Source organism: Comamonadaceae bacterium OTU4NAUVB1, from assembly GCA_024372625.1.
Lineage (GTDB): Bacteria > Pseudomonadota > Gammaproteobacteria > Burkholderiales > Burkholderiaceae_C > Variovorax.
Genome location: CP099606.1, coordinates 1 through 57,671 on the forward strand (window position 1 = coordinate 1; position 57,671 = coordinate 57,671).

The window sequence follows — 57,671 nt, forward strand, 5'->3', positions numbered from 1 at the left end:
CCGCGTTCAGGCAATCAGCGGCTCTGCACCTGGGCACGGTTGCTACGTGTGAGGGGCCATCGGATGGCGATTGAACAGCCTGAGTCGGACCACCGCGAAAGGGCGATCGCGGCGTTCATGACCAATGGCAGTCGTTGAGGCGAACGTCGCTCGCTCCGACACGCTCCCAGCGCCATCGTCGCACCGTACGACCCGGCCGCCATGTCGACCCGTCCAAATGTGCATGGGGCGCGTTCCCCCGCCCGTCCTAGCGCTCAAAGGTCTGCGCAATCGAACGTCGCCGGCGAGACGCCGTCCGGCAGATCCTGGCGCCAGTGGCAGGCAAGAGAAACCGGATCGTCCGGCACAGACAGGCCTGCGGCACAGACGATTTGGCAGACCCTCGCATGGCCTCACCACATGCCCCGTCAATGGGCGTGGTCGGTGCCGATGTCACCAGTCTGAGATCGCGCGCCTCTCGATCGTGTGTCGGTTTTCGCACGTGGGCCACCCGCCCTCGAGGTCCTGGCGACGGCCGCGACCGCTGAGCGCGGGGGGGGGGTTGCACCGTGCAACCCCCCCTGCAGGATGACGACGCAGCCCTTCGAATCTGCGTCCGGAACAACCTTTGGGAAGTCACTCACCACACTGGAATCGCGCAGGTCCGGCAGGCCTGCTTCTCAAAGCCACCGCACCTGAGCACGACGCCCACCGTAGGAAGCGTTCCCTGCCCCCAACACCCGGAGGCACCGCCTCAAAGCACCATGGCGGCCGAAGAAACTCGCGCCGCCGCACTTGCACAGGCCGCTGGCCGACGTAAGTGCGGCGTGGTCCTCAGACGCCTTTGTGCAGCTGCCTCGCCCACGCTGTGCGGACCGACGCTTCCACGTGCTGCACGAACGTGTCGTAGGCGTCCCTGGCCCGCTTGTACGTCTTGTCCTTGGCATCGGACGCTTCACTGTCGTAGACCGTGCCGAAGCCCGACGACTTCTGCGATGCGATGGACGTCCGGGGGATCTCCAGCGGCAACACCTTTTCCTTGTAGGTCGCACCGATCCATTCGCGCACGGCGTCGGCGGTCGTGGACGCACCCCGGCCGGCCTTGGGCGGCACGCGCGACAGCAGCACGTTGATGAAATCGAAGCTCTTCGTCTGTCCCCGGGACTCCAGCATCGTCTCGGTCAGGTCGGAGAACAACGACCAGAACTGGGTCGAGGAGGCGAAGTCCAGCGTCTCGGGTGGCAGCGGCATGATGATGCCGTTCGCCGCCATCAGGGCGTTGATCGTCAGATAGGAGAGGGCAGGGGGGCTGTCGATGACGATGACGTCGTAGTCGTCCCGGACGTCATCGATGCCCAGGTCGAGCACCTTGTAGAACTCGAAACCCGCCAGGCCCTCCTTTCCCTGCCTGGAAGGCAACATGAACTCCGCATCGAACAACGAGGACGCCGCGGGCACGAGTTCAAGACCATCCCAGTACGTCTGGCGGATCAGCGGCCGCACGGTCGTCAGCGAGCCGTCGGCCAGCGACATGATCGTGTCCTTCGCACCGATCTCCACATCGGGGAGGATGCCGAACAACGTCGTCAGGGAAGCCTGTGGATCCGTGTCGATCACCAGCACCTTGTGGCCCATCAGCGTCAGGCCCTGCGCCAGCGTCATGGCCGTCGTGGTCTTCGTGGTGCCGCCCTTGAAGTTCGCGATCGAGATGGTGATGGCTTCGGCCCCGGGCGGTCGAAGCATGTCTTTCCGGTAGTCCTGCACCCAGCGGCGGGCCTCTGCGAGTTCAAACACACGCTTGCGTCCGTTGGAGACCAAAGTCCCGGACGGCATGTCCTTCCGGCTCGCGACCTTGTGCGCGAACGAGCCACGGGAGGACGCCTCGCACAGCGTCGCCACCTGATCGGCACTGAAGACCGGCGATGCCTTGCGCACCATCGGCGCCAGCATGGCCGCCCGGATGCTCGCCAGCATCGCGGCGGCTTCCTCCGCCTGCTGGTGCACGCCGCTCAATGTGATCTGGGGACGGACTTCCATGATGTGTTGTTGTGCAGTTGACTTGGCACCGGATTGTGCGTGTTGGACGTGAACTGCACAAACGATTCGAATCTCGTCCAAGTTCCGGTTTTCAACGACTGAAAAAGCTCCGGCCGCGAAGCGCTGGTATTTTTAAACTTACAAGACTTCGAACTCTTTAATACTTTGGGAGCGAGAAAACCTTTATAGAACAACGACTTAGACTCATATTTGGAGAAAATTCGGTGACATGTGGCGCTTTTCCGGTGACGTGTGGAGTGGACACAGGCGCTGCTGGCGAACATTCGGTGAGAAGACGGAGTGAACACAGTCGGAGGCTGGTTGCCCATGATGGATCGCTGGAATCGACCAAGGACCGCGTGGATCCGGCCGTCGCGGAGCTTCTACAGTCGACCCGGCGTGGCCGAGTGCGCATCGCAACCCCGTGAAATGGAGCTTTTACAGTTGATCCAGCGGCCATGCAGGCACGTCGAGGTCGTCCCAAGCGGAGCTTTTACGGTGACAGAGGCGACCTCTGGCGCCGGCGGGCAGGGTCGGCCGATGCTGCTTCGAAGTACCCGAAGCATCCACGGCGTTCGGAACTTCAGGTGAAACGCCGTTTCACCTGACGCATGCCGGGCGTTAAAGTGCGTCGATGTTCAACGAAAGTCGCCCCGATCCAAGCTCGAGCGCGCGTGCGGTCGGCCCGCTGCGCAAGCCCGTGTTCTCGCTGGCGCTCGTTCCGCAGAACAGCAAGATCACGGCCCTCGGGCGTCGCACCTGGAACGTGCTGCTTCATATCGCGCAGGACCAGGGACTCGAGCGCGAGACGTTCCGGGCCGCGCTCACGGACATCGTCCGAGGACTGGACTACAACAGCGGCGACATGAAGATCATCAAGACGCATCTGCGCTCGATGGTCTCGACGCTGGTCGAGTGGCAGTCTCCGACCGCGGGCGAGTGGCAGACCTGGGACGTCTGCGGCATGCTCTCGCACGCGCGACTGTCGAAGGAGCGCGGACAGGTGTTCGTCGAATGGTCCTATGCCGTGAACATGCGGCACGAACTGCTCGATCCGGAGATCTTCGCGAAGCTCTCGCTGGACGTCATCTCGCAGCTGGGCTCGCACCCGTCGGTGGCGCTCTACGAGATCTGTTCGCGCTACCTGGGCGTGGGGCAGACGGCACGCAAACCGTGGGGCTGGTGGCGGCCGGTCCTGCTCGGCCGGCCCGACGATGCGCGCCTGCAGAAGCTCGAGTACCGGATCTTCAAGCGCGACACCCTGCGGCCCGCCCTGGCCGAGATCAACGCCCTGGCCGACATCGAGGTCGAGATGCTGGAATACAAGTCGGGCCGCTTCGTGGCAGACCTCCAGTTCACCGTGCGCAAGAAGCCGCAGCGCATCCTGGCGGTGCAGCAGCGCAACTCCGCCGGACCCGTCGACGTCGCCGTGCTCGCGAGCGCCGAGAAGCTTGGCATCGATGCGTCACGCGTCGAACGGCTCATCGAGGAATTCGGCGACGGCGCGGTCGCCAGTGGCGTCCAGGCCGTCGAGAAACGTGCGGCGCATGCATTTCCCGAGCCCTTGCGCGATCCGCTGCGCTACCTCAAGAGCGTGCTGCCGGGTCATGCGGCCGCCGCCGCGGAGACGGTGGCCCAGGCAACGGGCCACGTCGTGCCGGTCGTGGCACCGTCCCCGGTCAATTCCGGTGAACGCCTCGCACAGTGGGAGAAACGCTGGCTCGCGCAACGCATCGAAGCCCTGGCGGCCGAGATCGCCGCCATGCCCGCGCACCGGCAGGCCGAACTCACCCAGGGTCTGCAGGAACGCCTGCTCGAACGCAAGGCGCATCCGGCGCTGATCCAGCGCCTGAGCGCGAAGGGCTGGACGCATCCGATGGTGCGCCACGAGATGGTGAGGTTCTACGCCGACGCCGTCCATGGCGCCGGATGGGACCGACCGACCGACACCCAGTTGCTGGCGATCGCCGCCGGCTCGCAAACGGCCGGGTAGGGCGCCCGCGGAGGTCGCCTCGGTCGCGCGCGGGCTTGCCGCATCGGTGCGGGCATCGGCGCGACCCGCCGTGCAGGTTCAGCGCCCACCCTGGACGCGCGTGCCGTGAACGTCGGCGGTCATCCGCGCCGGGGGTGTCGCAATGACCCGCTGTTGCATGAGCGGTGATTGCATTGCTCACCCTTTTGATTCCCATCCGTGAAATCTGATTCCCTCGATGCGAGTCGATGTTGAACGGAGTGATTGGCAATGCGATTTGTCAACGGGCTCTGGCAATTGAGGGCGGTTTTTACTTCAGCCGCGTGCCGCCTTTTCATCAATTGAAGCCTGTTGATGACCGAGACGCCTGCGCGACAAGGCCAGCCATTGCGCTCTTGCGCACCACCACGTCATGACCCTGCCGATCCCGTTCAATGCGTGCATCCCGGTCGCTGCCGCGTCATCTCATGCGCAGGCGTCGCGACGCCGTCGCGTTCGACGCCACATTGCCATTGAAGAATTGAGTGACTCGACGAGACTTATTAAAACGTTCGCGTTAGGCGGAGTCGCGGTGATCCGTGAATTCCGGAAATGGAAACTACGATGTCATCCGCTCGCGCGGCGCCGATCCGGAATCGGATGTGGCCGAGCGCGCTTGATCGAGTGGTGGGAATTGCTGCGAAGTGCAGCCGACGATTCAGTATGACGCAAACAATAGATCATTCGACACGAGACAACGAAGCACGACGTCTGGCAGAACTCGATGGCTACCACGTGCTGGACACGGACCCCGAACCCGGCCTCGACGCGCTGGTCCGGTATGCACAGCGGATCTTCGGCGCATCCATCGCGGTGATCTCCCTGGTCGCCGAGGACCGGCAGTTCTTCATGGCCAGGCAGGGCATCGAAGCAACCGAGATGCCGCGCGAGGGTTCGTTCTGCACGCACACGGTGCTCGGCCACGAGGTGCTGGTGGTTCCGGACGCGACCTGCGACGAGCGCTTTTGCCGCTCGCCCCTGGTGACCGGCGCGCCCCACATCCGCTTCTATGCCGGCACGCCGCTGCTCACGCCCAACGGCTTCGCCATCGGTGCCTTCTGCATCCAGGATGTCGTGCCGCGACCCCACGGACTCTCCGAGGACGAGCAGGAACTGCTCGTCAATCTGGCCACGCTCGTCATGGACAAGCTCGAGATCCGCCGCCTGTCGACCATCGAGGCCGATGCGCGGAAACGTTTCGAGGCCGTGGCCGGATCGTCGGCCGATTCGATCATCTGCGCCGACGAGCACAACCGCATCCTGTCGTGGAACAAGGCGGCCGAGCGCATGTTCGGCTACGAGGCCCGGGACGTGATCGGCCGCAACCTGAACATCATCATCCCGCCGCAGTTCCGGGCCATGCACCAGGCCGGACTGCAACGCGCGGCGGCGGGTCTGGAGACCAAGCTCGTCGGCTCGCTGGTGACCGTGCCCGCCCTGAAACGCAACCTGGAGGAGTTTCCGATCGAGCTGTCCCTGTCGCACTGGGTCGAAGGCGGGGAGCATCGCTTCGGCGCGATCGCCAGGGACATCACGCAGCGTCTCGCGACCGAGGCACGGCTGAAGTACGCCGCCGAATACGACGCGATGACCGGCCTGGCCAACCGCACGTTCCTCGATGCGGACCTCGCGACGACCAGCGGAGCCGGGCTGTCCGTCGCACTGATCCTGATCGATCTCGACGGCTTCAAGGACGTGAACGACAGCCTGGGCCACGCGGCGGGCGACGAGGTGCTCAAGGCTGTCGCGAAGCGGCTGGCCGACGTCGCCACCGGCCTCGGGTTGCCGTGCCGGCTCGGCGGCGACGAGTTCGTCGTCGTCATGAGGAACGTCGACGATCCGTCGACCGCCTTGCGCATGGCCGATCGCCTGATCAAGGCGATCGAGCGTCCCGTGGAACTCGGGGAGCGTTCGATCTATGTCGGCGCGAGTGCCGGGGTGTCCTTCGCCTCGGGGGCGGCCTGGCCCATCGACGCCCTGTTCGAGCAGGCGGACCTCGCGCTCTACAAGGCCAAGACGGACGGCAAGGGTCGCGCCCGGGCGTTCACGCGCGACCTCCAGGCGATCGCCCAGACCCGCACGTCGATCAGTTCGGGCATCCGCCAGGCGTGGGAGCGTGGCGAACTGGCGCTGTACTACCAACCGCAGGTGCGGCTCTCCGATGCGTGCGTCGTCGGCGCGGAGGCGCTGATCCGGTGGAACCATCCGGAACGCGGCCTGCTCACGCCCGCCGCCTTCCTGTCGACCCTCGAGACCAGCCTCCTGGCGATTCCCGTCTCCGAGTGGATTCTGGAGACGGCGTGCCGCCAGGCGGCGGCGTGGCGCGCATCGAAGCACCCGACGTTCCGCATCGGCGTCAACCTGTTCGCCGCGCAATTGCGTTCGGGCGAGCTGCCGGGCGTGGTGCAGCGGGTGCTGCGCGAGACCGGGCTGTGCGCCTCCGCCCTCGAACTGGAGATCACCGAGAACACCATCCTGTGCAACGAGGCCCGCATCCACGCGGCCCTGCAGGCGCTGCGCGACATCGGGATCGGCATCGCCTTCGACGACTACGGCACCGGCTTCGCCTCCCTCACGATGCTGAAGAACTTTCCCGTGACGCGCCTGAAGATCGACCGCTCCTTCGTGAGCGGTCCCGACACGGGCGCCAGGGACCTCGTCATCGTGGAAGCCATCGCGCGACTGGCGCAGGGGCTCGAACTCGAGGTGATCGCCGAAGGCATCGAGACCCAGGCGCAGGCCGACCTCATGCGGGCCCATTGCCGGGAAGGGCAGGGCTACTTCTTCGGCCGCCCGATGACGGCGGGCGCTTTCGAGAAGACCTTCCTGGACGACCGCCGCTGCCGACCCGGTTCCGGCACGGCGTCCTAGACGCCGCGGATCGACGGGAAGACCGCCGAAGCGTTGTTCATCGGCAGCTTCCCTGAGGTCGTTCCACGGGAAGTGCCATACCGAAGCGATGCGGGCCGAGCCGTCGCGCGGCGACGCGAGCCTGCATCCCACGATCGCCACGCCGTCCCGTGCCGCGTCGCGGCCCCGATTACGATCGCCGCCATGACACGCGCGACCTCCTGCCTGCCTTCCCACCCCGACGTGGCTTCCGCGATGCGCGCCGCGCCGGTGGCGCGATCGGACGGGTCGGCCGATCGCGGCGCGACGCGCGAAATGCCCCGGCCGGACGGACCGCTCTCGCGCGCGCGGCCGGGACGCGAACTGATCCTGAACGCCATCCGCAAGGCGGCCGTCAGCGAGTTCAGCGCCCACGGACTGCGCGGCACTTCCACCCAGGCGATCGCCGCGCGCGCCGGGCTCACCAAGCCGCAGCTGCACTACTACATCGCGGGCAAGGAAGAGCTGTACGAGGAGTTGCTCATGCAGTGCCTGCACGACTGGAAGGTGGTGTTCGCCTTCGAGGGTCCGGCCGACGATCCGGCCGCGGTGCTGAGCGACTACGTCCGCAAGAAGCTCGCGCACGCCTTCGACGCGCCGGAGATCTCGCGCATCTTCACGCGCGAGGTGCTCGACGGCGGGCGCAACCTGGCGCGCTACTGGCCCAACGCGCGAGCCTGGACGCAGGCCAAGGTCGACGTCATCGACGGCTGGATCGCGCGCGGCCTGATGCGCCCGCTCGACGCGCGCATCCTGCTGATGCACGTCTGGGCCATGACGCAGAGCTACGCCGACTGCGCGTTGCAGACCCGCGTCATGCTCGACGTGGCGCCGGACGCGCCGCTCGAGCGCGCGCCGATCGAGCGCGAACTGGTGGCCTTCGTGCTCGCCGGCTGCGGGCTGGCGCTGCCCGCTGCCTGATCCCGGCGCGCGCGCCAAGGCGGTGCGTGGCCGCTGGCACACGGATTGCTTAATCTGACCAGTTGCTCTGATTAAGCGGTCAAGTCCATGCGCGTGCTCGTCGTCTACTGCCATCCGGTCGAAACCAGCTTCCATGCGGCGCTCCACGCCGACGTGGTGCGCCACCTGCGCGAGGCCGGTCACGAGGTCGACGATTGCGATCTCTATGCCGAGGGCTTCGATCCGGTGCTCTCCCGCGCCGAGCGCCTGGGCTACCACGACGTGCCGTCCAACCGGGCGCCCGTGCAGGCCCACGTCGCGCGCCTGCAGTGGGCCGAGGCGCTGGTGCTGTGCTTTCCGACTTGGTGCTTCGGCCCGCCCGCGATGCTCAAGGGCTGGTTCGACCGCCTGCTGATGCCCGGGGTCGCCTTCGATCTCAGCGATCCGGCCGACGTGAAGCCGATGCTCACCCACATCCGTCGCATCGCCGCCGTGGTCACCTACGGCCGCCCGCGCTGGATGGCGCTGTACATGGGCGACCCGCCGCGCAAGCTGGTGACGCGCTACCTGCGGCGGCTGACCGGCCAGCGCGCGAAGGTCGACTACCACGCGTGCTACCACATGAACACCGCCACGCCCGAGCGCCGCGGCCGCTTCAAGGCGCGCGTCGGCCAGGCGATGGCGCGCTTCGCCTGAGCCGGGAGCCGATGCCGTGAACGCTCCGCACCCCACTGCCACCGCCACCACCGTGCCCGCCAGCATCGACCGCCTGCGCCTGCCACGCTGGCTGCTGCCCACCGACTGGCCCGTGCGCGACGGCGTCGCCGCGCTGGCGCACCTGACCCTGGCCGATGGCCGCGTCGCGGCGCTGCGTCCGGCGCTGGACGCGGCCGCGACGGCGCCGCCTTCCGGTGTGTCCGGCGCATCGGGCGCGTCCGCCGTCGACGCTCGCGCCGCCTGGGACGCCGCCGGCGCGCTGGCGCTGCCGGGCTTCGTCGACGCGCACACGCACCTCGACAAGAGCTTCACCTTCGGCCGCATGACGCACGTGCGTCCGGGCCTGCTCGGCGCGATCGACGCCATGCTGGCCGACCGCGCCCACTGGACCACGGCCGACGTGCGCGAGCGCGCCGGGCGCGGCCTGGGCTGGGCCTGGGAGAGCGGCACCACGCGCCTGCGCAGCCACGTCGACTGGTGGGAGGCCGATGCCGTGCCGGTCGCCTGGGCCGTGCTGCGCGAGCTGGCGCAGGAGTGGCGTGGCCGGGTGCGGCTGGAGCGCGTCGCGCTGGTCAAGCTGCCCCTGTTCGAGGACCGGACGCAGGCGCTGCGGCTGGCCCGCACCATCGCCGCCACCGGACCGGACGCCCTGCTCGGCGGTTTCGTGCATTCGACCAACTGGAGCGAGAACGCGCTGCGCAACCTGCTGCTCGCGGCCCAGGCCTGCGACCTGGACGTGGACCTGCACGTCGACGAGGAGCTGGAGGCCTCGGCCGTCGGCCTGGCCGCCACGGCGCGGCTGCTCGGCGAGATCGGCTTCGAGGGCCGCGTGGTCTGCGGCCATGCCTGCGCGCTGGCGGCCCAGCCCGAGGCGCAGGCGCTGGCCACGCTCGACGCCGTGGCGCGCGCGCCGATCACGCTGGTGTCGCTGCCGGCCACCAACCTGCTGCTGCAGGACGCCACCACCGGCCGCACGCCACGACGGCGCGGGCTGACGCTGGTCAAGGAGGCGCGCGAGCGCGGCATTCCGCTGCTGTTCGCGAGCGACAACGTGCAGGACCCGTTCTGCCGCTCGGGCAGCTTCGACCCGGTCGAGGCGCTGGGTCTGGCGGCGCTGGTGGCGCAGCTCGACACGCCCTTCGACGCCTGGTCCGACACCGTCTGCCGCGCCGGCTGGCTCGACCGGGACCGGCCCGGCACCGCGTCGATCGTCGGCGCGCCGGCCGACCTGGTGCTGTTCACGCAGGCCGATCGCCATGGCTGGCCCTCGCGCGGCGGGGCCCGCGTCGTGCTGCGCGACGGCACCGTCACGCAGGGCGAGGCGCCGCCGGCATGGCGCCCGGCGCGCTGACGGCATGGACGCACGCCCCATTCCCATCCATCGCTTCCGAGGCCCACTTCCATGCTGCACGGCTACATCCCGCCCCACCGCTTCCTGCCCTACCTGAGCTGGACCCAGATCGCGGCCCTGCCGCAGCGCGAGGACACCGTGGTGGTGCTGCCCTGCGGCGCGATCGAGCAGCACGGGCCGCACCTGCCGTGCTCGGTCGACAGCGTGATTGCCTCGGGCGTCATGGGACGGGCGCTGGAGAAGCTGCCGGCTGCCGTGCCGGCCTTCGCGATGGCGCCCATCACCTACGGCAAGTCGGAGGAGCACCTGCACTTTCCCGGCACCATGACGCTCACCGGCACCACGCTGCTGGCCACCGTCACGGAACTCGGCGAGTCGGTCTACCGCGCGGGCTTCCGCAAGCTGCTGCTGGCCAACGGCCACGGCGGCCAGCCCCAGGTGCTGGAGATGGCCGCGCGCGAGCTGCGCCTGCGGCACGGCGACTTCGTCGTGGTGCCGCACGGGGTCTCGCGCCTGCCCAACGCGTCGGGCCGCCAGATCACGGCGCGCGAGAAGCAGCTCGCGATGCACGCCGGCCATTCGGAAACGGCGCTGATGCTGGCCCTGGCGCCCGAGACGGTGCGCATGGAACACGCCGTCGCCAACTACCCGCCGCCGTTCCCGGTCGCGCTGCTCTCGCCCGACGGCCGCCCGGCCTGCGCCTGGACGGCGCGCGACTTCGGCCCGAGCGGCGTCATCGGCGACCCGACCACCGCCACGCGCGCCCAGGGTCTCGAGATCCTGGAGACGCTCGCCGACAGCTGGGTGCAGGTGCTCACCGAGCTGCACGCGCTGCGCTGGGTGGTGCGCGAGGCGGCCACCTGGGAGCGCGGCCAGCACCAGGGTTTCGTCGAATCCGCGCCCGGCGCCGCCGCCTGAGGCGCGCTCCTTGCGTCACCTCCCCGATCCCGCGTCCGTCCTTCCATCCCCTCGCCTGAAAGGTTCTCCCATGCGCCCGCATCCCGCCTTCCGTCCTGCATCGCACTGCGGCCTCGCCGCGCTCGTGGCCCTCTGCCTCGCCGCCCCGGCCCGGGCCCAGACCGCCGCGCCGGTGGAGCCTTTCACCTACATGACCAACTGGTACGCGCAGGCCGAGCACGGCGGCTTCTACCAGGCGGTGGCGCAGGGCATCTACAGGAAGCACGGCCTGGACGTCACGATCCGCATGGGCGGCCCGCAGGTCAACATCACCCAGATCATGGCCGCCGGCCAGGCCGACTGCGTGATGGGCTCGAGCGACATCCAGATGATGCAGGTGCGCGAAGGCGGCGTGCCCGTGGTCAACGTCGCGGCGTTCTTCCAGAAGGACCCCCAGGTGCTGATCGCCCACGACGACGTCAAGAAGTTCGAGGACCTCAAGGGCAAGACGATCCTGATCGGCGCCCAGGCGAACCGGGGCTACTGGCCCTGGCTGAAGGCCCGCTTCGGCCTGGTCGACGAGCAGACGCGCCCCTACACCTTCAACATCCAGCCGTTCGTCGCCGACCGGAATGCCGCCCAGCAGGGCTACCTCACGTCCGAGACCTTCGCGATCCAGAAGGCCGGCGTGAAGACGACCGTGCTGATGTTCAGCGACCACGGCTACCCGTCGTACGCCACCACCGTCTCGTGCATGGAGAAGACGCTCAAGGCCCGCCCGCGCCAGGTCGCCGCCTTCGTGAAGGCGTCCGCCGAGGGCTGGAAGAGCTACCTGGCCGATCCGGCGCCGGGCAACGCGCTCATCAGGAAGGAGAACCCCAACATGACCGACGAACAGCTCGCCTACAGCGTGGCCAAGCTCAAGGAGATGGGCATGGTCACCGGTGGCGACGCGGCCACGCTGGGCATCGGGTCGCTGACCGACGCGCGCGCCAAGGCGAGCTACGACTTCCTGGTCGCCTCCAAGCTGATCGATCCGGCCAAGGTCGCGCTGGCCGCCACCTACAGCACCGAGTTCGTCAAGGACGCGAAGGTGCTGCCATGACGGTCCACGCCCCGGCGCCCGCGGTCGAGGTGCGCTCGGCCGAGAAGACCTATCCCAACGGCACGCAGGCGCTGCTGCCGGTGGACCTGACGATCGCCGAGGGCGAATTCGTCACGCTGCTGGGGCCTTCGGGTTGCGGCAAGAGCACGCTGCTCAAGATGATCGCCGGCATGCTGGAGCCCACCGACGGCCGGCTGCTGGTCTGGCGCAAGCCGGTGGCGCAGTTGCACGACTGCCCGCACAAGCTGTCCTTCGTGTTCCAGTCGGCGACGCTGATGCCCTGGGCCAGCGTGCGCACCAACGTGCGCCTGCCGCTCGACCTGGCCGGCGTGCCGCGCGGGGAGGGCGACACGCGCGTGGCCGAGGTGCTGGCACTGGTCGGGCTGGACCGCTTCGCTGACGCGCTGCCCGGCGCGCTGTCCGGCGGCATGCAGATGCGGGTGTCGATCGCGCGCGGGCTGGTGACCCGGCCCGACCTGCTGCTGATGGACGAGCCCTTCGGCGCCCTCGACGAGATCACGCGCCACAAGCTCGACGCCGAACTGCTGGCCCTGTGGCGCGAGCGGAAGCTCACCGTGGTCTTCGTGACCCACTCGATCCACGAGGCGGTGTTCCTGTCGACGCGCGTGGTGATGATGGCCGCGCGTCCGGGCCGCGTGGTCGAGCAGTTCGTCATCGACGAGCCGCACCCGCGCACGGCCGACTTCATGGTGTCGCCGCGCTTCGCCCAGCATGCGCGCCGGCTCCAGGACAGCCTGCTGCGCGCCAGCGCGGAGACCGTGTCGTGAACGCGCTCGCGGATTCCGCCCCGGTGGCGCCGCCGGCGACGGCGCCCGCGCCCCGGGCCACGGCGGGCGCCGCCGCGGCGCCGGCGAAGCCCGCGGTCCGAGCGCGCGTGCCGCTGATGGCGCGGCCGCGCGTCCAGCGCGTGGTCTACCCGGCGCTGGTCGGCCTGGTGCTGGTGGCGATCTGGCAGGTCGCGGTCACCGCGCTGGAACTGCCGCCCTACCTGGTGCCGTCGCCGCTGCTGATGATGCAGACCCTGGTCACCGACTGGGTGCCGCTGGGCAACGCGCTGCTGGTGACGCTGAAGATCACGCTGCTGTCGTTCGCCGTCGCCACGGTGGCGGGCGTGGCGATCTCGTTCCTGTTCGTGCAGAGCAAGCGCATCGAGACGGCGCTGTTTCCCTACGCCGTGCTGCTGCAGGTGACGCCCATCGTCGCCGTCGCGCCGCTGATCATCATCTGGGTGCGCAACCCGACCGGGGCGATGACGATCTGCGCCGCGCTGGTCGCGCTGTTCCCGATCATCAGCAACACGACCCTCGGCCTGCGCAGCGTCGACCCCGACCTGCAGGCGTACTTCCGGCTGAACCGGGCCACGCGCTGGCAGCAGCTCACGCGCCTGCGGATCCCGAGCGCGCTGCCGTACTTCTTCGGCGGGCTGCGCATCTCCAGCGGCCTGGCGCTGATCGGCGCGGTGGTGGCGGAGTTCGTCGCCGGCACCGGCGGCGCGGGCGCGGGGCTGGCCTACCAGATCCTGCAGGCCGGCTTCCAGCTCAACATCCCCCGCATGTTCGCCGCGCTGCTGCTGATCTCGCTGACCGGCGTCGCGCTGTTCGCGGCCATGGCCTGGCTGTCCGGGCGCGCGCTCGGCGGCTGGCACGCCAGCGAGCTGTCCAAGGACTGACGAGGCGACCTCCCCATGAACCCGACGACCCCGATGACCGCCACGAACCCGACGACCGCCATGAACCATGCCTCCGACGAACGCCCGGGCGCGATCGCCGCGCTGATGGCCGCGCTGCCCGACCTCGACTGGATCACCGACGCCGGGCGCGTCGCGCGGCTGTCGCAGGACTTCGCCTGGTTCAGCCCGGTGCTCGATCGCCAGCTCAAGGACAAGCGCGCCGACGCGGTGGTGCGTCCTCGCACCGAGGACGAGGTCCGCGCGGTGGTCGGCGCCTGCGTGCGGCACGCCGTGCCGATCACGATCCGGGGCAGCGGCACCGGCAACTACGGCCAGACGACGCCGCTGGCCGGCGGCGTGGTGCTCGACATGAGCGGCTACGGCGCGTTGCGCTGGGTGCGTCCCGGCGTGGCGCGGGCGCAGGCCGGCATCCGCCTGGGCGAGCTGGAGAAGCAGGCCCGCGCCACGGGCCAGGAACTGCGCTGCCTGCCCTCGACCTACCGCAGCGCCACGCTCGGCGGGCTGTTCGGCGGCGGCTTCGGCGGCGTCGGCTCGATCAACTACGGGCCGCTCGCCGCGCCGGGCAACGTGCTCGGCCTGCGCGCCATGACCATCGAGGCCGAGCCCCAGGTGGTCGAGCTGCGCGGCGCCGAGGCGATGCGCATGCACCACCTCTGGGGCACCAACGGCCTGGTGCTGGAGCTGGAGATCGGCCTGGCGCCCGCCCATCCCTGGCTGGAGACGCTGGTGACCTTCGAGGACTTCGCGCCGGCGCTGGCGTTCGCCAACGCGCTGGCGCACGCCCCGGGCCTGGTCAAGCGCGAGGTGGCCTTCCTCGCGAGCCCGGTGCCCGACCACCTGGCGCAGCTGGCCGAGTACCTGCCGGCGGGCTGCCACGCGGTGCTGTCGCTGGTGGCGGAGCCGGGCGAGGAGGCCCTGCTGGCGCTGGTGGCGGCCCACGGCGGCACCGTCGGCTATCGCCGCACCGCCGCCGAGGTCCAGAAGAGCAACCGCACGCTGATGGAGTTCACCTGGAACCACACGACCCTGCACGCGCTGAAGGTCGACAAGTCCCTGACCTACCTGCAGAGCAGCTTCGTCCCCGGCCGGCAGGTCGAGCAGATCACCGAGATGGAGGCGCTGCTCGGCGGCGAGGTGCTGATGCACGCCGAGTTCCTGCGCAACCTCGACGGCCTCATCACGTGCAGCGCGCTGCAGCTGGTGCGCTTCACCACCGAGGCGCGCCTGGACGAGCTCATGCGGATCCATCGCGAGCGTGGCGTGCGCATCAACAACCCGCATGTCTTCATCGTCGAGGACGGCAAGGCGGGCGGGCCGCTGCCGCCGGACGTGCTGGCGACCAAGCGGCGCTTCGATCCCCACGGCCTGCTCAACCCCGGCAAGCTGCGCGACTGGCCGGTGGCCGGACCGGCCTCGCCCATCGGCGCGCCCGCGCCGGCCGGGGCCCACGCATGACGCCGTCCCCCGGAGGCGCCGGCGCCATCGGCGCCCCGATGGCCAACTACGCCGCCTTCCGCCGGGTCGGCGACTTCGTCTTCATGAGCGGCGTGGTGGCGGTCGACCCGGCGCGACGCCAGGCCGTCGCCACCTACGACGACCTGCCCGAGGCCGCGCGTGCCGCGCTCCGCACCCTGGGCTACGACACCGGCCAGATGTCGGTCGACGCGTACGAGGCGCCCGCCGTGGCGCAGAGCTGGTTCGTGCTGGAACGCATCCGCCAGCTCGCCGGGGAGGCCGGCGGCGGCATGCGCGACGTCGTGAAGCTGGTGCAGTATTTCCGCGACCTGAGGCACTACCCGGCCTACAACCGCGTGCGCGGGCTGTTCTACCCCGGCGAGCCACCGGTGAGCACAGTGGTGGAAGTGTCGCGTTTCCTGCCGGGCGACGCGCTGTGGATCGAGGTCGAGGCGACCGCCTACCTGCCGCGCTGAAGGCGGCCCGCCTGGCGCCGCCGGTTGCTGGACCGCCTGATCGCGCGCGAGTGGGTGGTGGCGCCCGCCGCCATGGTGATGGTGTTCCTGACCCGTCCGCTGGGGCTGATCGCGCGGTCGGGCATCCTGATGCGCAACACGCCGATCCTGATCGGACCGATCCACCACAACGACCGTGCCGGCCCGTCGCCGTTAGACGCTGTCGTCGAGGCCACGGTACAGCGGGCGCGGCCGGTGCTCCTGATGGCGCTGGCGGCCGTGCTGCCATTCGTCACGCTGACACGTTCCGTGTTCCGGGGAACGATGGCTGACACGCTCGTCGGCGGCATCCAGGCCCGCCGGCCTGAGCCCGGGTCCTGAACACGATTGTCTTAGACGACGAAACGCCGCCTCGGCGGCGCTCGCGCAAGACCCGGATCGGCGGGCGGGGACGTCACAATCGCGCCTGGGCCGGTGCTCGAGCCGGCCAGGATCGCGGAACCGTCCACATGTGGGAAGCCTCGCCCGGCCGTTGGAAGACCCTCCTGCTCGGACACGACCGGCGGCAGCGGATCTCGATCGCCATGACGCTGCCGGCCATGGCCGTGTATGCCGTGTCGTGCCTGGCGCAGTGGGTGTGGGCGCAGCAGGGGCACGTGTCCGAGGCCGCCGCCGCGCTGCTCGTCGCGGTCATCGCCGCCTGCCAGCTCCTGCTGTACGTGGTGCTGCGCAGCGGATGGACCCGGGGCCTGCCGGACCCCGCGCTCACGCTGCAGCAAATGGTGTTCGCGATGCTGTGCCTGGGCGCCGGCTACGCCCTCAACCACCAAGTGCGCGGGACGCTGCTGATGGTCGTGGCGCTGGTGCTGGTGTTCGGCGCCTTCACGCTCAGCCCGGGTCAATGCCGCACGCTGGGCTGGCTCGCCTTCGGCGTGCTGGGCACGGTGATGATCGCCGGCACGACGCTGGACCCGGTGCGCTTCCCGCCCACGATCGAATGGCTGAACGTCGTGTTCGTCGCGATCACGCTGCCGCTGATCGGCCAGCTCACCGGGCGCCTGAGCCGGATGCGCCTGAGCCTCCACCGGCAGCGCAAGGAACTGCGCGCCGCGCTGGAGACGGTGAGGAGCCTGGCCACGCGCGATCCGCTCACCGGCCTGCCCAACCGGCGCCACGTCCTCGAGACCGTCGAGGCGTGGCGTTCGGCGACGCCGCAGCGACCGGCGCCGCTGTGCGTCGCGGTCATCGATCTGGACCACTTCAAGGCCGTCAACGACCGCTTCGGGCATCCCTTCGGCGACGTGGTGCTGACGAATTTTTCCCGGGCGGCGCTGGCCGTCATGCCCGAGGGCGACACGCTGTCGCGCTGGGGTGGCGAGGAGTTCGTGCTGCTGATGCCGGACACGTCCCAGGCGGCGGCCATGGAAAAGCTCCAGAAGCTCCAGGCGCACGTGCGCGACCCGGCGACCTGGCGCGGCTGCGCGCAGGGGCAGGTCAACTTCTCCGCGGGCCTGACGGCCCAGCGCGTCGAGGAGTCGTTCGAGCAGACGCTCACGCGCGCGGACCGGGGCCTGTACGAGGCCAAGCGCGCGGGCCGCGACCGCTGCGTCGGCGTCTGAGGCGCGTCCCGCGCCACCGCCGCGCGGGGGCCGGCCGGCCGCCCCGGGCCCGTGCGCCGGGCGACTCATCCATGACGACAGCGCGGCGTGTGGGCGATGTCCTGCACGCCGCCGGGCGCGCCCGGCTAGCTTGGTCGGTGCGTTGGCCGCGCGTCGCGTCGCGGCTCCATCAGGCATTGATTCGAGGGCTCCACATGAGGATCACGGTCATCGGCGCGGGCTATGTCGGATTGGTCTCCGCCGCCTGCCTCGCGGAGGTCGGCAACGAGGTGACCTGCGTCGACATCGAGCAGGAACGGATCGCGCGGCTGCGGGCCGGGAGCGTGCCGATCCACGAGAAGGGCCTGCCCGAGCTCATCCGGCACAACGTGCAGTACGCGCGGCTGCAGTTCACGACCGACGTCGAGGCGGCGGTCCGCCATGGCGAGGTGATCTTCATCGCCGTGGGCACGCCGCCCGACGCCACCGGGAGCGCGGACCTGCGCCATGTGCTGTCGGCGGCGCGCTCCGTGGCCCGCTACATGCAGTCGGACAAGATCGTGGTGGAGAAATCGACCGTTCCGGTCGGCACCGCCCGGAAGCTGGACGCGGCCATGCGCGAGGAATTGCGCGAGCGGTCGCGCGGGGAGGGCGAGGCGCCGTTGCGCGTGAGCCTGGTGTCCAACCCCGAGTTCCTCAAGGAAGGCGCCGCGATCGAGGACTTCATGCGACCCGACCGGATCGTCGTCGGCACGGCGGACGACGCGGCCGGCGCGCGCGCGCGGGAGGTGATGCGCGCGCTTTACGCGCCGTTCAACCGCCACAGCGATCGCCTGCTGTTCATGGACGTCGCGTCCGCCGAGTTCACCAAGTACGCGGCCAACGCGATGCTGGCGACGCGCATCAGCTTCATCAACGAACTCGCCAACCTCGCGGACGCCCTGGGCGTGGACATCGAGCACGTGCGCAAGGGCATCGGTTCCGACCAGCGGATCGGCTACGGCTTCCTGTACGCCGGGCTCGGCTATGGCGGCAGCTGTTTTCCGAAGGATGTGAGCGCGCTGCTGCGGACCGCCGTCGAGCAGGGGCAGCGGCTGCGCATCCTCGAGGCCGTGGGGGCGGTGAACGACGCGCAGAAGCACGTGCTCGTGGCCAAGGTGCTGAAGCGGTTCAACCACGATCTGAGCGGCCTGACCTTCGCCGTCTGGGGGCTGGCCTTCAAGCCCGAGACCGACGACATGCGCGAGGCGCCCAGCCGGGTCGTCATCCGGGAACTGCTCACGCGCGGCGCCCGCGTGGTCGCGCACGACCCGGTGGCGATGGACGAGGCCCGCCGCTGCCTGGGCGGCGATCTGGCGGACGTCCCCCACTGGAGCGAGAGCCTGCGTTTCGAGCCGGTGGCCCTCCAGGCGGTGGAAGGCGCCGATGCGCTGATCGTGCTGACCGACTGGAAGGAATACAAGAGTCCCGACTTCGAGCGGCTGCGGACGTCCCTGAAACGCCCGCTCATCTTCGACGGCCGCAACCTGTTCGACCCGGCGCTGCGCACGCGCGGCTTCGAGTACTGCGCGATCGGACGGTAGGCCCGCGCCCATCGGCACTCAGCCGCCCGGCCCGGCCCGCAGCGCGGTGCGCAGGGCTTCGCGGTAGCGCTCGCGCGCGGTGACGAGCGCCTTGCGGTCCGCTTCGCCCGCGCCCGCGGCGCTCTCGACGGCCAGGGCGAAATGGCCCCACTGGAACGCGAGGTAGCAGGGGCGCAGCAGGCCCACGAGCGACGCCTCCACCGCCGCGCCCTGCCGCCGGACGCGCTCGACGAGCGTCCCGACCTCGGCCGGCGTCAGGCCCAGCTCGACCTGCGCTCCGGCCACGTCCCAGGCGATGTCCTGGCAGCCGACGAGGTCGTGCGCGGCCGCGCGCCTGCAGTGACCGGGCGACCCCGGTGGCCGGCCGCCGTCGCATGGCGACGCGCCGATTGTTCGTCCTGGCGCACGGCCCGTTCCGATCCGGCCGGGTTATCACGCGCCGGATGCGTGCCTACAGTCGATGTTCCATCCCCAGGACCACCGACATGACGCCCCTCCCGTCCCCGACGCCCGCCACCCCCGCCGCCACGGCGCCCGCGCTCACCTTCGCCTTCGCCGGCCGCCCGGTGCACCGGCTGGGCTACGGCGCCATGCAGCTCGCCGGCCCCGGCGTCTTCGGGCCGCCCAGGGACCGCGACGCGGCGCTGGACGTCCTGCGCACCGCCGTGGCCGAAGGCGTCGATCACATCGACACCAGCGATTTCTACGGCCCGCACGTCACCAACCGGCTCATCCGCGAGGCGCTGCATCCCTACCGCGACGGCCTGACCCTGGTCACCAAGGTCGGCGCGGCGCGCGGCGCGGACGCCTCCTGGCGTCCGGCCCTCGGGCGCGAGGAACTCGTCGCGGCCGTGCACGACAACCTGCGCAACCTCGGCCTGGACGTGCTCGACGTGGTGAACCTGCGCAGCATGCACGGCCTCCACGGTCCGGCCGAGGGTTCGCTCGAAGCGCCGCTCGCGGTGCTGGCCGACCTGCAGCGGCAGGGCCTGGTGCGCCACATCGGGCTGAGCAACGTGACCTCGCGCCAGCTGGACGATGCCCGCCGCGTGTGCGAGATCGTCTGCGTCCAGAACATGTACAACCTGGCGCGGCGCGAGGACGACGCCCTGGTCGAGCGGTGCGCGCGGGACGGCATCGCCTACGTGCCCTTCTTTCCGCTCGGCGGCTTCAGTCCGCTGCAGTCGCGGGCGCTGTCCGAGGTGGCGGCCACGCTCGGCGCCACGCCGATGCAGGTCGCGCTGGCCTGGCTGCTGCAGCGCGCGCCGAACCTGCTGCTGATCCCGGGCACCTCGTCGGTGGCCCACCTGCGCGAGAACCTGGCGGCCGCCGGCCTGCGGCTGGACGCCGCCGCCATCGCCCGGCTGGACGGCATCGCGACCGAGGGTGCGGCGACGCACTGAGGCACCGGGGCACCGGGGCACTGGAGCATCGGGACAGCGGCACATCGAGGGGAGGCGCTCGCGCTCGGGCATGCCCCTTGCCGCGACCCGCCACGACGCCGGCCCGCGCGCGCGGCCGGCGTCCCGGCCCCGCCACGTCCTTCCTGATTGCTCCCGATGACGAACCCTCCCAGCGCGTCGACGCCGGCGCGCGAGATTCCCCGGCTCCCCCGGTGGGACAGCAGCCTCGCGCTCCTGGCCGATCCCTACCGCTTCATCCAGCGCGCCTGCCGGGCGGCGGGAAGCGACGTGGTGGCGACCCGGATCCTGCTGCGCCACACGCTGTGCATGACGGGGCCCGACGCCGCCCGGCTGTTCTACGACCCGGAACGGTTCGCGCGCGCGGGCGCCGCCCCGGAGCCGCTGCGCGCGACCCTGTTCGGCAAGGGCGGGGTGCAGGGCCTGGACGGGGCCGCGCACCGGCACCGCAAGGCGCTGTTCCTCGCCCTGAACCACGCGGACCTGCTGGCGGGGCTCGAACGGGTGGCCGAGCGGGAGTGGCACGCGTGCCTGCGCCGCCCGATGGGCGCGGCGCCGGTGTCGCTGTACGCGTTCGCCCAGGACTGGCTGGCCCGGTCGGCCTGCGCCTGGGTGGGTCTGCCGCTGGCCGAGCACGACGCGGCGCGCCGCACGCGCCAGCTGGTCGCCCTGTTCGATCGCGCGGCGGCGGGCGTGCGCGGCAACCTCGCGGCGCGCCTCGCCCGACGCCGGGCCGAGGACTGGCTGGCCGAACAGGTGATGGCGGCCCGCCTCCACCACGTCGAATTCGAGCCGGACGGGATGGCGCACCGCGTGGCCTAGCACCACGACGCGCACGGCGTCCTGCTGCCGCCCCGCGTCGCGGCGGTCGAACTCCTCAACGTGCTGCGGCCGATCGTCGCGGTCTCGGTCTTCGTCGTCTTCGCGGCGCACGCCCTGGAATGCCATCCGGCGAGCTACCGGGTGCTCGCGCGCGAGGACGACGCGGCCTACCTCGAGGCCTTCGTCCAGGAGGTCCGGCGCTTCTACCCCTTCTTTCCCGCCGTCGCGGCGCGGGTCGTGAAGCGTTTCGAGTGGGAGGGTCGCACCTTCCATCCGGGCACCCGGGCCCTGCTCGACCTGCACGGCACCAACCACGACGCGCGGAGCTGGGAGTCGCCCGACGAATTCCGCCCGGCGAGGTTCCTGCTGCGCACGCCCGGCGCCTTCGACTTCGTCCCGCAGGGCGGCGCCGACGCGGCCACCCACCACCGGTGCCCCGGGGAGGCCGTGGTCGTCGGCCTCGTGAAGCTCGCGGTGCGCCAGCTGACGCGACGCACCGCCTACCAGGTGCCGGCGCAGGACCTGCGGCTGGACCTGTCGCGGCTTCCGGCCCTGCCGCGTGACCGCTTCCTTGTCACCGGCCTGCGCGAGAAGGACGTCCCCGTGGCGTGAGACGGCGCCCGGGGGGTGCGTTCGCCGCTTCCTGGTGCGTGAAAGGCCGCGGAGCCCACCATTGCCGGGCATCTGTCCTGAATTTCCGTGGATTTCCGGACACCTCGGGGTCCGGGCGCTGGCACAGCGTTTGCTAAATGCCTACTGTCGACAGCTGACAGTGGCCATCCGAGGCCCGGTCCCGTCGACGTCCCAGTCATGGAGGTCACGTGGACACATCGCAGCACAGCTTCGCCGGCAACCCTTCGGACGGCGCGCGCGCCTGTCCGTCGGACGCCGAGCGCCGGGTCCGCGAGGACTTGGCCGCCGCCTACCGGCTGGTGGCGCTCTACGGCATGGACGACAGCATCTACACGCACATCTCGGCGCGCGTGCCGGGCACGGAGGACCAGTTCCTCATCAACCCGTTCGGCATGCTGTTCCGCGACATCACGGCGTCGTCGCTGGTCAAGATCGACCTCGACGGGCGCCTGGTCGGACCCAGCGAGCACGACGTCAACCCCGCCGGCTTCACCATCCACAGCGCGGTGCACGCGGCCCGCCACGACGCCGCGTGCGTGCTGCACACGCACACCGTCGCGGGGGTGGCGGTGTCGTCGCTGGCCGACGGCCTGCAGCCGTGCAACCAGTGGGCGCTGCAGTTCCACCGCCGCGTGACCTACCACGCGTTCGAAGGCATCGCGCTCGATCACGAGGAGCGCGAGCGGCTCGTGGCCGACCTGGGCCCGACCTCGCGCGCGCTGATCCTGCGCAACCACGGCCTGGTCACCCTGGGCCGCAGCGTGGCCGAGGCCTTCGTGCTGATGCACAACCTGGAGCGCGCCTGCCGCGTGCAGGTCGCCATCCAGAGCACCGGCCAGGCCGTCAATCCGGTGCCCGAGGCGGTGTGCGAACTCACCGCGCGCCAGTACGACAGCGGCGACACCAACCGCCTGGCCGCCGCGCCGACCGATGCCTACGCCCGTGAATGGCGGGCGCTGCTGCAGCGGCTGGAGCCGCCCACGCGCGCCTCGTTCCGGGACTGAACCCTCGTCCCGACCTCCCTTTCCTTCCTGCCCGCCCTTCCTCCGATCCCACCTTCCAAAGGACCGCCACGATGCAACGCCGCCATCTGCTCCAAGCCAGCTCCGCCGCCCTCGGCCTGTCCATCGCGGGGGTGCCCCTGCGCGGGCTGGCCCAGGGGAAGAAGGGCGTGGTCAACGTGCTGGTCCAGCCCGAGCCGCCGGGACTGATGATGGGCATCGTGCAGAACGGCCCTACCCAGCTGATCGCCGGCAACATCTACGAGGGCCTGCTGCGCTACGACGAGAAGCTCGCGCCCCAGCCCCAGCTCGCCACGTCGTGGAGCGTCAGCCCGGACAGCCGGACCTACACCTTCAAGCTCAAGCCCGACGTCAAGTGGCACGACGGCAAGCCCTTCACGTCGGCCGACGTGGTGTTCTCCTGCGACGTCTTCCTGCGCAAGACGCACGCGCGCTTCCGCTCCAGCCTGGAGCACGTCGAGTCGATCAAGGCGCTGGACCCGCTGACGGTGGAGTTCAGGCTCAAGCAGCCCTTCGGTCCGTTCCTGGGCATCTTCGAGAACGGCACCATGCCGATGATCCCGAAGCACGTCTACGAAGGCACCGACTTCCTGACCAACCCGGCCAACGCCACGCCCATCGGCACCGGTCCGCTGAAGTTCAAGGAATGGGTCAAGGGCTCCTACATCCAGCTGGTGGCCAACGAGGCCTACCACCAGCCGGGCGTCGTCGGCGTGGAGAGCGTGTACTTCCACGTCATCCCCGATGCCGCCGCGCGCGCCGCCGCCTTCGAGTCGGGCAAGGTCGACATCGCCCCGGGCGGCACGGTCGAGTACTTCGACGTCGGCCGCCTCGCCAAGCTGCCCGGCGCCGCCGTCACGACCAAGGGCTGGGAGTTCTTCGCGCCGCACAGCTGGCTGTGGATGAACCACCGCACCGCGCCGATGAACAACGTCAAGTTCCGCCAGGCCGTGTGGAGCGCCATCGACCGCGAGGCCATGGCCAAGATCGCCTGGTACGGCTTCGCCAAGCCGGCCACCGGCCCGTTCAACAGCCACATCGCCTTCGCCAGCGACGACGTGGCGAAGTACCCGCGCGACCTTGCCAAGGCGAAGAAGCTGCTGGCCGAGTCGGGCTACAAGGGCGAGACCCTGCGCCTGCTGCCGCTGCCCTACGGCGAGTCCTGGCAGCGCCAGGCCGAGATCGTGCGCCAGAACCTCACGCAGGCCGGCCTCAAGATCGAGACCGTCGCCACCGACGTGGCCGGCTGGAACCAGCGCTGCAACGAGTGGGACTTCGACCTCGCCTTCACCTACGTCTACCAGTACGGCGACCCGGCCCTGGGCGTGGGGCGCAACTACACCAGCAGCAACATCGCCAAGGGCTCGCCGTTCAACAACGTCGCGGGCTACGTGAACCCGAAGGTCGACGAGCTGTTCGCCGCCGGCGCGCGCGAGGGCGACCCGGCCAGGCGCCGCGCCATCTACCTGGAAGCGCAGAAGATCCTGGTCGACGAGGTGCCGGTGGCCTGGCTGCACGAGATCAACTTTCCGACGCTCTACCGCGCCCGCATCCAGAACGTCGTGAGCTCGGGCATCGGTCTGAACGACAGCCTGGGCCGCGTCAAGCTCGCCTGACGCCCGGGGCCATGAAGCGACTCCAATTCATGTCGGTGCGGCTGCTGCAGGGCCTGCTGGCGCTGCTGCTGATCGCGACCGTCAACTTCATGCTGGTGCGCGCGGCGCCGGGCGACCCGGTGTCGATCATGGCGGGCGAGGCCGGCGCGAGCGATCCGCAGTTCGTCGCCCAGCTGCGCCAGCAGTTCGGCCTCGACCAGCCGCTGCCCAACCAGCTGGCGAGCTACCTCGGGCGCGTGCTGCAGCTGGACCTGGGCTTCTCCTACCGCCAGCAGCAGTCCGTCGTCGCGCTGATCATGGAGCGGCTGCCCGCCACCCTGCTGCTCACGGGCACGGCTTTCGTGCTGTCGCTGGCGATGGGCATCGGCCTGGGGGCGCTGGCCAGCCGCCACGCCGGCCGGTGGATCGACAGCGCCATCACCGTGGTCGCGCTGGTGTTCTACGCCACGCCGCTGTACTGGCTGGCGATGATGGCGGTGCTGATCTTCACGGTGCAGATGGACCTGCTGCCGGCCTTCGGCTTCTTCACCGTCGGCGCCGACCTGCGCGGCCTGGACAAGGTGCTGGACATCGGCCGCCACCTGATCCTGCCGGCCGTCACGCTGGCGCTGTTCTACATGGCCGTCTACGCGCGCATGACCCGCGCGGCCATGCTGGAGGTCGCGCAGATGGATTTCGTGAAGACCGCCCGCGCCAAGGGCGTGTCACCCGGACGCATCCAGCGCCGGCACGTCCTGCGCAACGCGCTGCTGCCGGTGGTCACGCTCGCGGGCATCCAGGCCGGCGGAATGATCGGGGGGGCCGTGCTGACCGAGACCGTGTTCGCCTGGCCCGGCATCGGCCGGCTGATGTTCGACGCGCTGCTCCAGCGCGACTACAACCTGCTGCTGGGCTGCTTCCTGTTCACCGCGGCCATGGCGGTGCTGTTCAACCTGATCACCGACTTCGTCTACACGCTGGTCGATCCGCGCATCGAGCTGTCCTGAGCGGCACCGAGGAACCATCCCTATGAAAAGCAGCTTCTGGCGGCGCTTCCGCCGCAACAAGGGCGCCGTCTTCGGCCTGGTGGTGCTGGCGCTGGTGGCGCTGGTCACCGCGCTCGGTCCGCTGGTGGCGCAACACGACCCCTGGGACATGGCCGGGATGCCGTTCGCGGCGCCCCTGGCCGAGCCGGGCATGCCGCTGGGCACCGACACCATGGGGCGCGACATCCTCTCGGGCATCGTGGCGGGGGCGCGCGTGTCGCTGCTCATCGGCGTCGTCTCCACCGTGGTGTCGCTGTTCATCGGCGTGGGCGTGGGGGCCGTCGCGGGCTACTTCGGCGGCTGGATCGACGCCACGCTGATGCGCTTCACCGAGCTGTTCCAGGCCATCCCGAGCTTCGCGCTGGCCATCGTGCTGGTGGCGATCTTCGAGCCCTCGGTGCAGTCAATCGTCGCGGCCATCGCGGTGGTGTCGTGGCCACCGGTGGCGCGCTTGGTGCGCAGCGAGTTCCTGACCTTGCGCCAGCGCGACTTCGTCGCCGCCGCCCAGCTCGCCGGGCAGTCGACGCCGCGCATCATCCTGACGCAGATCCTGCCCAACGCGGCCTCGCCGATCGTCGTCATGGCCTCGCTGATGATCGCCACGGCCATCCTGCTGGAGTCGAGCCTGAGCTTCCTCGGGCTGGGCGACCCCAACCGCATGAGCTGGGGCTACATGGTCGGCTCGGCCCGCACGGTGCTGCGCCAGGCCTGGTGGATGGCGGTGTTCCCCGGCGTCGCCATCCTGATGACGGTGCTGGCGCTCAACCTGGTGGGCGAAGGCCTGAACGACGGACTCAACGCCCGCGCCGACGGGAAGGGCAAATGACGATGGACGCCATCCCCGTGCCGGTGCTGGACGTCCAGGACCTCGACATCCGCCTGCCCGCCGGCGGCGACCGCGCGCTCGCCGTGCGCGGCGCGTCGCTGCGGCTGATGGCCGGCCAGACGCTGTGCGTGGTCGGCGAATCCGGCTCGGGCAAGTCGATGATCGCCAACGCCATCATGGGCCTGCTGCCCCGGCCGCACGTCGAGCCCGTGGCCGGGCGCATCGTGTTCGACGGCCAGGACCTGCTGCAGCTGGGCGAGGACGGGTTGCGCACGCTGCGCGGCCGGCGCATCGGCATGGTGTTCCAGGAGCCGATGTCCGCGCTCAACCCGGTGATGCGCATCGGCGAGCAGATCGCCGAGGTGTTCGACGCCCACGTGCGCCTGCCGGCGGCCGAGAAGCGCCGCCGCATCCTGGCCGCGCTGGCCGACGTCGGCCTGCCCGAGCCGGAGGTGCTGATTGACAGCTACCCGTTCCGCCTGTCGGGCGGCCAGCGCCAGCGCGTGGTGATCGCCTGCGCGCTGGCGCTGGAGCCGGCATTGCTGATCTGCGACGAGCCCACCACCGCGCTGGACGTGACCACGCAGGCGCAGATCCTCGCGCTGATCCGCGACCTGCAGCGGCGCAAGGGCACCGCCGTGCTGTTCATCACGCACGACTTCGGCGTCGTCGCCGAGATCGCCGACCAGGTGGTGGTGATGCAGACCGGCCAAGTGGTCGAGGCCGGTCGCGCCGCCTCCGTGCTGGCGCGGCCGCAGCACGCCTACACGCGCAAGCTGATCGCCGCCATCCCCGACGGCCGCGTGCGTGCACCGTCGGCGGAACGCCCCGTCGAGCGCGTGCTGCAGGTGCAGGACCTGAGGAAGACCTACGTCACCGGCGGCACGCTGTTCAGGAAGGGCCGCCGCGTCGAGGCCGCCCGGGGCCTGAGCTTCGAGCTGCGCCGGGGCGAGACGCTGGGCCTGGTGGGCGAGTCCGGCTCGGGCAAGTCGACCGTGGGACGCTGCATCGTCGGGCTGTCGCCGTTCGACGGCGGCCGCGTCCTGTTCAACGGCCGCGCGATGCAGTCCGGTGCGCAGTTCCGGGCGCAGTCGCAGGGCCGCATCCAGATGGTGTTCCAGGACCCCTACGCGTCGCTCAACCCGCGCCACCGCGTCGGGCCGACGATCGCCGCCGGCCCGATCGCGCAGGGCCTGCCCAGGGCCGAGGCCATGGCGCGCGCGCTGGAGCTGCTGCAGCTGGTGGGCCTGGGGCCGGAGGCGGCGGAGCGCTTCCCGCACGAGTTCTCCGGCGGCCAGCGCCAGCGCATCGGCATCGCGCGCGCGCTGGCCATGCGCCCGGCGCTGCTGGTGGCCGACGAGCCGGTGTCGGCGCTGGACGTGTCGGTGCAGGCCCAGGTGCTCGCGCTCTTCGCCGAGGTGCGCGAGCGCTTCCAGCTGGCGATGGTCTTCATCACCCACGACCTGCGCGTGGCCGGCGAGATGTGCGACCACATCGCCGTGATGCAGCGCGGCGAGATCGTGGAGTACGGCGAGACCGCCAAGGTCCTGGCCGATCCCCGCCACGCCTACACCCGCACGCTGATCGAGGCCCAGCCCCGGCTGTCGGCCGCGGCGCGGCCGGAGGCGCTGGCCGCATGACGCTGCACATCGCGCTGGTCTCCGACCAGATCGCCCTGGACTACCTGCTGCCGGCGTTCCGCGAGCGCTTTCCCGACGCGGCGCTGCACCGCATCGACACCGAGGTGCGGGAGCTGGACGCGCTCGGATCGATCGACGCCGTGGTCTGCTGGTCGCCGCCGCCGGGCCTGCTCGCGCGCATGCCGCGCCTGCGGCTGATCCAGTCGGTCGGCGCCGGCACCGACCACATCACGCGCGACCCGGCGCTGCCGCCCGGCGTGCCGGTGCACCGCATCGTCGACCCCGACATGGCCGCCGGGATGAACGCCTACGTGGCCTGGGCCGTGGTGCACGGCCAGCGCCACATGGCGGGCTATCTGGCCAGCCAGCGCCGCGCCGCCTGGGAGGAGTCGCCCATCGTGCCGCCACGGATGCACCGCGTGGGCATCGCCGGGCTGGGCGTGCTCGGCACGTCCGTGGCCCGGGCGCTGGCGGGCATCGGCTATGCCGTGCGCGGCTGGAGCCGCAATCCCAAGGACGACCTGCCCGCGGGCATCGAGGCCTTCCACGGCGATGCCGCGCGCGCCGACTTCCTCGCCGGCTGCGACACCCTGGTGTGCCTGCTGCCCCTGACCGACGCCACGCGCGGCGTGTTGGATGCGGAACTGTTCGCGCAGCTGCCGCGCGGCGCCCGGCTGGTCAATGTCGGCCGTGGCGCGCACCTGGTGGAGGCCGACCTGCTGGCCGCGCTGGACCGCGGGCAGGTCGCCTCGGCCGTGCTGGACGCCTTCGTCCAGGAGCCGCTGCCGCCCGACCACCCGTTCTGGCGCCACCCGCGCATCACCGTCACGCCGCACGTCGCCTCGCGCACCCGGCCCGAAGCCATCGCGCGCCAGACCCACACGCACCTCGCGCGAGCCCACGACTGAAGACAGGACCGACCCGATGACGATCGCAGAACACCGCAGCACCGGCGACAAGGACGTCGCCACGCACCTGCACTCCTACACCAACCTCGCCGCGCTGCCGCACACTCCGCCGCTGGTGATCGTCGAGGGCGACGGCATCCACGTCGTCGACGACCAGGGGCGGCGCTACGTGGAGGGCATGTCGGGCCTGTGGTGCGCGGCGCTGGGCTTCTCCAACGCCCGGCTGGCCGAGGCCGGCGCCCGGGCGCTGAGGACGCTGCCCTACTACCACACGTTCAACCAGCGCACCAACGTCGCCGTGGCCGACCTGGCCGAGCGCCTGCTGGCGCTGGCGCCGGTGCCCATGGCGCGCGTGTTCTTCGCCAACTCCGGCTCGGAGGCCAACGACAGCGCGGTGAAGATGGTCTGGTACTACCACAACGCCATCGGCCAGCCACGGCGCAAGAAGATCATCGCCCGGCGCGGCGCCTACCACGGCGTGACCGTGGCCGCCGCCAGCCTGGGCGGCCTGGAGGGCAACCACCGCGACTTCGACCTGCCGATCGAGCGCTTCCTGCATGTCGACTGCCCGCACCACTACCGCCACGGCCGGCCGGGCGAGACGGAGGCCGACTTCGCCACGCGCCTGGCCGCCCAGGTGGAGGAGCGCATCCTGGCGGAGGGCCCTGAGACCGTGGCCGCCTTCATCGCCGAGCCGGTGATGGGCGCCGGCGGCGTGCTGGTGCCACCGGCGGGCTACTTCGAGAAGGTGCAGGCGGTGCTGCGCAAATACGGCGTGCTGATGATCGCCGACGAGGTGATCTGCGGCTTCGGCCGCACCGGCGAGATGTTCGGCTCGACCACCTTCGGCATCCGGCCGGACATCCTGACCTGCGCCAAAGCGCTGTCCTCGGGCTACGTGCCGATCTCCGCCGTGATGGTCAACGACAAGGTCCATGCCGCTATCGCCGCGCACAGCGGCAAGCTCGGCAGCTTCGGCCACGGCTACACCTACTCCGGCCACCCGGTGGCCTGCGCCATCGCGCTGGAAGTGCTGCGCGTCTATGAGGACGAGCGCATCCTGGACCACGTGCGCGAACTCGCGCCGACCTTCCAGGCCCGCCTGCGCGCGTTCGCCGGACGGCCCTGGGTCGGCCACGTGCGCGGCGTCGGCCTGATCGGCGCCATCGAGCTGATGGCCGACAAGGCCGCGCGCACCCCGTTCGCCGCCGCCGACAAGGCCGGCTACCGCTTCGCCCAGATGGCGCTGGAGGAAGGCCTGATCGTGCGCGCCATGGGCGACAGCATCGGCCTGTGCCCGCCCCTGATCATTACCGCCGCCGAGCTCGACGACCTGTTCGAGCGCCTGGCGCGCGCCATGGACCGCTTCGACGCCGAACTCAAGGGTTGACCATGAAAGCCTTCTTCTCCGACGACCAACTGCTGCACGACCCGCAGCAGTACATGCGCGTGGGCCGCCTCTGCAAGCCCACCGACCTGCCCACCCGGGCGCAGGCCCTGATGGCGACGCTGGCCACGCGCGGCATCGCCGTGGCCGTGCCGCCCGAGGCCGGCCGCGCCGCGCTGGAACGGGTCCACGCCACCGACTACCTCGACTACCTGGAGACCGCCTTCGCGCGCTGGCGGGAGATCCGCAGCTTCGGCCTGGAGCCGGGCATCGAGGTGCTGCCCAACATGTCGCCGCACGGTCCGCGCACGGGCGCCTGCCCGTCGCCGTCGGTGCTGGCGCAGACCGGCTGGTACGTCGGCGACCTGTCCTGCCCGATCGGGCCCGACACCTGGCGCTCGGTGCTGCGCTCGGCCCATGCCGCGCTGGCGGCGGCCGAGACGGTGCGCGACGCCGGCGACCGCGTCGCCTACGCGCTGTGCCGGCCCTCCGGCCACCACGCACAGCGCGCGCGGGCGGCGGGCTTCTGCTATGTCAACAACAGCGCCATCGCCGCCGCCACGCTGCGCGACCGGTACGCCCGCGTGGCGGTGCTGGACATCGACGCCCACCACGGCGACGGCACGCAGCAGATCTTCTACGAGCGCGACGACGTGCTGACGGTCTCGGTCCACGCCGACCCGGCCGGCTACTACCCCTGGTACACGGGCTACGAGCACGAGCGCGGCGCCGGGGCCGGTGAAGGCTTCAACCTCAACCTGCCGCTGGCCCACGGCAGCGGCAACGACGCGTTCGCGCTGGCCCTGGACCGCGCCACGGCCGCCATCGAACGCTTCCGGCCGGAGGCCCTGGTGCTGCCGCTGGGCTTCGACACCTACGTGGACGACCCGATCAGCGTGCTGAGGTTCGACATGGCGGCCTTCCGCTTGGCCGGCGAGCGCGTGCGCGCGCTGGGCCTGCCCACGGTGGTGGTGCAGGAGGGCGGCTACATGGTGGAGGCCATTGGCGCCGCGCTGGACGCGTTCCTTGAAGGGCTGCGCGCATGACGACGACCGCATCGGAGACATCGCGGGCAGCGGCCGTGTCGGTGGACGGCGATCGCCTCTGGCGCAGCCTGATGGCGCTGGCCCGCGTCGGCGCCACGCCCCGGGGCGGCAACCGCCGCCTGGCCCTGAGCGCGCTCGACGGCCAGGGCCGCGACCTGGTGGTTGGCTGGATGCGCGAGGCGGGCCTGGCGATCACCGTCGACGCCATCGGCAACGTCTTCGGCATCCGTGCCGGCCGCGACGCCGCGCGCCGCCCGGTCATGACCGGCAGCCACCTCGACACCCAGCCGACCGGGGGCCGCTTCGACGGCTGCTATGGCGTGCTGGCGGGGCTGGAGGTGATGCGCACGCTGAACGACCGCGGCATCGTCACCGAGGCGCCGCTGGCCCTGGCCATCTGGACCAACGAGGAGGGCACGCGCTTCGTGCCGGTGATGATGGGCTCGGGCGTGCACTGCGGCGTTTTCACGCTGGAGACGGCGCTGTCGGCCACCGACGTCGACGGCCTCGCGGTGCGCGACGAGCTGACCGCCATCGGCTATGCCGGCGCCGCGCCCGTGGGCACCGTGCGGCCGGCCTGCTACCTGGAGGCCCACATCGAGCAGGGCCCCATCCTGGAGGCCGAGCGCACGACCATCGGCGTGGTGACCGGCTCGCTCGGCCTGCGCTGGTACGACGTGCGCGTGACCGGCATGGAGGCCCACGCCGGCCCGACGCCGATGGCACTGCGCCGCGACGCGCTCCATGCCGCCACGCACCTGATGCAGGCGGTCGTGGACATCGCCAACGACCCCGCGTTCGCGCCGCTCGGGCGTGGCACGGTCGGCGTGGTGACCGTGCATCCGGCCTCGCGCAACGTGATCCCGGGGCGGGTCGACTTCAGCGTCGACCTGCGGCACGAGGACGCCGGGCGGCTCGACGCGATGGAGGCGCGCTTCCGGGCCGCCGCCGCCGCGCTGGCCGCCGGCGACACCACCGGCGTGGCGGTGGCGGTCGACATCACCGACGTCCAGCGCTTCGAGCCCACGCCGTTCGACCCGGCGCTGGTCGCGTGCGTGCGCGCCGAGGCGGCCGCGCGCGGCAGCAGCCACCGCGACATCGTGACCGGCGCCGGCCACGACGCCGTCTACCTCGCGCGCACCGTGCCCACGGCGATGATCTTCGTGCCCTGCAAGGACGGCATCAGCCACAACGAGGCCGAGGACGCCGACCCGCGCCATCTCCGGGAGGGCGCCGACGTGCTGTTGGGCGCGATGCTCGCGCGGGCCGCATGAGCGTCGCGGGCGCACCGCCGGGCCTCGCGCCGCGCGCGTCCGGCACGGCCGGCGGGATCGCGCTGTTCCTGTGCGCGCTGGTGCTGTTCGCCGCCTACGACGCTTTCGCCAAGCACATGGTGGCGAGCCACCCGCCGGCGGTGGTCAACGTCAGCCGCTACCTCGCCATCGCGGTGCTGGCCCTCGCGCTGCTGCTGCGCCATGGCGACCTGCGCCTGTGGCGCCAGCCGCACCGGGGCCTGCTGGTGGCGCGCAGCGTGGCGTTGGCGGTGGTGGCCACCTGCTTCATGACCGCGCTGGTCACCATGCCGCTGGCCGAGGCCACGGCGATCTATTTCACGGCGCCGCTGTTCATGGTGGCGCTGTCGCCCCGGCTGCTGGGCGAGCGCGTCGGCCGCTCGCAGTGGATCGCGGTGCTGGCAGGCTTCGCCGGCATGCTGTGCATCGTGCGGCCGGGCGGCGAGCTGCCCCTGGCCGGCACGCTGCTGATGGCGGTCGCGGCGGTGTGCTACGCGCTCTTCCAGCTGCTCACGCGCCGGCTGTCGGGCCTGGTGCCGGCGCCGGTGCAGTTCGCCTACATGGCGCTCGCGTGCCTGGTCATCACCGCCGCGCCGCTGCTGTTCGCCTCGCACGTCGTGCTGCCCTCCGGGGCGGAGGGCGCCCTGATGATCGCCGGCGGCGCCCTGAGTGGGGGCGCCCAGCTGCTGCTGCTAGCCGCGTTCCGGCGCGTCGCGGCGGCCACGCTCGCCCCGCTGAACTACGTGCAGCTGCTGCTGGCGGTGCTCATCAGCACCCTGTGGTTCCAGCGCCCGCCCGACGGTCCCGCGCTCGCCGGGATGGCGCTGATCGCCGTCGCCGGCGCGTACCTCGCCCGCGCGCGGCAGGCGGCATGATCCCGATCGACCACCACGAGACACCGAGGACGACGACCATGCCCCCCTTCCGCGCCGCCACCGCGCCCGCCTTCTCCTCCATCCAGGTGCCCGACCTCGTCGGCGTGGTGGAGGCGCAACTGCAGCAGGCGATCCTGTCGGGTCGCATCGCGCCCGGCGAGCGCATCGTCGAGGCCGAACTGGCGCGCCAGATGGGCGTGAGCCGCGCCCCGGTGCGCGAGGCCGCGCGCCGCCTGGAGAGCCTGGGGCTGCTGGTCTCGCGCCCGCGCCACGGTTTCGCGGTGCGCACGGTGTCGGCGCGGCAGGTCAAGGACCTCTACGACGTGCGCATCCAGCTCGAACTGCTTGGCGCCGGCCTGGCCTGCGTCCACGCGGGCGACGCCGAACTCGCGGCGCTGGACGCGCGCGTCGACGACATGGTCGAGCGCGCCGACCGCCTGCCCACGGCCGAGCGCGTCGCGCTGGACCTGGACTTCCACTTCACGATCAGCGCACTGTCGGGCAACCACTACCTGCACCGCCTGTTCGACAACATGCAGACCGAGGTGCGCATGTTCCTGGCCCTGAGCGAGGACAGCTACGGCGACCTCGGGGTGCTGGCCGAGACGCACCGTCCGATCGCGCGCGCGCTGGCGCGGCGCGACGTCGCGGCGGTCCAGGACGCCCTGCGCTTCCACCTGGAGGACGCCCGCGCCCACGCCTGCGGACTGTTCGAGGACACCGCCCCGGGGCCCCGCGCGGCGCGGGTGCCCTGAGCCGTCGCCCCCCGCCTCCGAAGACGCCGACCCGCTTTCCTTCGTCACCCCCACGTCCCACCATGCAAGTCATCTACAGCGACCGGCACACCGGCCACGATCCGCAGCAGTTCATCGTGCGCGGGCGCATGAAGCGCAGCAACGAACAGCCCGAGCGCGCCACGCTGCTGCTCGAGGCGGCCCGCGCGCAGGGCCACGCCGTCGTGGCGCCGGACGACCATGGCGGCGGCCCGCGCGCGGCCATCCACACGCCGCGCTACCTGCGCTTCCTGGAGACGGCCTGGGAGCGCTGGCAGGAACTCGAAGGCGCCTCCGAGGAGGTCATGCCCAACGTGCATCCGTTTCCGGACCAGCCCTGCACCTACCCCGACAGCCTGGTCGGCCAGGCCGGCTGGCACATGGGCGACATGGCGTGCTCGATCGGCCGCCACACCTGGCACGCGGCCATGTGGTCGGCCCATGTCGCCACGCACGCGGCGCAGGCCGTGCTCGAGGGGGAACGCGCCGCCTACGCGCTGTGCCGCCCGCCCGGCCATCACGCCTACGCCGACCGCGCCAACGGCTTCACCTACCTCAACAACGCCGCCATCGCGGCACAGCACCTGCGACAGCGCCACGACCGGGTGGCGATCCTGGACATCGACGTCCACCACGGCAACGGCACGCAGGGCATCTTCTGGCGCCGCAGGGACGTGCTGACGGTGTCGCTGCACGCCGACCCGCACGTCTGCACGCCCTTCTTCACCGGCCACGCCCACGAGATCGGCGAGGGCGAAGGACTTGGCTACAACCTGAACCTGCCGCTGGCGCGCGGCACGCGCGACGACGGTTTTCTGGCCGCGCTGGCGACCGCGCACGACACCCTCCGCGCCTTCGCGCCCGGCGCCCTGGTCGTCGCCCTGGGCCTGGACGCGCACGAGAACGACCCCTACCGGATGCTGGCGGTGAGCACGGCGGGCTTCGCGCGCGTCCTCGGCGAGATCGCCCGGCTGGGCCTGCCGACGGTGCTGGTCCAGGAGGGCGGCTACCTCTCCGAGGACCTGGGGCCGAACCTGGCCAGCGCCCTGCGCGGCTTCGAGGCGGCGGCATGAGCGGCGGTGCGGCTGCGCCAGCCGACCTCGACGCCGCCATCCGCGCGGCGCTGCCCGAGGCCGCCGTGCTCACCGCGGCGCCGGCGCCGGTCGCCAGCGCCTGGGCGGCGGACCTGGCGCGGCGGCGCTACGGCCTGCGCGGCCGCGTCGAGCCGCTCGCCGGCGAGCGCGATGCCAACTTCCTGCTGGTGGACGCGGCGAGCGGCGCGCGCCGCGTGCTCAAGCTGTCCCATCCGGACGAGGATCCGGTGGTCGCCGACTTCCAGACCCAGGCGCTGCTGCACGTCGCGCGCACCGACCCGGGCCTGCCGGTCCAACGCCTGCTGCCGGACGTCGACGGCGCGGTCTCGTCGCGGCTGGCCGACGCCGAGGGCCGGCCGCGCGTCGTGCGCCTGTTCAGCTACCTCGAGGGCCTGCCGATGCCGCAGGCGCCGCGCTCGGCGGCCCAGCGCGGCAGCACCGCGCGCCTGCTGGCCCGGCTCGACCGCGCCCTGGCCGGTCTGGTCCACCCGGCCGGCGAGCGCGAACTGCCCTGGGACGTCCAGCGCGCCGACCGCGTGCGCCCGCTGCTCGTGCACGTCGCCGACCCGGCGCGGCGCGCGCTGGCCGAGGCCGCGCTGGACGACTTCGCGCGCGACGTCCGGCCGCGCCTGGCCGGGCTGCGCCGCCAGCCCATCCACAACGACTTCAACCTCTACAACCTGCTGGTCGATCCGGCCGAGCCGACGCGGGTCGCCGGCATCCTGGACTTCGGCGACATGGTGCACGCCCCGCTGGTGAACGACCTGGCCGTCGCCGTGTCCTACCAGATCGACGCGGAGGAGGGCGCGCTCGCCACCCTCGCGCGCTTCACGGCCGACTACCACGCGGTGTCGCCGCTGAGCGGGGCGGAACTGCGCGTGCTGCCCGGCCTGGTGCGCGCCCGGCTGGCCATGGTGGTGGCCATCGGCGGCTGGCGCGCGGCGCGCCAGCCCGGCAACGCCGACTACCTGCTGCGCAACAACGCCGTCTCGTGGGCGCGCCTCGCGGCCTGCGCCGACCTGACGGCCGACCGGGTGGAGGCGGCGATCGGCGCCGCCTGCCGCGTGCCGGAGCCGTCCCATGGCTGACGCCGCGCCTGGCGCCCCCGACGCGGCCGTCACGGCACACCTCGTCGCGCGCCGCGCGCGCCTGCTCGGGCCGGCCTACCGGCTGTTCTACGACGAGCCCTTCCATCCCGTGCGCGGGGACGGCGTGTGGCTCTACGACGCCGCCGGCACGCCCTGGCTGGACGCCTACAACAACGTCGTGTGCGTCGGCCACGCGCACCCGCGCGTGGTGGAGGCCATCGCGCGCCAAGCCGCCGTGCTCAACACGCACACGCGCTACCTGCACGACGGCATCCTCGACTACGCCGAGCGCCTGCTCGCCACCATGCCCGCTGCGCTCGGCCACGCGACCTTCACCTGCACCGGCAGCGAGGCCAACGACCTGGCGCTGCGCATCGCCGGCGCCCACACCGGCGGTACGGGCCTCGTCGTCACGCGCTGGGCCTACCACGGCGTGACCTCGGCGCTGGCCTGCGCGTCGCCGTCGCTGGGCGCCCACGTGCGCCTCGGCGATCACGTCCGCCTGGTCGACGCGCCCTCGGGCGGCGATGCCGACACCGGCCGGCGCTTCGCCGAGGGCGTGCGCGCGGCCATCGCCGACCTGCGCGCGCACGGCCTGAAGCCCGCCGCGCTGATGGTCGACACCGTGTTCTCCAGCGACGGCGTCTTCACCGGGCCGGCCGGCTTCCTGGCCGAGGCCGTGGCGGCGATCCGGGAAGCGGGCGGCGTCTTCATCGCCGACGAGGTGCAGCCGGGGTTCGGCCGCACCGGCGAGGCGTTCTGGGGCTTCCAGCGCCACGGCGTGGTGCCCGACATCGCCACCCTCGGCAAGCCGATGGGCAACGGCCATCCGGTCGCGGGCCTCGCGGTGCGGCCGGACGTCATGCGGGCCTTCGGGCAGGCCAGCCGCTACTTCAACACCTTCGGCGGCAATCCCGTCTCGATGGCCGCGGCGGCGGCCGTGCTCGACGTGATCGAGGACGAGCGGCTGCAGTGCAACGCGCTGGCGGTGGGCAACTACCTGCGCGAACGCCTGGCCGCCCTGGCCGAGCGCCACGCGCTGGTGGGCGAGGTGCGCGGCGCCGGGCTGTTCGTCGCGGTGGAACTGGTGAGCGACCGTGCGACGCGGGCACCCGCGACCGCGCAGGCGGCCCGGGTCGTCAACGCGTTGCGCCGTCGGCAGGTGCTGCTGAGCGCGACCGGCCCGCACGCCCACGTGCTGAAGATCCGCCCGCCGCTGGTCTTCCGGCGCGAGCACGCCGACCTGCTGGTCCAGCGCCTGGACGACGTGCTGGGCGAACTGGACCGAGGCGACGCGCCCGCCCGGGCGTCCGGGCGGACCGTGGGCTAGTCGCCCGGGCCCAGCAGCATCTCGACCATCGCCCGGAGGTCGGCGCGCAGGCGGTCGAAGCCGGGCTGGCGGAGCTCGAAGGTGCGCTCGTCCATGTAGAGGCCCCGGTTGATCTCGACTTGGATGCTGTGGCGGCCCTCGGCCGGCCTGCCATTGCGGCGCACCAGTTCCACGCCCTTGTAGGGATGGTTGTAGTCCACGCGGTGGCCGCGGGCCCGCAGGAAGTCGCAGATGCGCATCGACAGCGCCGGGTCGGCGGTGGTCCCGTCCCGGTCGCCGATGACGAAATCGGCGTGCGCCACGCCCGGGAATGCCGTCGCGTGGCTGGCGGCGACGGCCGGCATCGAGTGGCAGTTGATGTGGATGCTGCGGCCGTGGCGCGCGTGGGCGGCGTCGATGGCGGCGCCCACCGCCGCGTGGTAGGGCCGCCAGCAGCGCGCGATGCGTTCCTCGACCTCGGCCACCGAAAGGCGCCGGTCGTAGATCGGCACCCCGTCGTCGGTGTACTTCCAGATCAGGCCCTTGCCCAGGCGCACTTTCGACAGCACCACCGGATCGGTGGCCACGGGATGCGGCCACGGCCCGTCGAGCAGGTCGGTGTCGATCTCGGTCGTGTCGCGGTTGGTGTCGAGGTAGCTGCGCGGAAACAGCGCCTCGGTCCAGGCCACGCCCATCGGCGCGGCGAAGTCGTAGAGCTTCTCGACGTGCGTGTCCTCGGCGCGGCGCAGCGTCGCCCGGTCGCAGGACGAGCGGAAGTCGTCCGGGTAGAAGGTGCCGCTGTGCGGCGAGTCCAGCACCAGGCAGGTCGTGCCCGGCAGGGTCGCGATCATCGGCGCGGCGGCGTCGCGGGGTGCGGCCAAGCGGTTCCCGGCGGGGTCGGTGTCGTGGCGGTCCTGGATCAGTTTCAGTACGGGGTTCATGGCGGAAACGGTGTCAGTCCAGCTGGATGCGGGCGAAGGTGGCGACCTTCTTCATCTTGGCGATTTCCGAGACGATCTGCGCGGAGAACGCCGCGGGGCTGGTGCCCGACGGATACAGGCCCTGGCCGGCCAGCCGCTCGGCGACGGCCGGCTCGGCCAGCGCCTGGGCGACCGCCTGCTGCACGCGCAGGACGACCGGCGCCGGCGTGGCGGCCGGTGCCACGAGACCGAACCACGACGGATCGTTGAGCGCGCCGTGGCCGAGTTCGGCGTAGGTGGGGACGTCCGGCAAGGCCTCCAGCCGCGTCTTCCACGACACCGCCAGCGCCTTGAGCTTGCCGTTCTTCACGTAGGACAGCGACGAGGCGACCTGGTCGAAGTACACCGCGACCTGGCCGGCGAGCACGTCGTTGAGGGCCGGTCCGGCGCCGCGATAGGGGATGTGGACCATGGAGGTGCCGGTCGCGCTCTTGAAGAGTTCGCCCCACATGTGGCCGATGGTGCCGTTGCCCGGCGTCGCGTAGGACACCTTGCCGGGGTTCGCCTTGAGGTACTTGACCAGGTCGGCGAAGGTCTGGATGCCGGGCAGCTGCTGCGGGTTGATCACGATCACGCCGGGGGCCTTGACCAGTTCGGTGACGCCGACGGTGTCCTTGACGGGGTCGTAGGGCAGCTTGGCGAACACGGCCGGGTTGACGCCGTGCGTGGACAGCGTCGCCACGGCGAACGTCAGGCCGTCGGGCGCGCCGCGCGCGAGTTCGGCCATGCCGATGGAGCCGCCGGCCCCGGCGCGGTTGTCGATGACCACCGGCTGGCGCAGCAGGCGCTGCAGGGGCTCCTGCAGCACGCGGGCGGAAATGTCGGTCGCGCCGCCGGGCGGAAAGGGCACGATGAGGCGGATGGGCTTGCCTTCCTGGGCCCAGGACATTCCTGGGACGACGGAAGTCAGAACGAGTGCGGAAAGAACACTGCGACGGTGCATTGGCATCTTTCGGAGGTGATTGCGAGGAGGGTACCCAGGGGTTCGTCCGTTCAAAAGCAAAACCTGGACCTGATAACATTCCGATCCGGAATGATGTCATCACGCTTTCTTTCCCTCTCGCCATGTCGCTGCGCCGCCTCCACCCCCCGCTGCAACTGCTGCGGGCGTTCTCGACCGTCGTGCGTTTCGCCAGCGTGTCCCGGGCGGCCGAATCGCTGCACCTGACGCAGAGCGCGGTCAGCAAGCAGATCCAGGAACTCGAGCGCTGGGTCGGCGTCGTGCTGTTCGAGCGCAGCCGCAAGCGCCTGGCCCTCACGCCCGCGGGCGAGCGCTACGAGAAGGCGGTGCGTGCCCTGCTCGTGCAGCTGGAGGCGGCGACGCTGGAACTCATCACCAGCGGCGGCGACGGCGGTGCGCTGCACCTCTCGACCCTGCCCACCTTCGGTGCCAAGTGGCTGATCCCGCGCCTGCCCGCCTTCCAGCAGCTGGAACCGCAGGTCACGCTGCATTTCGTGCCCTACGTGCACGGCTACGACTTCCGGCGGCCGGAGCTGGACTGCTCCATCCTCTTCGGCGACGGTCACTGGCCGGACGCCCGCTCGCACTACCTGGCCGGCGGCGACGTGGCGCTGATCGCGCCGCCGCCGGAGGCGTCGGACGTGGTCGTCCGCTCGGCGCGCGACGTGCGGGGCTGCACCCTGCTGCGCCACGTCAGCGTGCCCGACGCCTGGCTGCGCTGGAGCCAGGCGCATGGCATGAGCGACATCGACCCGCTGGCGGGACCGCAGTTCGATCAGTTCCAGACCCTCATCCGCGCGGTCATCGCCGGCATGGGCGTGGCCCTGGTCCCGCGCTGCCTGGCGCGCGACGAGATCGCGGCGGGCCTGGTGGCCGAGCCGCTCGCCGATGGCGGCTACCGCAGCGACCTGGGCTACTGGTTCTGCTACCCCGAAGGCCGTGCGCGCCTGGCGCCGCTCGCGCGGTTTCGCGACTGGCTGCTGCCGCAGGCCGAGGCGCCCGCGCCCGGGCACGCACCCCGCGACCCGGCCGTCGACGCGGCGACGCAGCGCGTCGCGGCATCCTGAGCACGGCCCTCAGGGTGCCTCGCCCAGCGGCACGCTGGCCTCCTTGAGCACGCGCAGGACGAAGCTGGACTTGCTGTGGCGGATGCCGGGAATCCGGTAGAGCTTCTCGCGCAGCAGGCGTTCGTAGTCGCGCGTGTCGCGCACCGCGATGCGGATGTAGTAGTCGTAGTCGCCCGAGACCAGGTAGGCCTCCTGGATCTCCGGGATGGCCGCCAGCGCCCGGCCGAACGCGTAGAGCGTCTCGTCGGTGTGGCTCTCCAGCGTGAGCTGCACGATCACGAAGTCGCTGTAGCCGAGCTTGGCGGGGTCGAGATCGACCGTGTAGCGCCGCAGCACGCCTTGCGCCTCCAGCTTCTTGATGCGGCTCCAGCAACTGGTGGCCGACAGGCCCACCAGGGTGCCGATCTCCTGCAGCGTCTTGCGCGAGTCCTCGCGCAGCACGCGCAGGATCGCCAGATCGATCCGGTCCGGTGAATCTTCGGCCGCGCCGGTGTTCGGGCGATGGGTCTTCATGAAAAAGGGCGAATGGGTTGATACGGAACGCCCATTCTGCGCGTGCGGTGCGAACGCAGAGGCAGAGGCAAAGGCGGAGGCGGGCGCTCGGGCGCGCGGCGCGCACCCGCGGCCACCATGGACGCCGGGCCGTGTGCGGATCGCCGTGGGCGACGGCGGCTCAGGACCGCCACCACACGAGCGCCAGCGCGGCCACCGCGATCCACGCCAGCACCACCAGCGCCGCGCCGAGCCGGCTGGTGGGTCGGGCCCCCTGGACGCGCAGCCATTCGTCGGCCTGAGCCCGGCAGGCCGCCAGCACCGGTGGGGGCAGCAGCCGCACGGCCAGCCAGATCAGCGCCGGCAGCAGCAGGAGGTCGTCGACATAGCCCAGCACCGGGATGAAGTCCGGGATCAGGTCGATCGGACTCAGCGCATAGGCCACCACGAAGACGCTCAGCGCCTTGGCGTACCACGGCGTGCGCGGCGACCGGGTCGCCAGCCACAGGGTGACGCCGTCGCGCTTGACGCGCCGCGCCCAGGCCCCGAGCGCGCCAGCGACGCGCCGGGCCGCGCGCAAGGCGCGGCCCGGCGCCCGGGCACGGTCCGGCCGGTCGGGCGGCGTCACGGCGCCTCGCCTTCGCGCGCGTGCTGCTCGGTGAAGAGGGCGATGGTCTCCAGCAGGCTGCCCAGCAGGGGCAGGGGCTCCTTGTTGAGGCGGAAGCAGTGCAGGTCCATCGAATGGTCCACGTCGGTCGCCAGCGATCGGTAGGCGATCTCCGGCACGTGCACGTTGACCATCGACTCCGGAACCAGCGTCACGCCGACGCCCACGGCGGCCAGCAGGGTCGCGGTCACGACGTTGCTCGAGGGCTCTGCGAGGCGCGGAATGAAGCCCGCCTTGCGGCAGATCTCCACCACGCGCGATGCCGCGGTGACCTCCGACCCGAGGATGAAGGTCTCCTCGCGCAGGTCGCCGATGTGCACCCACTCGTGCTGGGCGAGCGGATGCGAGCGGTGCATAGCGACGAGCAGCCGTTCGCGGCAGATGAGCTGCACGTGGATGTCGGGCTCGATGGGCACCATGCGCTCGAACACGATGTCGACCTGGCCGCGCCGCAGGGCCTGGACCTGCGCCGGGGTCTGCGCGTAGTGGAGCGTGAGTTCGACGTCCGGCGAGGACAGCCGGAACTGCCGCAGGATGCGCGGCACCACGCCGTAGATGGAGGAGCCGTAGACGCCCACGCGCAGGTGGCCGGAGCGCCCGGTGCCCGCCCGCCGCGTCTTGCGCGTGGCCTGCTGCACCAGGCTCTCGATGTTGCGGGCCTCCTCCAGCAGGGCGGTGCCGGCCTGGGTGAGTTCCATGCCGGTGGCGGTGCGCTCGAAGAGGCGCACGCCGAGTTCCGCTTCCAGGGCCTGGATGTGACGGCTCAACGGCGGTTGCGACAGGCACAGGCGCACCGCCGCCTTGCTCAATTGCCCTTCCTCCGCCACGGCGATGAAAGAGGAAAGCTGCCTCAGGTCCATCGACCCTCCCTTCAATTTGAGTAAGACCCCTTGCCGATTGAGCATTGGATCATTGCGCGCGATTTCCCGACACTCGCCGCTCCGAGGCCAGGAGACGACATGGACGGAACCCCGGACCGGTGCACGGATGGCCGATGGACCGGCGACGACCCGGACATCGCCCCCATGCCACCGAGAGTCTGACAGGCCCGGAATTGCCGCGCGTCATCAACCCATCGATCCGGAATGAACAAAGAGACAAAGAAGATCGCGCTCAGTGGCGCATCGGGCAACATCGGCCGCATCCTGCGGGTCGAATTGCCGCGCCGGGGCCATGCGCTGAGATCCTGCGGCGGCCGCGAGGCGCTGGCGGCGCGCCACGAGGGCGAGGACGTCATGCACGGCGACCTGAGGCGGCCCGAGATCGTGGACCGCCTGCTGCGGGATGTCGATGTGCTCGTCCACATGGCCGGCACGAGCGTCGAGCGGCCCCTGCCCGAGATCATCCAGAACAACCTCGTCGCGCTGCACGAGGTCTACGAGGGCGCCCGTCGCCACGGGGTCGGGCGGGTGATCTTCGCCAGCTCAAACCATGCGTTCGGCATGCACCCGGTCGAGTCCAGGCTCCATCGCGAGGCGACCTACCGGCCCGACGGCTTCTACGGCCTGTCGAAGATGTGGGGCGAAGGCATGGCCCGCCTCTACTGGGACAAACACGGCATCGAATCGGTCTGCCTGAGGATCGGCAGCGCGGAGAAGGCGCCGGCCAACCGGCGCCACCTGAGCACCTGGCTCGGCCCCGACGACCTGATCCACCTGATCGAGCGCGCCATCGAGGCCCCCGACGTCGGCTATGCGGAGGTCTGGGGCATCTCGAACAACCGCCGCGCCTATTGGGATGTGTCCGAACCCAATGCCATCGGCTACGAACCCCGCCAGGACGCCGAGGACTGGGCCGCCACGGTCGAGCACGTCGTCGCGCATCCGGATCCGTTGAGCGCGCGCTTCCAGGGCGGAGCCTTCGTCGTCGACGGGTATTCGCGCGAACGTGGCGACGCCTCGACGCCCGTCTAGCGACCGCGCGCGACATCCTGCGATGCCATCGGGCGCCGCAATTGCATCGAATCCCGAAATTCCAACGAACGACAGAGACAAGACCATGAAGATCCACAAGACCCTGCGTGCCCTGACATTCGTCGCCGCGATGACATCGACGCTCGCCCAGGCGACGGAGTTCCGCTCGGCGGACATCCATCCGGACGACTACCCGACGGTGACGGCGGTGAAGTTCATGGGTGAGCGGCTCAAGGCGCTGTCCGGGGGCAAGCATTCGATCAAGGTGTTCAACAACTCCGCGCTGGGCAACGAGAAGGACACGATCGAGCAGACCAAGATCGGGGCGCTGCAGATGGTGCGGGTGAACATCGCGCCGATGAACAACATCTGCGCGGAGACCCAGGTGCCCACGATGCCGTTCCTGTTCCGCTCGGTGGACCACCTGCACAAGGTGCTCGACGGCCCGATCGGCGAGGACATCCTCAAGAGCTGCGAGAAGCAGGGCTTCGTGGGGCTGGCCTACTACGACAGCGGCGCGCGCTCGATGTTCACGGCCAAGCGGGCGGTGCGCAGCTTCGCCGACATGAAGGGGCTGAAGGTGCGGGTGCAGCAGTCGGACCTGTGGGTGACGATGCTCGAGGCGATGGGGGCGAACGCCACGCCCATGCCCATGGGGGAGGTCTACACGGGCCTGAAGACCGGGCTGATCGACGCGGCGGAGAACAACTACCCGACGTACGAGAGCGCGCGCGCCTTCGAGGTGGCCAAGTACTACACCAAGACCGAGCACTCGATGGCCCCGGAGATGCTCCTGTTCTCCAAGCGCGCCTGGGACCGGCTCTCCGCCGAGGAGCAGGGCTGGATCCGCCAGGCGGCCAAGGAGTCGGTGCCCTACATGCGCAAGCAGTGGGAGGCGCGCGAGGTGAAGTCGCTCGCCACCGTGAAGGCCGGGGGCGCGGAGATCATCGAGATCGACAAGGCGCCGTTCCAGGCGGCGATGAAGCCGGTGTATGACAAGTTCATCACCGACGACAAGCTCAAGGACCTGGTCAAGCGCGTGCAGGACACCAAGTAAGACGAGCACCCCCCTTCCCCATCATGTACACCAAGCTTTGCCGCGCGCTCGCGCGCCTGTGCATGTGGCTGGGCATCGTCGGGCTCATCGCGGTGATCTGCGCGGTGAGCTGGCAGGTGTTCGGCCGCTACGTCCTGAACAACACCCCCACCTGGGCGGAGAGCCTGGCGCTGCTGCTGGTGATCTACGTGACCATGTTCGGCGTGGCCGTGGGCGTGCGCGACGCGGGCCACATCGGGCTGGAGTCGTTCCTGGTGCTCGCGCCGGACTGGCTGCGCCTGAAGATGGAGTTCCTCATCCATGGGCTGGTGCTGGTCTTCGGCGCGGTCATGGCGTGGAACTGCGCCCTCTTGGCCGAGTCGGTGTGGGACTACCGGCTGCCCACCCTGTGGATCTCCGAGGGCTGGAAGTACGTGCCCGCGACGATCGCCGGCGTGCTCATCGTCATGTTCTCCATCGAGCACATCATCGCGCTGGCCAAGGGCCGCGAAGTCGAACCCGCCTGGGCCTGAACATGCTCACCCCCAGTCTTCGCGCACTTCGTGTCGCTTCGCCAACCCCCTTGCAGGGGGCAATACCAGCGGCCCGGCAAAGCCGGCTCCGCGGTATTCCCGGAAGTAACCCATGACCATCCCTCTCCTGATCCTGTGCGTGTCGTTCACGCTGTTCCTGCTGCTGGGCGTGCCCGTGGCGTTCTCCATCGGGCTGTCCGCGCTCGCCACGCTCGCCTACGAGGGCCTGCCCCTGGCCGTGGGCTTCCAGCAGATGACCTCGGGCATGGGCATCTTCTCCTTCCTGGCCATCCCGTTCTTCATCTTCGCCGGCGAGCTGATGCTCTACGGGGGCATCGCTGACCGCATCGTGGACTTCGCGCGCTCGATCGTGGGCCACGTGCGAGGCGGCCTGGGCATGTCCAACGTGGTGGCCTGCACGCTGTTCGGCGGCGTCTCCGGCTCCCCCGTGGCCGACGTCTCGGCCATGGGCGCGGTGATGATTCCGATGATGAAGAAGGAGGGCTATCACGCCGACTACGCGGTCAACGTGACCACTCACGCCGCCCTCGTGGGCGCGCTCATGCCCACCAGCCACAACCTGATCATCTACTCGCTGGCCGCCGGCGGGAAGGTCTCCATCGCCGCGCTGATCCTGGCCGCGCTGCTGCCCGCGGCCATCCTCACCATCAGCAACCTCGCCGCGGCCTACCTGGTGGCCGTCAAGCGCGGCTACCCCGCGGGCACCTTCCCCGGCTGGGCGATCGTCGCGCGGTCGTTCGCCGCGGCGCTGCCCGGCCTGTTCATCGTCGTGCTGATCCTGGGGGGCATCCTCTCGGGCATCTTCACGGCCACCGAGTCGGCCGCCGTGGCCGTGCTCTACGCGCTCGCCCTCACGGTGCTCGTCTACCGCAGCATCAAGTGGGAGCACTTCATCAAGGCGGCCTCCAAGGCCGTGCGCACCACCGGGGTCATCCTGCTGCTCATCGGCATCTCCAGCACCTTCGGCTACCTCATCAGCCTCTACGGCGTGGCCGAGCTCACCGGGCAGATGCTCTCCCAGATCACCACCACCCCGTGGCTGATCTTCCTGATGATCAACGTCATCCTGTTCGTGCTGGGCACCTTCCTGGACATGGCCGCCACCATCTTGCTGTGCACGCCGATCTTCCTGCCCATCGCCCAGCAGTACGGCATGACCTCCGTGCAGTTCGGCATCGTGCTGCTGATCAACTGCGCCCTCGGGCTGAACACCCCCCCCGTGGGCACCACCCAGTTCGTGGGCTGCGCCATCGGAGGGGTCTCCGTGGGCACCGTCATGCGCACCATCTGGCCCTTCTACGGCGCCCTCGTCTTCGCCCTCGCCCTCGTCACCTTCGTCCCCGCCTTCTCCACCTGGCTGCCCAGCATGTTCATGGCGGTCAAGTAGGAGGCCATGGCGCAGGACGCACCGGGCGTCGCTTTCAGATTTCTTTCGGATTTCAAACGCAGGAGACAAGCCATGAAGCAGAACAAAACGTCGATCGTCATCGGAGCACGCGCAGCCCCGCTCCCGTCCCGCCGGCCGCTGACGCTGGCCCTCGCCACCGTCTTCGGCGCGACCGCCCTGACCCTCGCGGCCTGCGGCGGTGGCGACGGCGGCACGGTGGAGGTCGCCCAGCCCGCGCTCGGCACGCGCTCCAAGCCGATCCTCGCGGTGGACGGTCGCCAGTTCAAGGACCTCAACGGCAACGGCCGGCTCGATGTCTACGAGGACTGGCGCTTCGGCACCGACGCGCGCATCGCCGATCTCGTCGCCCAGATGACGCTGGAGGAGAAGGCCGGCCTGATGCTGATCGACACGATGAACGCCGGCACCGACGGCGCGCCGCCGGCCAACGCCGGCACGTTCATTAACGACAACAAGATGCGACGCTTCATCTTCCGCAGCGTCGTGACCGCGACGCCCACGGCGGGTCAGGTGACGCCGCTGCAGGCGGCAAGTTTCATGAATTCGGTGCAGGCGCTGTCGGAGGCATCGCGTCTGGGCATCCCATCGGTCTTCAAGTCCAACGCGCGCAACCACTACGAGAAGGACGCCCGTGTTGGCATCAACGAGGCCGCGGGCGCGTTCACCGAATTCCCCAAGGAAGCCGGCATTGCCTCGGCGGCGCTCGGCGAGGAGGCCCTGCGGACGGGCGCCGCGCCGACGGCGGGCGACATGTCGATCGTGCGCACCTTCGCGCAGACCATGGGCGACGAGTGGAAGTCCATCGGCCTGCGCGGCATGTATGGCTACATGGCCGACATGTCGACCGAGCCGCGCTGGTACCGCGTCCACGAGACGTTCACGGAGAACGCCGACCTCAATTCGAACATCATCCGCACCCTGGTCGAGACGCTGCAGGGCCCGATGGTGAACGGCAGCTCGGTCAGCCCCGCATCGGCGGTGGCCCTGACGATGAAGCACTTCCCGGGCGGCGGGCCGCAGGAACTGGGCCTCGATCCCCACTACACGTTCGGCAAGACGCAGGTCTATCCGGGCGGCAATTTCGGCTATCACCTCAAGCCGTTCATGGCGGCGATCGACGCGGGCGTCTCGGCCGTCATGCCGTACTACGGCGTGCCCATCGAGGTCACCTACGACGGCGTGCGGTACGACCAGACCGGGATGGCGTTCTCCAAGCAGATCGTGACCGACCTGCTGCGCGGGAAGCTCGGCTTCAAGGGCTACGTCAACTCCGACACTGGCGTCATCAATGACCGCGCCTGGGGTCTGGAGCGCAAGACCGTGCCGGAGCGCGTGGCCGCGGCCATCAATGGCGGCACCGAGACGCTGTCGGGCTTCAACCAGGTCAAGACCATCGTCGATCTGGTCAACACCAACCTGCTGACCATGGCGCGCGTCGACGAGGCCGCCCGGCGCCTGCTGAAGGAACAGTTCGAGCTCGGCCTGTTCGAGAACCCGTACGTCGACGCGAGCCTGGCCACGGCGGCGATCGGCAGCGACGCCAACCGGGCGAAGGGACTCGAGGTCCAGCGCAAGTCGATCACCCTGCTGCAGAACCAGGACGGCACGCTGCCGCTGAGGGCGGGGTCGCGGGTCTACGCCATGGGCATCGCCAAGAGCGATGTCGAGCGCTACGGCTTCACCGTCACCGACGGCGAGGCGCTGGTCAACGGCGTGCGGCCCAGCGCCGCCGGGGCCGACTACGCGGTGATCCGTGTGGAAGTCTCCAATCCGCGCGCGGCCACCGCGCTCTACCGCAGCAACGACCCCGCCACCGGCGCGAATCCGGCGCGCATCAGTCCGATCACCGGCCGGGCTTGGGGCGCGGACGACCCCACCGGGCTGGACAACGGCATCGGCTTCGGCGGCGCCTACCCGTGGGAGGCCAGCAACCTGTCGTTCACCACGATGGCGGCCTCGCAGTCCTGGCAGATCTCGCCCAAGCTGGCCGACATCCAGGCGGTGATGAACGAGGTCGGTCCGAAGAAGACGGTGCTGAGCATCTATTTCCGCCAGCCCTACGTGATGGACGAGGCCAGCGGTCTGAGGAACGCCGGCGCCATCGTGGCGGGGTTCGGCGTCGGCAACACGGCGCTGCTCGACGTGCTGAGCGGCCGGTTCAAGCCCCAGGGCCGGATGCCGTTCGCGCTGGCCAGCAACCTGCAGGCCGTCATCGACAACCAGCCCGACGTGCCCGGCTACCCGGCCAAGGACACGCTGTTCCCGTTCGGGTTCGGGCTCGGTTACTGAAGCGCGTGCCGCGAGACATCCTGACAAGAACTCCAAGGAGACAAACATGAACCTCACCCCCCCGCGCCTCGCCAGGACCGCCATCACCATCGCCATCACCGCCGTCCTCGCCGTCGGCTGCGGCGGCAGCGACGATGACAACCACGGCACGACCACGCCGCCCGTGACTTCGCCTCCTGTCACCACGGCTCCGGTGACGACGGATGCAGTCCGCACGACCACGGCGCTGAACAAGGACTGGCGCTTCGTGCTCGATGACGGTTTGACCGACGCCCAGGCGCTCGCTGCGAGCCTGCCGAACGCGGTGCCGGTGACGCTGCCCCACACCTGGAATGCGGTCGACGCCGCCACCACGGCGCAATCGACGCCTGCGACGCCGCTCTACAAGCGCGGTGTCGGCTGGTACCGGTTGGAGTTCGACAACGCGACAGCAGGCTCCGGCCGCAAGTGGCTGCAGTTCGACGCGGCAAGCATCACGGCCGACGTCTGGCTCAACGGCGCCAAGCTGGGACAGCATCGCGGCGCGTTCACCGCGTTCCGCTTCGACGTCACCGGCCTGCTGAAGCCCGGCGGCAACGTGCTGGTCGTGAAGACCGACAACCGCGCGGCCGCGCGCGACGGCGACGTGAACGCCATCGCGCCGTTGAGCGGCGATTTCAACATCTCAGGGGGCCTCTACCGGGGCGTGTCGCTGGTCTCGACGACCGCGCCCCTGCACATCGCGCTGGGTGACCTGGGCGGACCCGGCGTCTATGCCAGGACCACCAGCGTGAGCGGCGCCGACGCGGTCGTCAATGTGGTGACCAAGCTGGAGAACGCCCTGCAGGCGGCCGGTACCTACACCGTCACCTCGTCACTCCTGGACAGCGAGGGCAAGGCGGTCCGGCAGACAGCGACCAGCCGGGTGGACGTCAAGCCGGGCGAACCCGTCGCAGTGGCCCAGGACCTGAAGCTTGCCGACGTCCGGCTGTGGCAGGGTTTGGCCGACCCCTACCTGCACAAGCTGGTGGTCGAGGTCAAGGACGCCGGCGGCGGTGTGCTGGACAAGGTGGTGCGCGAGTTCGGCGTGCGTCAGATGCGCTTCGATTCCAACCAGGGGTTCTTCCTCAACGGCCGCAGCGTGCCATTGCGCGGCGTCAACATGCACCAGGACATGCTGGGCAAGGGCTGGGCGGTGTCGGAGCAGGACGTCGACCGGTCGTTCGCGCTGATCAGGGAGGTCGGCGCGAACACGTTGCGCATGGCGCACTACCCGCATTCGGACTACGCCGTGCAGCAGGCCGACCGGCTCGGTCTGGTCGTGATGGCCGAACTGCCTTTCGTCAACGCCAGTTCCGTGACCCGCCTGGCCGACCCCGAAGCGACCGGCTTCGCGGAGAACGCGCGGCTGCAGCTGCGCGAGCTGATCCGCCAGAAATACGACCACGCCTCGGTGGGCATCTGGTCGGTGGGCAACGAGGTGCAGGGTGGCGACGACACCCAGAACAACGTGAAGGCTTTGTTCAAGAGCCTGCACGAGACGGCCAAGGCCGAGGACCCGGGCCGGATCACCACCCTCGCCAACCAGATCAACCGCAGCGGCGACGTGGTGCGGCCCGACGCCATCACCCTGACCGGCGTGACCGACAGCTTCAGCGTCAACCGCTACTTCCAGTGGTACTACGGCCAGTCGGAGACCCAACTGGGCGACAACCTGGACGCCATCCATGCCGCGAGCCCGGCGCAGCCCATCGGCGTGACCGAGTACGGCGCCGGCAGCGGCCTCACGCACCACACCGACGACGTGCGGGGCGGGCGCGTGTGCTCCAGCGACACGAGCGGGGCCACCCGCATCTGCTACCAGCCCGAGGGCTACGCCAATTACGTCCACGAGAAGGCCTATGGCCAGATGAACCCGCGCGCCTACCTGATGGGGACCTGGATCTGGAACATGTTCGACTTTGGCTCGGGCAACCGCCACGAGGGCGACATCGGTCAGACCAACACCAAGGGGATGGTGACCTTCGGGCGCGAGGTGAGGAAGGACGTGTTCTTCTTCTACAAGGCCAACTGGACGCAGACGCCGGTAACCTACATCGCGGAGCGCCGCCACACCGACCGCGTCTACCGGACGGCGCCGGTGAAGGTCTACAGCAACGCGACCTCGACCGCGCTGCGCGTCAACGGCGTGGAGGTGGCGCGCAAGGCGGCGATCGAGTGCCCGCTGCGAGTCTGCGACTTTGGCGAGGTCGCACTCGCCGCCGGTCCCAACACCGTGTCCGCCGTGGGCGAGCATGCCGGCCAGAGCGTCGCGGACACCGTCACCTGGACCCTGTCGCCCCGCAACGTCGACAACGTCTACATCGCCGCCGGCCAGCTGACCAGCGGCTTCGTCTCCAGCGACGCGCTGCTGGGCAGCAACAAATACGGTTCGGACAAGTACTTCCAGAACGGCGAGCTGCCGCCGCTGTCGGGTCGCAGCACGGTCGGGTTCTCCGGCGCGGTGCCGATCGCCGGGCTGGGCACGACCACGGTCCCGGAAACCGGGCGGGTCTGGGACATGTGGCGTGAGGGCCCCGACTTCACCTACGAGATCCCCGTCGCCAACGGCACCTACAAGGTGACGCTGGGTTTCGTCGAGCCGACCGCGACCACGGCGGGCGCCCGGGTCTTCAGCGTGACGTCCGAGGGCGCGCCGGCGATCACCAACCTGGACATCTTCGCGGCCACGGGCGCGGCGAGGGCCGCGACGGCCCGCTCCTTCACCTCGACCGTGGCCGATGGCCGGTTGACGCTCCGGTTCGTGGGCAGCACCGGTCGCGCCCTGGTCTCCAACTTGGCCGTCGAGCGTCAATAGGTCTGCGGCAGACTGCATGGTTCGCGCGCGAAAGGCAGCACCAGCCCGGGCCGGCCGGAGTCGACCGGCTCCTCAGCGTCCGGCGTTCGCGGGATCGGCCGATGCCATCGGCAGCACGACGGTGAACGTGCTGCCCTGTCCGAGGCCCCGGCTCTGCGCGCTCACGCTGCCGCCGTGGTGCTGGAGGATCTTCCGCACGATGGCCAGCCCCAGACCCAGTCCGCCTTCCGCGTTGGAGGCGGCGCCCGGCGCCTGCACGAACGCCTCGAACAGCTCGGCGATGGAACCCGGGTCCATGCCGGTGCCGTTGTCGCTCACGGCGACCACGGCCTCGCGCGCGGCCGAGGCGCGGACGTCCAGATGGAGGGTGCCGCCCGGGTCGGTGTACTTGGCGGCGTTGTTCAGCAGGTTGGCGAAGACCTGGACCAGCCGCGTCGGGTCTCCCAGCACCTCGATGGGCTGCGGGCCCGTGTCGACCTGCAGGCGGTGCCCCTTCTTGGCGATCAGGGGCTCGCTCTGTTCCACCGCCTGTTCGATCACCTGCTGCAGATTCACGCGTCGCCGTTCCATCGTCAGGTCCTCGCGCATCACGCCCGAGAGGTCGGTCAGGTCGTTGGCCATGCGCGTCATGTGCCGGACCTGCCGCTCAATCAGCTCGCTCGCCCAGACCACGCGCCTGGCGTCGTCGGGCGTCCGGCGCAGGACCTCGCAGGCGGTGTGCAGTGCCGACAGGGGATTGCGGATCTCGTGACCGAGGGTGGCCATGGCGTTGTCCTTGGCCCGGTTGCCGGCCCGCAGTTGCCGCACGCTCTGGGCCAGGGCGTGGCGCGACGCCCGCAGGCGCCCGCCGATCGCGCCGATGCTCAGTCCGATCACGAGGAACAGCACGGTCCGGCTGATGTTCTCCAACTGCAGGATGCGCTCGATGCCGGCATCGCGGCCGATGAACAGGTAGGTGCCGATGGACGCGCCCAGCAGCGTGGCGAGCAGCGCGGGCCCGAAGCCGCCGCCGAACGCGGCGACCACGATCGCCAGCGAGAGGATGAGGTAGGGCCCCTGCTGACCCAGGAGCGGGTTCAGCAGGTAGCGCAGGGCCAGGGCGGCGGCGACGGCGGCGAGGGCGAGCGCGTAGTCGCGCGGCTGGGCGCGGACCGTGGGCGGTTCGGGCGGCAGCAGGGTCACGATCGCGGGGCCTGGAGGGTCTGAAGCATCGGTTTTCGACTTCTTTTGACGCATCTTAGCCAGCGGGCAGGCGGGCAGGCGGGCGACAGGGATCGGTGCACGGACGGGACGTGTGCGACGGCGCAGCATCGAGCCTCCCAATGCCACGGCGCCACAATGCCGCCGCGACGAACGACAAGCGGGAACGGCGTTGTCCGACATTCGCCTAACTGTACATTCATACAGTTGATTCTTTTTTGGAGCATTCCATGACCGACAAGACGACCCAAGCCCATGCCGATGAAAGCAACATGAAGAAGGACCCCAGCGACTGGGTCACCGGCGACGAGAAGATGACCGGCGCACAGCACTCCTACCTCAAGACCCTGTCGGAAGAAGCCAAGGTGCCGGTCGAGGACGACCTGACCAAGGCCGAGGCCTCGAAGCGCATCGACGAACTTCAGCACAAGACGGGACGCGGCGAATCGTCTTCCTGAAGCCGGCTCGTCGAGCCCGCATGCGCCCGGCGTCCGGGTGCCGTGGGCCGGCTTATTCGGCCTTCACGCCGGAGCGGGCGACGACGTCGCCCCAGTGCGCGGCTTCCTTCTCGACGAAGGATCCGAACTTCGCCGGCCCCTCGGGCGTGCCCACTTCGACGAAGAGGTGCTCCAGTCCGGCGCGCACCGCCGGGTCGGCCAGTGCCCGGTTCAGGTGCGCGTTGAGTCGCTTCACGACGTCCGGGGGCGTACCGGCCGTCGCGAACAGGCCGAACCAGCCTTCCTGGACCACCGAGGGGTAGTTCAATTCCTTGAACGTGGGCACGTCCGGGAAGAAGCGGCTGCGCCGGTTCGAGGCCACCGCCAGCGGCCTGAGCTTGCCCGCCGAGAAGTAGGGCGCCACCGCGCCCGCCGTGGCGAACATCATGCTGATGCGCGCGCCCACGAGGTCCTGCAGCGCGGGGGGACTGCCCCGGTAGGGGACGTGCAGGAGCGGTCTGCCGCTCGCCCGGGCGAACACGTGGCCCAGCAGGTGGGCGGTGCCACCGATGCCGGTCGAGCCATAGGTGATCGGCGCCGCGCCGATGGGAGCAAGCAGGGCGTCCAGCGTGCCCGGTCCGTCCGTCGAGACGACCAGCACGCTGGCGGAACTGCCGATGAAGCCGATCGGGGCGAAGTCGGCGACCGGGTCGTAGGGGCGTGGGCTGTACACCGCGGGCGCGATGGCGTTGGTGGCGATGTGGCCGAGCAGCAGCGTGTGGCCGTCGGGCTTTGCCTGCGCCACGAATCGGGTGCCGATGACGCCGCCGGCACCGGCCCGGTTGTCGACGACGACCTCGCTGCCCAGGGTCACGCTCAAGCGCGCGGCGACCAGCCGCGCGATGCCGTCGGTCGCTCCGCCGGCCGGGCCCGCCACGACGATGCTGATCGGCCGGCTCGGGTAGGCAGGCGTGTCGTCGATGCCCGCCGCTCGACCGGTGGCGATCAGGGTGCCGCAGAGTCCCAGCGCCAGCGCCGCGATCCATCCGCCGGCGGCGATGCGCGAACTCGTCCGGAAACGGCCGGGACGAGCCGTCATGGGTGGGCCCCGTGGCCGGGCCGCGGCGACGCCGCGCGGTCGCCGACCTGGGTGCGGTACATGAGGCGACGGGTCCGGGGATCGAAGGCATCGCGCCGGTGCAGGGTGACGCGGTTGTCCCAGGCGACCAGATCGCCGGGCTGCCATCGCTGGCGCCACGTGAATCGCTCCTGCGTCGCGGCCCTCCACAGGACGTCGAGCAAGGCCTCGCTGTCGTCGACCGACAGGCCCGTGACGTACGCGTTGCGACGTCGCCCCAGGTAGAGGCTGCGCCGCCCGTTGACGGGATGGACGCGCACCAGCGGGTGACGGGCGCCGACCGTCCCGCGGGGATCGGTGACGCGTTCGAAGCCCAGGCGCAGTTCGCCGGCGCTGTTGAGGCTGGCGTCGTGAACGCACTCGAGTCCGTCGATCGTGCGCTTCAGATCGGCGGGCAAGGCCTCGTAGGCGGCATACAGATTCAGGAACTGCGTGTCGCCGCCGCTCGCCGGGACTTCCCACGCGTGGAGCAGCGCGGCGCGCGGTGGCGTGGGGTTGTAGGTCATGTCGGCGTGCCAGACCGATTCGCCATCGCCGAGACCGCCGATGGGCTGGTCATCGATCCTGACGCTCGAGATCACCGTGACCTCATCGGGCAACGCGTCGATGCTGTGGTGCAGCGCCTTGCTGGCCACGGGCCGCTTGTCCAACGGACCGAAGTGGCGGGAGAACGCGATCAGTCCTGACAGGCTCAGGTGGGTCTGGTCCCGAAAGCGCAGCACCAGATGACGGTCCCACGCCTCTTTCAAGCCCTGGACCGTGCCGGCGTCGAGGGGCGCCATAAGGTCGACGCCGTCGACCTGCGCGCCGATCGCATCGCCCAATGCGGTCACGCGCATTTGATTCGTCACAGCCACGGTCATGTTCGATGCGTCTTCTCGGGTGGGGAAACCCTCATCGTAGGCAGCGGGATCACAAGGTGGAACGATCGCTTCCGCATTAGCAAATGAGAAAAATCGACTTGCCATTGCATCGCATCGGACAGATTGCGGAGATCCTGTCGCTCCTTCGACGCCGGGGTTCGACCGGAACTTCAATGTCCGTCGCGTGAGCCACGTAATCTACTAACGGTTTACGTGGTCTTGGTCGGAGAGCCAGGAGCCAGGAGCCAGGAGCCAGGAGCCAGGAGCCAGGAGCCAGGAGCCAGGAGCCAGGAGCCAGGAGCTTAATTACCAATGACGCGCTCACACAATGTCGCAATGCAAATCATTAGGCGTTAGCCTTTAATCAGCCATCGGACTTGGTCAGCGAGACGAGGGGAATGACTAATTCCGACCGGTGAACGCGATCTTTCGAAGCCGGCCGATATTGGGAACGTCAATGCAGCGATGCCGTGCGCAACCCGATGGTCATTGCCCGGACCCGAAAAGCGTTTTCGCACTCCGAATCGCTGTCAGGAAAATTAAGCCGCTGCGCCCGTGCGGCCTGTCTCGGACTCGAGCCGACGGCTCGACCGGGTCGCTGGCCGACCCTTGTCGGTCCCGATTCAGAAGGCGCGGTCTGCCTTCCTGTACATGATGGTAATATACAAACCATGATCGATCTCGGCGCCATCACCGCTTTTGATTGGGACGAAGGCAATGCCCGCAAGAACGACAAGCACGGTGTCTCGGCGGCCGAAGCCGAACAGGTGTTCTTCAACGCGCCCCTCCTGCTGCTGCAGGATGCGGCACACAGCAGCGAGGAACCGCGCTTCCACGCCCTGGGCCATGCCGACGACCAGCGTGCCTTGCACATCACCTTCACGCTGCGCCACGCGGGCCGATCGATCCGAGTCATTTCAGCCAGAGCCATGTCCCGAAAGGAGCGCGTCATCTATGAACAAGCGAACTAAGGCGATTCCGGCGTTCGACTCCGAAGCTCAGGAGCGGACCTACTGGGAACAGCACGACTCCACCGAGCACCTCGACTGGTTGCAGGCCCGGAAGGTGACCTTGCCCAACCTGAAGCCGACGACCAAGACGATTTCATTGCGGTTGCCTCAGCACCTGCTCGACTCGATCAAGGTGGCGGCCAATGCACGCGACGTGCCCTACCAGTCGCTGATCAAGGTCTGGCTGCAGGAAAAGCTCCACACGTCCTGAACGGCAGCGATCCGGGACGACGCTCGGTCGTGGACGGGCGCGACATCAAGACGATCCTGGCCGTGCCATCCATCGTGGTCATGGTCGGCCTGGCCACGGTGCTGATGCCGCCGCGGGCGTGAGGCGGGGGGCCGCGCCCATGGCACCGCGGACAGAACCGCTATGTCCGGTCGGTCGACGACCGGCGGCACCGGAGCACGTTCCTCATCGTGTTCTTTTGGGCTGGTGCTCGGCTCGGAACCGACTGCGAGCCCGTCGATCACGGCTGGCGCTCATGCATCGATCACGCCATCGCACGAGGCGTCGATCCGCGCGCCATCCCGCCGTCAAGAGGCCGGAATCGTCTAAATCTTCGGTATTCACCAAGCTGCGCGGCTTGATCGAACGTGATCTTTCGCACGCTCGAGACCCCCTGAATCGGGGCTTCCGGGGGGTTTCCAATCTTCAGCAAATTCGGCGCAGGTCGTAAAAACAGCAACACGGTCCTGATGCGCTTCGAATGTTCGGATGCGTGAAGACCACCCGCCGAAACGGCCTTGCCGGTCGTTGTCGATTTCAAAGTCACTCACTTTCAAGGACATTGCCATGAACGGTTTCTTCCAACCCCGATTCAGGTCCCTCGCTTGCGCGGCCGCCGTGGCCGCCGTGCTGGCGACATTGGGCGGATGTTCCTCGAGTGGCCAACTCGGCGCCTCGGCCGGCGGTACGAGCAGCGCCACACCGGGCGGGCTGAACAACCCCAACAAGGACGGTGCTTCCGACAACCTGGGTGGCATGGGTGGCACCGGCAGCGACAAGGACAGCACCTCGGGCACCGGCGTGGCCGACGGCGACACGGGCGCGAGCGGCGGCACGGGCGTCGCCGGTGGCGACACGGGCGCCGGCACGGGCGGTGGCCTGCCCGGGAACCTTCCCGGCGTCCCCGGCGGCACTCCCGGCGGCACGGGCGGCACGGGCGGCACAGGAGGCACCGGCGGCACGGACACCGCCGTGGCCTCGGCCACCGGCCAGCTGCTGGGCAAGACCGGCGAGGTCGTGAGCGGCGTGGGCGAGGTCGTCGCCACCGCCGGGGCCCGCACGGCCCTGGGCGGCGTGCTGGCCGAAGCCGGCGCGACGGTGGGCAGCGCCGGTGCGGCCGTGAGCA

51 protein-coding genes and 2 pseudogenes (1 of these 53 running past the window's edge) are annotated in these 57,671 nt (G+C 70.3%); 42 read left to right on the forward strand and 11 right to left on the reverse strand.

What is annotated here, in order from left to right:
• Window positions 1-813: 813 nt before the first annotated feature.
• Window positions 814-1,983, reverse strand: coding sequence for an AAA family ATPase (locus tag NF681_18900; GenBank protein ID UST56018.1), 1,170 nt, complete (start codon window positions 1,981-1,983; stop codon window positions 814-816).
• Between the two features lie 667 nt (window positions 1,984-2,650).
• Between NF681_18900 and NF681_18905 the strand changes: the two genes are divergently transcribed.
• From NF681_18905 to NF681_18970, 14 genes and pseudogenes are all read left to right on the forward strand, one after another.
• Window positions 2,651-4,009: a replication initiation protein gene (locus tag NF681_18905; protein ID UST55946.1), complete on the forward strand. Its 1,359-nt coding sequence runs from the start codon at window positions 2,651-2,653 to the stop codon at window positions 4,007-4,009.
• Window positions 4,010-4,762: 753 nt separating this feature from the next.
• Entirely contained in the window at window positions 4,763-6,898 is a 2,136-nt protein-coding gene (locus NF681_18910) for an EAL domain-containing protein (GenBank protein ID UST55947.1), read from the forward strand.
• A 294-nt stretch (window positions 6,899-7,192) separates the two neighbouring features.
• Complete coding sequence (locus NF681_18915) at window positions 7,193-7,837, forward strand: TetR family transcriptional regulator C-terminal domain-containing protein (GenBank protein ID UST56005.1); 645 nt, start codon at window positions 7,193-7,195, stop codon at window positions 7,835-7,837.
• Between the two features lie 87 nt (window positions 7,838-7,924).
• Window positions 7,925-8,512 carry an NAD(P)H-dependent oxidoreductase gene (locus tag NF681_18920; protein UST55948.1) on the forward strand — a complete coding sequence of 196 codons (588 nt, stop codon included), beginning with the start codon at window positions 7,925-7,927 and terminating at the stop codon, window positions 8,510-8,512.
• A gap of 16 nt (window positions 8,513-8,528) precedes the next feature.
• The gene (locus NF681_18925) at window positions 8,529-9,884 is read left to right on the forward strand and encodes an amidohydrolase family protein (protein UST55949.1); all 1,356 of its coding nucleotides are present in this window, start codon (window positions 8,529-8,531) and stop codon (window positions 9,882-9,884) included.
• 51 nt (window positions 9,885-9,935) lie between these two features.
• On the forward strand, window positions 9,936-10,802 hold the full coding sequence (locus NF681_18930; GenBank protein UST55950.1) for a creatininase family protein: 867 nt from the start codon (window positions 9,936-9,938) through the stop codon (window positions 10,800-10,802).
• Window positions 10,803-10,872: 70 nt separating this feature from the next.
• Window positions 10,873-11,886, forward strand: coding sequence for an ABC transporter substrate-binding protein (locus tag NF681_18935; protein UST55951.1), 1,014 nt, complete (start codon window positions 10,873-10,875; stop codon window positions 11,884-11,886).
• Window positions 11,883-12,674 (forward strand): ABC transporter ATP-binding protein, encoded by a 792-nt coding sequence (locus NF681_18940; GenBank protein UST55952.1) that lies wholly within the window; start codon window positions 11,883-11,885, stop codon window positions 12,672-12,674. Before NF681_18935 ends, NF681_18940 begins: the two co-directional genes overlap by 4 nt.
• 116 nt (window positions 12,675-12,790) lie before the next feature.
• A complete protein-coding gene (locus NF681_18945) occupies window positions 12,791-13,576 on the forward strand; it encodes an ABC transporter permease (GenBank protein ID UST56006.1) in 786 nt (261 codons plus the stop codon).
• A gap of 60 nt (window positions 13,577-13,636) precedes the next feature.
• Window positions 13,637-15,052: an FAD-binding oxidoreductase gene (locus NF681_18950; protein UST56007.1), complete on the forward strand. Its 1,416-nt coding sequence runs from the start codon at window positions 13,637-13,639 to the stop codon at window positions 15,050-15,052.
• Window positions 15,049-15,528: a RidA family protein gene (locus NF681_18955; GenBank protein UST55953.1), complete on the forward strand. Its 480-nt coding sequence runs from the start codon at window positions 15,049-15,051 to the stop codon at window positions 15,526-15,528. Before NF681_18950 ends, NF681_18955 begins: the two co-directional genes overlap by 4 nt.
• Before the next feature lie 54 nt (window positions 15,529-15,582).
• Window positions 15,583-15,855: pseudogene (locus NF681_18960) on the forward strand (hypothetical protein).
• Window positions 15,856-16,016: 161 nt separating this feature from the next.
• Window positions 16,017-17,126 (forward strand): GGDEF domain-containing protein, encoded by a 1,110-nt coding sequence (locus tag NF681_18965; GenBank protein ID UST55954.1) that lies wholly within the window; start codon window positions 16,017-16,019, stop codon window positions 17,124-17,126.
• Window positions 17,127-17,320: 194 nt separating this feature from the next.
• Window positions 17,321-18,688 (forward strand): UDP-glucose/GDP-mannose dehydrogenase family protein, encoded by a 1,368-nt coding sequence (locus tag NF681_18970; GenBank protein UST55955.1) that lies wholly within the window; start codon window positions 17,321-17,323, stop codon window positions 18,686-18,688.
• A gap of 18 nt (window positions 18,689-18,706) precedes the next feature.
• Here the strand turns inward: NF681_18970 and NF681_18975 are convergent, their stop codons facing one another.
• On the reverse strand, window positions 18,707-18,973 hold the full coding sequence (locus tag NF681_18975) for a hypothetical protein (protein ID UST55956.1): 267 nt from the start codon (window positions 18,971-18,973) through the stop codon (window positions 18,707-18,709).
• A 305-nt stretch (window positions 18,974-19,278) separates the two neighbouring features.
• Between NF681_18975 and NF681_18980 the strand changes: the two genes are divergently transcribed.
• From NF681_18980 to NF681_19060, 17 genes are all read left to right on the forward strand, one after another.
• On the forward strand, window positions 19,279-20,091 hold the full coding sequence (locus NF681_18980) for an oxidoreductase (GenBank protein UST56008.1): 813 nt from the start codon (window positions 19,279-19,281) through the stop codon (window positions 20,089-20,091).
• A gap of 156 nt (window positions 20,092-20,247) precedes the next feature.
• On the forward strand, window positions 20,248-20,931 hold the full coding sequence (locus NF681_18985) for a hypothetical protein (protein ID UST55957.1): 684 nt from the start codon (window positions 20,248-20,250) through the stop codon (window positions 20,929-20,931).
• A 60-nt stretch (window positions 20,932-20,991) separates the two neighbouring features.
• The gene (locus NF681_18990; protein ID UST55958.1) at window positions 20,992-21,543 is read left to right on the forward strand and encodes a cytochrome P450; all 552 of its coding nucleotides are present in this window, start codon (window positions 20,992-20,994) and stop codon (window positions 21,541-21,543) included.
• Between the two features lie 299 nt (window positions 21,544-21,842).
• The gene (locus tag NF681_18995) at window positions 21,843-22,568 is read left to right on the forward strand and encodes a class II aldolase/adducin family protein (GenBank protein ID UST56009.1); all 726 of its coding nucleotides are present in this window, start codon (window positions 21,843-21,845) and stop codon (window positions 22,566-22,568) included.
• A 71-nt stretch (window positions 22,569-22,639) separates the two neighbouring features.
• Complete coding sequence (locus NF681_19000; GenBank protein ID UST55959.1) at window positions 22,640-24,202, forward strand: ABC transporter substrate-binding protein; 1,563 nt, start codon at window positions 22,640-22,642, stop codon at window positions 24,200-24,202.
• A gap of 11 nt (window positions 24,203-24,213) precedes the next feature.
• Window positions 24,214-25,188 (forward strand): ABC transporter permease, encoded by a 975-nt coding sequence (locus tag NF681_19005; GenBank protein UST55960.1) that lies wholly within the window; start codon window positions 24,214-24,216, stop codon window positions 25,186-25,188.
• A 22-nt stretch (window positions 25,189-25,210) separates the two neighbouring features.
• Window positions 25,211-26,053 (forward strand): ABC transporter permease, encoded by an 843-nt coding sequence (locus NF681_19010; GenBank protein ID UST55961.1) that lies wholly within the window; start codon window positions 25,211-25,213, stop codon window positions 26,051-26,053.
• Between the two features lie 2 nt (window positions 26,054-26,055).
• Window positions 26,056-27,693 carry an ABC transporter ATP-binding protein gene (locus tag NF681_19015; GenBank protein ID UST55962.1) on the forward strand — a complete coding sequence of 546 codons (1,638 nt, stop codon included), beginning with the start codon at window positions 26,056-26,058 and terminating at the stop codon, window positions 27,691-27,693.
• Entirely contained in the window at window positions 27,690-28,601 is a 912-nt protein-coding gene (locus tag NF681_19020) for a glyoxylate/hydroxypyruvate reductase A (GenBank protein UST55963.1), read from the forward strand. Before NF681_19015 ends, NF681_19020 begins: the two co-directional genes overlap by 4 nt.
• A gap of 16 nt (window positions 28,602-28,617) precedes the next feature.
• Entirely contained in the window at window positions 28,618-29,991 is a 1,374-nt protein-coding gene (locus NF681_19025; GenBank protein ID UST55964.1) for an aspartate aminotransferase family protein, read from the forward strand.
• Window positions 29,992-29,993: 2 nt separating this feature from the next.
• On the forward strand, window positions 29,994-31,034 hold the full coding sequence (locus NF681_19030) for a histone deacetylase family protein (GenBank protein ID UST55965.1): 1,041 nt from the start codon (window positions 29,994-29,996) through the stop codon (window positions 31,032-31,034).
• Window positions 31,031-32,308: a Zn-dependent hydrolase gene (locus NF681_19035; GenBank protein ID UST55966.1), complete on the forward strand. Its 1,278-nt coding sequence runs from the start codon at window positions 31,031-31,033 to the stop codon at window positions 32,306-32,308. Before NF681_19030 ends, NF681_19035 begins: the two co-directional genes overlap by 4 nt.
• On the forward strand, window positions 32,305-33,201 hold the full coding sequence (locus tag NF681_19040) for a DMT family transporter (GenBank protein UST55967.1): 897 nt from the start codon (window positions 32,305-32,307) through the stop codon (window positions 33,199-33,201). Before NF681_19035 ends, NF681_19040 begins: the two co-directional genes overlap by 4 nt.
• A gap of 38 nt (window positions 33,202-33,239) precedes the next feature.
• On the forward strand, window positions 33,240-33,956 hold the full coding sequence (locus NF681_19045; GenBank protein UST55968.1) for a GntR family transcriptional regulator: 717 nt from the start codon (window positions 33,240-33,242) through the stop codon (window positions 33,954-33,956).
• 62 nt (window positions 33,957-34,018) lie between these two features.
• Entirely contained in the window at window positions 34,019-35,047 is a 1,029-nt protein-coding gene (locus tag NF681_19050) for a histone deacetylase family protein (GenBank protein ID UST55969.1), read from the forward strand.
• Window positions 35,044-36,156 carry a phosphotransferase gene (locus NF681_19055; protein UST55970.1) on the forward strand — a complete coding sequence of 371 codons (1,113 nt, stop codon included), beginning with the start codon at window positions 35,044-35,046 and terminating at the stop codon, window positions 36,154-36,156. Before NF681_19050 ends, NF681_19055 begins: the two co-directional genes overlap by 4 nt.
• On the forward strand, window positions 36,149-37,486 hold the full coding sequence (locus NF681_19060; GenBank protein UST55971.1) for an aminotransferase class III-fold pyridoxal phosphate-dependent enzyme: 1,338 nt from the start codon (window positions 36,149-36,151) through the stop codon (window positions 37,484-37,486). Before NF681_19055 ends, NF681_19060 begins: the two co-directional genes overlap by 8 nt.
• Here the strand turns inward: NF681_19060 and NF681_19065 are convergent.
• Window positions 37,483-38,406 carry an N-formylglutamate amidohydrolase gene (locus NF681_19065; protein UST55972.1) on the reverse strand — a complete coding sequence of 308 codons (924 nt, stop codon included), beginning with the start codon at window positions 38,404-38,406 and terminating at the stop codon, window positions 37,483-37,485. The two genes, NF681_19060 and NF681_19065, sit on opposite strands and share 4 nt — an antisense overlap.
• Before the next feature lie 13 nt (window positions 38,407-38,419).
• Window positions 38,420-39,388 (reverse strand): tripartite tricarboxylate transporter substrate binding protein BugE, encoded by a 969-nt coding sequence (locus NF681_19070; GenBank protein UST55973.1) that lies wholly within the window; start codon window positions 39,386-39,388, stop codon window positions 38,420-38,422.
• 122 nt (window positions 39,389-39,510) lie between these two features.
• Here NF681_19070 and NF681_19075 point away from each other — a divergent pair, with 122 nt between their 5' ends.
• A complete protein-coding gene (locus tag NF681_19075) occupies window positions 39,511-40,473 on the forward strand; it encodes a LysR substrate-binding domain-containing protein (GenBank protein ID UST55974.1) in 963 nt (320 codons plus the stop codon).
• A gap of 9 nt (window positions 40,474-40,482) precedes the next feature.
• Here NF681_19075 and NF681_19080 read toward each other — a convergent pair whose 3' ends face one another.
• The 3 genes from NF681_19080 to NF681_19090 all read right to left on the reverse strand — a co-directional run bounded on the left by NF681_19080 (window position 40,483) and on the right by NF681_19090 (window position 42,492).
• Window positions 40,483-40,986 carry an Lrp/AsnC family transcriptional regulator gene (locus NF681_19080; GenBank protein ID UST55975.1) on the reverse strand — a complete coding sequence of 168 codons (504 nt, stop codon included), beginning with the start codon at window positions 40,984-40,986 and terminating at the stop codon, window positions 40,483-40,485.
• Between the two features lie 160 nt (window positions 40,987-41,146).
• Window positions 41,147-41,545, reverse strand: a complete 399-nt coding sequence (locus NF681_19085) for a DUF1232 domain-containing protein (GenBank protein UST56010.1) — start codon at window positions 41,543-41,545, stop codon at window positions 41,147-41,149.
• Window positions 41,546-41,589: 44 nt separating this feature from the next.
• Window positions 41,590-42,492 (reverse strand): LysR substrate-binding domain-containing protein, encoded by a 903-nt coding sequence (locus NF681_19090; GenBank protein UST55976.1) that lies wholly within the window; start codon window positions 42,490-42,492, stop codon window positions 41,590-41,592.
• Window positions 42,493-42,717: 225 nt separating this feature from the next.
• Here NF681_19090 and NF681_19095 point away from each other — a divergent pair, with 225 nt between their 5' ends.
• From NF681_19095 to NF681_19120, 6 genes are all read left to right on the forward strand, one after another.
• A complete protein-coding gene (locus tag NF681_19095; protein UST55977.1) occupies window positions 42,718-43,545 on the forward strand; it encodes an NAD(P)-dependent oxidoreductase in 828 nt (275 codons plus the stop codon).
• An 85-nt stretch (window positions 43,546-43,630) separates the two neighbouring features.
• Window positions 43,631-44,602, forward strand: coding sequence for a TRAP transporter substrate-binding protein (locus NF681_19100; GenBank protein ID UST55978.1), 972 nt, complete (start codon window positions 43,631-43,633; stop codon window positions 44,600-44,602).
• 23 nt (window positions 44,603-44,625) lie between these two features.
• The gene (locus tag NF681_19105) at window positions 44,626-45,114 is read left to right on the forward strand and encodes a TRAP transporter small permease (protein ID UST55979.1); all 489 of its coding nucleotides are present in this window, start codon (window positions 44,626-44,628) and stop codon (window positions 45,112-45,114) included.
• Window positions 45,115-45,226: 112 nt separating this feature from the next.
• Window positions 45,227-46,522 (forward strand): TRAP transporter large permease, encoded by a 1,296-nt coding sequence (locus NF681_19110; protein UST55980.1) that lies wholly within the window; start codon window positions 45,227-45,229, stop codon window positions 46,520-46,522.
• A gap of 72 nt (window positions 46,523-46,594) precedes the next feature.
• On the forward strand, window positions 46,595-48,832 hold the full coding sequence (locus NF681_19115; GenBank protein UST55981.1) for a glycoside hydrolase family 3 C-terminal domain-containing protein: 2,238 nt from the start codon (window positions 46,595-46,597) through the stop codon (window positions 48,830-48,832).
• 46 nt (window positions 48,833-48,878) lie between these two features.
• Window positions 48,879-51,668 (forward strand): malectin domain-containing carbohydrate-binding protein, encoded by a 2,790-nt coding sequence (locus NF681_19120; GenBank protein UST55982.1) that lies wholly within the window; start codon window positions 48,879-48,881, stop codon window positions 51,666-51,668.
• Window positions 51,669-51,740: 72 nt separating this feature from the next.
• Here NF681_19120 and NF681_19125 read toward each other — a convergent pair whose 3' ends face one another.
• Window positions 51,741-52,850 (reverse strand): HAMP domain-containing histidine kinase, encoded by a 1,110-nt coding sequence (locus NF681_19125; GenBank protein ID UST55983.1) that lies wholly within the window; start codon window positions 52,848-52,850, stop codon window positions 51,741-51,743.
• A gap of 248 nt (window positions 52,851-53,098) precedes the next feature.
• Between NF681_19125 and NF681_19130 the strand changes: the two genes are divergently transcribed.
• A complete protein-coding gene (locus tag NF681_19130; protein ID UST55984.1) occupies window positions 53,099-53,326 on the forward strand; it encodes a DUF3072 domain-containing protein in 228 nt (75 codons plus the stop codon).
• 52 nt (window positions 53,327-53,378) lie between these two features.
• On the opposite strand, the gene NF681_19135 is transcribed toward NF681_19130, so the two are convergent.
• Together NF681_19135 and NF681_19140 are read right to left on the reverse strand one after the other, a co-directional pair.
• On the reverse strand, window positions 53,379-54,404 hold the full coding sequence (locus NF681_19135; protein ID UST55985.1) for a tripartite tricarboxylate transporter substrate-binding protein: 1,026 nt from the start codon (window positions 54,402-54,404) through the stop codon (window positions 53,379-53,381).
• Window positions 54,401-55,282 carry a TauD/TfdA family dioxygenase gene (locus NF681_19140; GenBank protein UST55986.1) on the reverse strand — a complete coding sequence of 294 codons (882 nt, stop codon included), beginning with the start codon at window positions 55,280-55,282 and terminating at the stop codon, window positions 54,401-54,403. Before NF681_19140 ends, NF681_19135 begins: the two co-directional genes overlap by 4 nt.
• 695 nt (window positions 55,283-55,977) lie before the next feature.
• Between NF681_19140 and NF681_19145 the strand changes: the two genes are divergently transcribed.
• Together NF681_19145 and NF681_19150 are read left to right on the forward strand one after the other, a co-directional pair.
• On the forward strand, window positions 55,978-56,277 hold the full coding sequence (locus tag NF681_19145) for a BrnT family toxin (GenBank protein ID UST55987.1): 300 nt from the start codon (window positions 55,978-55,980) through the stop codon (window positions 56,275-56,277).
• Window positions 56,261-56,527: a BrnA antitoxin family protein gene (locus NF681_19150; GenBank protein ID UST55988.1), complete on the forward strand. Its 267-nt coding sequence runs from the start codon at window positions 56,261-56,263 to the stop codon at window positions 56,525-56,527. The genes NF681_19145 and NF681_19150 overlap by 17 nt, the downstream gene beginning before the upstream one ends.
• Before the next feature lie 815 nt (window positions 56,528-57,342).
• Here the strand turns inward: NF681_19150 and NF681_19155 are convergent.
• Window positions 57,343-57,483: pseudogene (locus NF681_19155) on the reverse strand (hemagglutinin).
• A 160-nt stretch (window positions 57,484-57,643) separates the two neighbouring features.
• Between NF681_19155 and NF681_19160 the strand changes: the two are divergent.
• Window positions 57,644-57,671 carry the 5' portion of a collagen-like triple helix repeat-containing protein gene (locus NF681_19160; GenBank protein UST56011.1) on the forward strand. 980 nt of this gene lie beyond the right edge of the window, so 28 of the gene's 1,008 nt are visible here — the first part of the coding sequence; its start codon is at window positions 57,644-57,646; its stop codon lies off the right edge, out of view.

Bases quoted from the DNA above. Each gene is read 5' to 3' on its own strand.
- NF681_18905 (UST55946.1), top strand. From the start codon at position 2,651: ATGTTCAACGAAAGTCGCCCCGATCCAAGCTCGAGCGCGCGTGCGGTC.
- NF681_18915 (UST56005.1), top strand. From the start codon at position 7,193: ATGCCCCGGCCGGACGGACCGCTCTCGCGCGCGCGGCCGGGACGCGAA.
- NF681_18920 (UST55948.1), top strand. From the start codon at position 7,925: ATGCGCGTGCTCGTCGTCTACTGCCATCCGGTCGAAACCAGCTTCCAT.
- NF681_18930 (UST55950.1), top strand. From the start codon at position 9,936: ATGCTGCACGGCTACATCCCGCCCCACCGCTTCCTGCCCTACCTGAGC.
- NF681_18935 (UST55951.1), top strand. From the start codon at position 10,873: ATGCGCCCGCATCCCGCCTTCCGTCCTGCATCGCACTGCGGCCTCGCC.
- NF681_18940 (UST55952.1), top strand. From the start codon at position 11,883: ATGACGGTCCACGCCCCGGCGCCCGCGGTCGAGGTGCGCTCGGCCGAG.
- NF681_18945 (UST56006.1), top strand. From the start codon at position 12,791: ATGGCGCGGCCGCGCGTCCAGCGCGTGGTCTACCCGGCGCTGGTCGGC.
- NF681_18950 (UST56007.1), top strand. From the start codon at position 13,637: ATGAACCATGCCTCCGACGAACGCCCGGGCGCGATCGCCGCGCTGATG.
- NF681_18955 (UST55953.1), top strand. From the start codon at position 15,049: ATGACGCCGTCCCCCGGAGGCGCCGGCGCCATCGGCGCCCCGATGGCC.
- NF681_18965 (UST55954.1), top strand. From the start codon at position 16,017: ATGTGGGAAGCCTCGCCCGGCCGTTGGAAGACCCTCCTGCTCGGACAC.
- NF681_18970 (UST55955.1), top strand. From the start codon at position 17,321: ATGAGGATCACGGTCATCGGCGCGGGCTATGTCGGATTGGTCTCCGCC.
- NF681_18980 (UST56008.1), top strand. From the start codon at position 19,279: ATGCAGCTCGCCGGCCCCGGCGTCTTCGGGCCGCCCAGGGACCGCGAC.
- NF681_18985 (UST55957.1), top strand. From the start codon at position 20,248: ATGACGAACCCTCCCAGCGCGTCGACGCCGGCGCGCGAGATTCCCCGG.
- NF681_19000 (UST55959.1), top strand. From the start codon at position 22,640: ATGCAACGCCGCCATCTGCTCCAAGCCAGCTCCGCCGCCCTCGGCCTG.
- NF681_19005 (UST55960.1), top strand. From the start codon at position 24,214: ATGAAGCGACTCCAATTCATGTCGGTGCGGCTGCTGCAGGGCCTGCTG.
- NF681_19010 (UST55961.1), top strand. From the start codon at position 25,211: ATGAAAAGCAGCTTCTGGCGGCGCTTCCGCCGCAACAAGGGCGCCGTC.
- NF681_19015 (UST55962.1), top strand. From the start codon at position 26,056: ATGGACGCCATCCCCGTGCCGGTGCTGGACGTCCAGGACCTCGACATC.
- NF681_19020 (UST55963.1), top strand. From the start codon at position 27,690: ATGACGCTGCACATCGCGCTGGTCTCCGACCAGATCGCCCTGGACTAC.
- NF681_19025 (UST55964.1), top strand. From the start codon at position 28,618: ATGACGATCGCAGAACACCGCAGCACCGGCGACAAGGACGTCGCCACG.
- NF681_19030 (UST55965.1), top strand. From the start codon at position 29,994: ATGAAAGCCTTCTTCTCCGACGACCAACTGCTGCACGACCCGCAGCAG.
- NF681_19035 (UST55966.1), top strand. From the start codon at position 31,031: ATGACGACGACCGCATCGGAGACATCGCGGGCAGCGGCCGTGTCGGTG.
- NF681_19040 (UST55967.1), top strand. From the start codon at position 32,305: ATGAGCGTCGCGGGCGCACCGCCGGGCCTCGCGCCGCGCGCGTCCGGC.
- NF681_19045 (UST55968.1), top strand. From the start codon at position 33,240: ATGCCCCCCTTCCGCGCCGCCACCGCGCCCGCCTTCTCCTCCATCCAG.
- NF681_19050 (UST55969.1), top strand. From the start codon at position 34,019: ATGCAAGTCATCTACAGCGACCGGCACACCGGCCACGATCCGCAGCAG.
- NF681_19055 (UST55970.1), top strand. From the start codon at position 35,044: ATGAGCGGCGGTGCGGCTGCGCCAGCCGACCTCGACGCCGCCATCCGC.
- NF681_19060 (UST55971.1), top strand. From the start codon at position 36,149: ATGGCTGACGCCGCGCCTGGCGCCCCCGACGCGGCCGTCACGGCACAC.
- NF681_19065 (UST55972.1), bottom strand. From the start codon at position 38,406: ATGAACCCCGTACTGAAACTGATCCAGGACCGCCACGACACCGACCCC.
- NF681_19070 (UST55973.1), bottom strand. From the start codon at position 39,388: ATGCACCGTCGCAGTGTTCTTTCCGCACTCGTTCTGACTTCCGTCGTC.
- NF681_19075 (UST55974.1), top strand. From the start codon at position 39,511: ATGTCGCTGCGCCGCCTCCACCCCCCGCTGCAACTGCTGCGGGCGTTC.
- NF681_19080 (UST55975.1), bottom strand. From the start codon at position 40,986: ATGAAGACCCATCGCCCGAACACCGGCGCGGCCGAAGATTCACCGGAC.
- NF681_19090 (UST55976.1), bottom strand. From the start codon at position 42,492: ATGGACCTGAGGCAGCTTTCCTCTTTCATCGCCGTGGCGGAGGAAGGG.
- NF681_19095 (UST55977.1), top strand. From the start codon at position 42,718: ATGAACAAAGAGACAAAGAAGATCGCGCTCAGTGGCGCATCGGGCAAC.
- NF681_19100 (UST55978.1), top strand. From the start codon at position 43,631: ATGAAGATCCACAAGACCCTGCGTGCCCTGACATTCGTCGCCGCGATG.
- NF681_19105 (UST55979.1), top strand. From the start codon at position 44,626: ATGTACACCAAGCTTTGCCGCGCGCTCGCGCGCCTGTGCATGTGGCTG.
- NF681_19110 (UST55980.1), top strand. From the start codon at position 45,227: ATGACCATCCCTCTCCTGATCCTGTGCGTGTCGTTCACGCTGTTCCTG.
- NF681_19115 (UST55981.1), top strand. From the start codon at position 46,595: ATGAAGCAGAACAAAACGTCGATCGTCATCGGAGCACGCGCAGCCCCG.
- NF681_19120 (UST55982.1), top strand. From the start codon at position 48,879: ATGAACCTCACCCCCCCGCGCCTCGCCAGGACCGCCATCACCATCGCC.
- NF681_19130 (UST55984.1), top strand. From the start codon at position 53,099: ATGACCGACAAGACGACCCAAGCCCATGCCGATGAAAGCAACATGAAG.
- NF681_19135 (UST55985.1), bottom strand. From the start codon at position 54,404: ATGACGGCTCGTCCCGGCCGTTTCCGGACGAGTTCGCGCATCGCCGCC.
- NF681_19140 (UST55986.1), bottom strand. From the start codon at position 55,282: ATGCGCGTGACCGCATTGGGCGATGCGATCGGCGCGCAGGTCGACGGC.
- NF681_19145 (UST55987.1), top strand. From the start codon at position 55,978: ATGATCGATCTCGGCGCCATCACCGCTTTTGATTGGGACGAAGGCAAT.
- NF681_19150 (UST55988.1), top strand. From the start codon at position 56,261: ATGAACAAGCGAACTAAGGCGATTCCGGCGTTCGACTCCGAAGCTCAG.